The sequence below is a fragment of the Nitrososphaerales archaeon genome (assembly GCA_032906765.1).
GTDB lineage: Archaea > Thermoproteota > Nitrososphaeria > Nitrososphaerales > Gagatemarchaeaceae > DASPPF01.
The window spans coordinates 114,210-171,880 of sequence record JAJTZB010000005.1; the positions used below are offsets into that span (position 1 = coordinate 114,210).

Annotated in this window: 49 protein-coding genes (1 of these 49 only partly in view); 22 read left to right on the forward strand and 27 right to left on the reverse strand. The window is 57.3% G+C overall.

Annotated elements, in window-relative coordinates:
• Positions 1–757, reverse strand: the start of a protein-coding gene (locus LYZ69_06845) for an APC family permease (protein ID MDV3278166.1). The gene continues 839 nt to the left of window position 1, outside the view; only the first 757 of its 1,596 coding nucleotides appear in the window; its start codon is at positions 755–757; its stop codon lies off the left edge, out of view.
• 258 nt (positions 758–1,015) lie between these two features.
• Between LYZ69_06845 and LYZ69_06850 the strand changes: the two genes are divergently transcribed.
• From LYZ69_06850 to LYZ69_06860, 3 genes are all read left to right on the forward strand, one after another.
• Positions 1,016–1,828, forward strand: coding sequence for a hypothetical protein (locus LYZ69_06850; protein ID MDV3278167.1), 813 nt, complete (start codon positions 1,016–1,018; stop codon positions 1,826–1,828).
• Positions 1,829–1,900: 72 nt separating this feature from the next.
• Complete coding sequence (locus tag LYZ69_06855) at positions 1,901–2,917, forward strand: LLM class flavin-dependent oxidoreductase (GenBank protein MDV3278168.1); 1,017 nt, start codon at positions 1,901–1,903, stop codon at positions 2,915–2,917.
• A 30-nt stretch (positions 2,918–2,947) separates the two neighbouring features.
• On the forward strand, positions 2,948–4,351 hold the full coding sequence (locus tag LYZ69_06860; GenBank protein MDV3278169.1) for an amidohydrolase family protein: 1,404 nt from the start codon (positions 2,948–2,950) through the stop codon (positions 4,349–4,351).
• 50 nt (positions 4,352–4,401) lie between these two features.
• Here LYZ69_06860 and hydA read toward each other — a convergent pair whose 3' ends face one another.
• The 4 genes from hydA to LYZ69_06880 form a co-directional block, all read right to left on the reverse strand.
• Positions 4,402–5,778, reverse strand: coding sequence for a dihydropyrimidinase (gene hydA / locus LYZ69_06865; protein MDV3278170.1), 1,377 nt, complete (start codon positions 5,776–5,778; stop codon positions 4,402–4,404).
• A gap of 13 nt (positions 5,779–5,791) precedes the next feature.
• On the reverse strand, positions 5,792–7,174 hold the full coding sequence (locus LYZ69_06870; GenBank protein ID MDV3278171.1) for an amidohydrolase: 1,383 nt from the start codon (positions 7,172–7,174) through the stop codon (positions 5,792–5,794).
• Positions 7,175–7,541: 367 nt separating this feature from the next.
• Complete coding sequence (locus LYZ69_06875) at positions 7,542–8,054, reverse strand: hypothetical protein (GenBank protein ID MDV3278172.1); 513 nt, start codon at positions 8,052–8,054, stop codon at positions 7,542–7,544.
• Positions 8,055–8,216: 162 nt separating this feature from the next.
• Positions 8,217–8,495, reverse strand: a complete 279-nt coding sequence (locus LYZ69_06880) for a hypothetical protein (GenBank protein MDV3278173.1) — start codon at positions 8,493–8,495, stop codon at positions 8,217–8,219.
• Between the two features lie 551 nt (positions 8,496–9,046).
• On the opposite strand from LYZ69_06880, the gene LYZ69_06885 reads away from it, so the two are divergent.
• Entirely contained in the window at positions 9,047–10,309 is a 1,263-nt protein-coding gene (locus LYZ69_06885; GenBank protein ID MDV3278174.1) for an alkaline phosphatase family protein, read from the forward strand.
• Between the two features lie 5 nt (positions 10,310–10,314).
• Here the strand turns inward: LYZ69_06885 and LYZ69_06890 are convergent, their stop codons facing one another.
• Positions 10,315–11,094 carry a ZIP family metal transporter gene (locus tag LYZ69_06890; GenBank protein ID MDV3278175.1) on the reverse strand — a complete coding sequence of 260 codons (780 nt, stop codon included), beginning with the start codon at positions 11,092–11,094 and terminating at the stop codon, positions 10,315–10,317.
• 224 nt (positions 11,095–11,318) lie between these two features.
• On the opposite strand from LYZ69_06890, the gene amrS reads away from it, so the two are divergent.
• The gene (gene amrS / locus LYZ69_06895; GenBank protein ID MDV3278176.1) at positions 11,319–12,410 is read left to right on the forward strand and encodes an AmmeMemoRadiSam system radical SAM enzyme; all 1,092 of its coding nucleotides are present in this window, start codon (positions 11,319–11,321) and stop codon (positions 12,408–12,410) included.
• Here the strand turns inward: amrS and trxB are convergent.
• A complete protein-coding gene (gene trxB / locus LYZ69_06900; GenBank protein ID MDV3278177.1) occupies positions 12,403–13,350 on the reverse strand; it encodes a thioredoxin-disulfide reductase in 948 nt (315 codons plus the stop codon). The genes amrS and trxB overlap by 8 nt on opposite strands.
• Before the next feature lie 63 nt (positions 13,351–13,413).
• Positions 13,414–15,081, reverse strand: coding sequence for a hypothetical protein (locus LYZ69_06905; GenBank protein ID MDV3278178.1), 1,668 nt, complete (start codon positions 15,079–15,081; stop codon positions 13,414–13,416).
• A gap of 64 nt (positions 15,082–15,145) precedes the next feature.
• Between LYZ69_06905 and gcvPA the strand changes: the two genes are divergently transcribed.
• The 4 genes from gcvPA (at position 15,146) to LYZ69_06925 (ending at position 19,500) form a co-directional block, all read left to right on the forward strand.
• Entirely contained in the window at positions 15,146–16,525 is a 1,380-nt protein-coding gene (gcvPA, locus tag LYZ69_06910; GenBank protein ID MDV3278179.1) for an aminomethyl-transferring glycine dehydrogenase subunit GcvPA, read from the forward strand.
• Positions 16,526–16,593: 68 nt separating this feature from the next.
• Complete coding sequence (gene gcvPB / locus LYZ69_06915) at positions 16,594–18,003, forward strand: aminomethyl-transferring glycine dehydrogenase subunit GcvPB (protein MDV3278180.1); 1,410 nt, start codon at positions 16,594–16,596, stop codon at positions 18,001–18,003.
• A 41-nt stretch (positions 18,004–18,044) separates the two neighbouring features.
• Entirely contained in the window at positions 18,045–18,359 is a 315-nt protein-coding gene (locus LYZ69_06920) for an iron-sulfur cluster assembly protein (GenBank protein MDV3278181.1), read from the forward strand.
• 112 nt (positions 18,360–18,471) lie between these two features.
• The gene (locus LYZ69_06925; GenBank protein MDV3278182.1) at positions 18,472–19,500 is read left to right on the forward strand and encodes a hypothetical protein; all 1,029 of its coding nucleotides are present in this window, start codon (positions 18,472–18,474) and stop codon (positions 19,498–19,500) included.
• Here LYZ69_06925 and metG read toward each other — a convergent pair whose 3' ends face one another.
• Genes metG through LYZ69_06955 form a run of 6 tightly spaced genes read right to left on the reverse strand, consistent with a single transcriptional unit; the run spans position 19,501 to position 24,919 of the window.
• Positions 19,501–21,162, reverse strand: coding sequence for a methionine--tRNA ligase (gene metG, locus LYZ69_06930; protein MDV3278183.1), 1,662 nt, complete (start codon positions 21,160–21,162; stop codon positions 19,501–19,503). It lies immediately after the preceding gene.
• 46 nt (positions 21,163–21,208) lie between these two features.
• Positions 21,209–22,441: an adenosylhomocysteinase gene (locus tag LYZ69_06935; GenBank protein ID MDV3278184.1), complete on the reverse strand. Its 1,233-nt coding sequence runs from the start codon at positions 22,439–22,441 to the stop codon at positions 21,209–21,211.
• A 1-nt stretch (position 22,442) separates the two neighbouring features.
• The gene (locus LYZ69_06940; protein MDV3278185.1) at positions 22,443–23,189 is read right to left on the reverse strand and encodes an MTAP family purine nucleoside phosphorylase; all 747 of its coding nucleotides are present in this window, start codon (positions 23,187–23,189) and stop codon (positions 22,443–22,445) included.
• The gene (locus LYZ69_06945) at positions 23,176–23,715 is read right to left on the reverse strand and encodes an adenine phosphoribosyltransferase (GenBank protein MDV3278186.1); all 540 of its coding nucleotides are present in this window, start codon (positions 23,713–23,715) and stop codon (positions 23,176–23,178) included. Before LYZ69_06945 ends, LYZ69_06940 begins: the two co-directional genes overlap by 14 nt.
• Positions 23,715–24,521 carry an S-methyl-5'-thioadenosine phosphorylase gene (locus LYZ69_06950; GenBank protein MDV3278187.1) on the reverse strand — a complete coding sequence of 269 codons (807 nt, stop codon included), beginning with the start codon at positions 24,519–24,521 and terminating at the stop codon, positions 23,715–23,717. Before LYZ69_06950 ends, LYZ69_06945 begins: the two co-directional genes overlap by 1 nt.
• 53 nt (positions 24,522–24,574) lie before the next feature.
• The gene (locus LYZ69_06955; protein MDV3278188.1) at positions 24,575–24,919 is read right to left on the reverse strand and encodes a VOC family protein; all 345 of its coding nucleotides are present in this window, start codon (positions 24,917–24,919) and stop codon (positions 24,575–24,577) included.
• A 77-nt stretch (positions 24,920–24,996) separates the two neighbouring features.
• On the opposite strand from LYZ69_06955, the gene LYZ69_06960 reads away from it, so the two are divergent.
• Both LYZ69_06960 and LYZ69_06965 read left to right on the forward strand, forming a co-directional pair.
• Positions 24,997–25,413 carry a translation initiation factor IF-2 subunit beta gene (locus tag LYZ69_06960; GenBank protein ID MDV3278189.1) on the forward strand — a complete coding sequence of 139 codons (417 nt, stop codon included), beginning with the start codon at positions 24,997–24,999 and terminating at the stop codon, positions 25,411–25,413.
• 1 nt (position 25,414) lies between these two features.
• Positions 25,415–25,726, forward strand: a complete 312-nt coding sequence (locus LYZ69_06965; protein ID MDV3278190.1) for a DUF424 domain-containing protein — start codon at positions 25,415–25,417, stop codon at positions 25,724–25,726.
• On the opposite strand, the gene dnaJ is transcribed toward LYZ69_06965, so the two are convergent.
• The 3 genes from dnaJ to LYZ69_06980 are packed head-to-tail and all read right to left on the reverse strand — an operon-like array spanning position 25,708 to position 29,190.
• Positions 25,708–26,796, reverse strand: a complete 1,089-nt coding sequence (gene dnaJ / locus LYZ69_06970) for a molecular chaperone DnaJ (GenBank protein ID MDV3278191.1) — start codon at positions 26,794–26,796, stop codon at positions 25,708–25,710. The genes LYZ69_06965 and dnaJ overlap by 19 nt on opposite strands.
• An 11-nt stretch (positions 26,797–26,807) precedes the next feature.
• Complete coding sequence (dnaK, locus tag LYZ69_06975; GenBank protein MDV3278192.1) at positions 26,808–28,649, reverse strand: molecular chaperone DnaK; 1,842 nt, start codon at positions 28,647–28,649, stop codon at positions 26,808–26,810.
• Positions 28,642–29,190 (reverse strand): nucleotide exchange factor GrpE, encoded by a 549-nt coding sequence (locus tag LYZ69_06980; protein ID MDV3278193.1) that lies wholly within the window; start codon positions 29,188–29,190, stop codon positions 28,642–28,644. Before LYZ69_06980 ends, dnaK begins: the two co-directional genes overlap by 8 nt.
• A 79-nt stretch (positions 29,191–29,269) precedes the next feature.
• Between LYZ69_06980 and LYZ69_06985 the strand changes: the two genes are divergently transcribed.
• The 6 genes from LYZ69_06985 to LYZ69_07010 all read left to right on the forward strand — a co-directional run bounded on the left by LYZ69_06985 (position 29,270) and on the right by LYZ69_07010 (position 39,539).
• A complete protein-coding gene (locus LYZ69_06985) occupies positions 29,270–30,046 on the forward strand; it encodes a serine protein kinase RIO (GenBank protein ID MDV3278194.1) in 777 nt (258 codons plus the stop codon).
• Positions 30,043–30,648 carry a KH domain-containing protein gene (locus LYZ69_06990; GenBank protein MDV3278195.1) on the forward strand — a complete coding sequence of 202 codons (606 nt, stop codon included), beginning with the start codon at positions 30,043–30,045 and terminating at the stop codon, positions 30,646–30,648. Before LYZ69_06985 ends, LYZ69_06990 begins: the two co-directional genes overlap by 4 nt.
• A 222-nt stretch (positions 30,649–30,870) precedes the next feature.
• On the forward strand, positions 30,871–35,592 hold the full coding sequence (locus LYZ69_06995; protein ID MDV3278196.1) for a DNA topoisomerase VI subunit B: 4,722 nt from the start codon (positions 30,871–30,873) through the stop codon (positions 35,590–35,592).
• Positions 35,546–38,227 carry a hypothetical protein gene (locus tag LYZ69_07000; GenBank protein MDV3278197.1) on the forward strand — a complete coding sequence of 894 codons (2,682 nt, stop codon included), beginning with the start codon at positions 35,546–35,548 and terminating at the stop codon, positions 38,225–38,227. Before LYZ69_06995 ends, LYZ69_07000 begins: the two co-directional genes overlap by 47 nt.
• Before the next feature lie 53 nt (positions 38,228–38,280).
• On the forward strand, positions 38,281–38,490 hold the full coding sequence (locus tag LYZ69_07005; GenBank protein MDV3278198.1) for a hypothetical protein: 210 nt from the start codon (positions 38,281–38,283) through the stop codon (positions 38,488–38,490).
• Positions 38,491–38,498: 8 nt separating this feature from the next.
• Entirely contained in the window at positions 38,499–39,539 is a 1,041-nt protein-coding gene (locus LYZ69_07010) for an inositol-3-phosphate synthase (GenBank protein MDV3278199.1), read from the forward strand.
• A gap of 52 nt (positions 39,540–39,591) precedes the next feature.
• On the opposite strand, the gene LYZ69_07015 is transcribed toward LYZ69_07010, so the two are convergent.
• Complete coding sequence (locus LYZ69_07015; GenBank protein ID MDV3278200.1) at positions 39,592–39,792, reverse strand: hypothetical protein; 201 nt, start codon at positions 39,790–39,792, stop codon at positions 39,592–39,594.
• A 119-nt stretch (positions 39,793–39,911) separates the two neighbouring features.
• Between LYZ69_07015 and LYZ69_07020 the strand changes: the two genes are divergently transcribed.
• The gene (locus tag LYZ69_07020) at positions 39,912–40,631 is read left to right on the forward strand and encodes a hypothetical protein (GenBank protein ID MDV3278201.1); all 720 of its coding nucleotides are present in this window, start codon (positions 39,912–39,914) and stop codon (positions 40,629–40,631) included.
• Positions 40,632–40,637: 6 nt separating this feature from the next.
• Positions 40,638–41,543 carry a hypothetical protein gene (locus LYZ69_07025; GenBank protein MDV3278202.1) on the forward strand — a complete coding sequence of 302 codons (906 nt, stop codon included), beginning with the start codon at positions 40,638–40,640 and terminating at the stop codon, positions 41,541–41,543.
• A gap of 96 nt (positions 41,544–41,639) precedes the next feature.
• Here the strand turns inward: LYZ69_07025 and LYZ69_07030 are convergent, their stop codons facing one another.
• The 5 genes from LYZ69_07030 to LYZ69_07050 form a co-directional block, all read right to left on the reverse strand.
• Complete coding sequence (locus LYZ69_07030; protein MDV3278203.1) at positions 41,640–43,562, reverse strand: hypothetical protein; 1,923 nt, start codon at positions 43,560–43,562, stop codon at positions 41,640–41,642.
• Positions 43,563–43,726: 164 nt separating this feature from the next.
• Positions 43,727–49,222, reverse strand: a complete 5,496-nt coding sequence (locus LYZ69_07035; GenBank protein MDV3278204.1) for a hypothetical protein — start codon at positions 49,220–49,222, stop codon at positions 43,727–43,729.
• A complete protein-coding gene (locus LYZ69_07040) occupies positions 49,219–49,617 on the reverse strand; it encodes a hypothetical protein (GenBank protein ID MDV3278205.1) in 399 nt (132 codons plus the stop codon). Before LYZ69_07040 ends, LYZ69_07035 begins: the two co-directional genes overlap by 4 nt.
• Before the next feature lie 26 nt (positions 49,618–49,643).
• Positions 49,644–50,348, reverse strand: a complete 705-nt coding sequence (locus LYZ69_07045) for an LAGLIDADG family homing endonuclease (protein ID MDV3278206.1) — start codon at positions 50,346–50,348, stop codon at positions 49,644–49,646.
• 360 nt (positions 50,349–50,708) lie between these two features.
• On the reverse strand, positions 50,709–51,482 hold the full coding sequence (locus tag LYZ69_07050) for a hypothetical protein (protein MDV3278207.1): 774 nt from the start codon (positions 51,480–51,482) through the stop codon (positions 50,709–50,711).
• A gap of 526 nt (positions 51,483–52,008) precedes the next feature.
• On the opposite strand from LYZ69_07050, the gene LYZ69_07055 reads away from it, so the two are divergent.
• Positions 52,009–53,376: a hypothetical protein gene (locus tag LYZ69_07055; GenBank protein MDV3278208.1), complete on the forward strand. Its 1,368-nt coding sequence runs from the start codon at positions 52,009–52,011 to the stop codon at positions 53,374–53,376.
• Positions 53,373–54,233, forward strand: coding sequence for a hypothetical protein (locus LYZ69_07060; GenBank protein MDV3278209.1), 861 nt, complete (start codon positions 53,373–53,375; stop codon positions 54,231–54,233). Before LYZ69_07055 ends, LYZ69_07060 begins: the two co-directional genes overlap by 4 nt.
• A 275-nt stretch (positions 54,234–54,508) precedes the next feature.
• Here the strand turns inward: LYZ69_07060 and LYZ69_07065 are convergent, their stop codons facing one another.
• Together LYZ69_07065 and LYZ69_07070 are read right to left on the reverse strand one after the other, a co-directional pair.
• Complete coding sequence (locus LYZ69_07065; protein MDV3278210.1) at positions 54,509–55,015, reverse strand: hypothetical protein; 507 nt, start codon at positions 55,013–55,015, stop codon at positions 54,509–54,511.
• A 9-nt stretch (positions 55,016–55,024) separates the two neighbouring features.
• Positions 55,025–55,789 carry a plastocyanin/azurin family copper-binding protein gene (locus LYZ69_07070; protein ID MDV3278211.1) on the reverse strand — a complete coding sequence of 255 codons (765 nt, stop codon included), beginning with the start codon at positions 55,787–55,789 and terminating at the stop codon, positions 55,025–55,027.
• 137 nt (positions 55,790–55,926) lie between these two features.
• Between LYZ69_07070 and LYZ69_07075 the strand changes: the two genes are divergently transcribed.
• Complete coding sequence (locus tag LYZ69_07075; protein MDV3278212.1) at positions 55,927–56,853, forward strand: AsnC family transcriptional regulator; 927 nt, start codon at positions 55,927–55,929, stop codon at positions 56,851–56,853.
• 355 nt (positions 56,854–57,208) lie between these two features.
• Here LYZ69_07075 and LYZ69_07080 read toward each other — a convergent pair whose 3' ends face one another.
• Together LYZ69_07080 and LYZ69_07085 are read right to left on the reverse strand one after the other, a co-directional pair.
• Entirely contained in the window at positions 57,209–57,469 is a 261-nt protein-coding gene (locus tag LYZ69_07080; GenBank protein MDV3278213.1) for a type II toxin-antitoxin system RelE/ParE family toxin, read from the reverse strand.
• Entirely contained in the window at positions 57,459–57,647 is a 189-nt protein-coding gene (locus tag LYZ69_07085) for a hypothetical protein (protein MDV3278214.1), read from the reverse strand. The genes LYZ69_07080 and LYZ69_07085 overlap by 11 nt, the downstream gene beginning before the upstream one ends.
• Positions 57,648–57,671 lie beyond the last annotated feature (24 nt).

Sequence of the window (57,671 nt, forward strand, 5' to 3'; positions counted from 1 at the left end):
TGAAGAAACCACCGGGATAACCACTCGAAATAACATGGTAGGTGTTCGTCCCGTTTACGGCCATGTAGCCGTTGTTAATGAAGTTCTGGACCCCGCTAGACCCAGCACTGAGCAGGACTGCCATTGCGAGGATGAGAGCGAAGAATCCGAAGATCGTGAGAACAGAGACGAGCCTGTAGCCCGCTTTCGGCCTGATTATGTTGACTCCTATGAGGGCGGCGAAGATTACGGCGCCCACCAGAAACTGAGCCCAGGGAATCGCCCCCGTTACATTGCTGGGGACGGCGAGGCCGAAGAGAGCCGAGTTGAAGGTGAAGAACAACCCTACTGACCCTACCGCAAAGACGGTAGACAGCACTATCAGGGCGAGATACGCGGTTGTCTCTGTCGTGTAGCCCATGAAGGAAAGGATGCTCCCTGCTGGGCCCCCAAAAACTCTAGACACCCAGACATAGTCACCACCAGTCCTAGGCATTCTCCGAGACATTATGGTGTAGACCGCTATCTGAGGGAAGGATACAACAAACGCGATTACCGAAAGAAGAACAAGGTTTACGCCAGACATGTCCGCCCCAGAGAAGAACATTGGAACCAGGCCGGAGATTCCTATGACACCGAGCAATGCACCTACCGACATATTGCTCATGTTCATGGCGATGCTATCGAAGAAAGAGACGTTCTTGACCAGACCAGTCGCTTCACGTACGAACACAGATGGCGTCTGAGGACCCGCAGCTTGCCTCTTCTGCTCGCTCAAGGCTAGCTTCGCTCGTAATCGTTGGTCTTAGGCGCTTATTTAAGCTCCACTCGTCGCTTTGAGTGTTGGCCTCTAATCTAAGATGATTGAGCTTGAACAGGAATGTGAGCCGTGACGAACTCGCTATCGAAGGACGCTTCCAAATGATCTGAGACCCATGTCGGCTGTGACAGTCCGCCTGACAACAAATAGGCGTTCTCCCAATCGGAGGTTCTCGTAAGATGAAAAGCTTCTTAGAGATAGGAGTCCTAGCTCGTCATGTCGGATTGTGAGATTTCACTGAGCAGCCCATTCACCCCATTCGAGTCTCTCGGGGACGAAGCGGAGCGAATCCTTCGGTTTGCGGAGACCAAGAGCGTCACCTTGCGTCTGCTTGGAGGAGTCGCAGTGGGTCTACGGTGCCCTTCAGCTTCCAAGGCTCCGCTGTCCAGGCGTTATGTGGACATCGATGTCATCGGTCACAGTAAGGATACTGGCAAGATAACGCAGCTCTTCAAGGAGCTCGGATACAAACCGAGGGAGAGATTCAACGCTCTTCAAGTGTCCAGGCTCATATTCAACGATATCAAGAACTCCAGACGTGTCGACGTCTTCCTCGATGTCTTCCAGATGTGCCACAAATTCGACCTGAAAAACCGGATTGAGCTTGAGCCAAAGACCATCCCGATTTCTGATCTTCTGTCAACGAAGCTGCAGATAGTCGAAATCAACGAAAAGGACATCAAAGACATCCTCGCGATGTTGCTAGATCACGACATCTCGGCAGTAGAGGTTCTAGACAAGATCAACGCTACTTACATCGCAAGATTGTGCGCCGAAGATTGGGGAGTGTACAAGACGTTCACAATAAACTTGGGAAGGTTAGCCGAGGACGCGATTAGGCTGGGTCTCGAGGAGGAACAGAGAAAGCGTTCCAGTGAGCGTGCGGAGGCGTTAAGGAAGGCCATCGAAGAGGAGCCGAAGACTGTGAGGTGGAAGATGAGAGCCGTCATCGGAGAAAAGAAAAGGTGGTACGAGCTGCCCTGGGCGGACCAGGAGGTAGTGGAGTCGGGGGTCCGAGCCGAGATATGAGCCTCCGGCCGTTCGATAGTTCGCTAGAGACTTTATATCCAGTTTCAGTTCAAACAAATAGGGCAAAGTAGTTTGTCCACGAGGGGAGCCGCTTCTATAGACCGGCTGGGTCTCTATCTCCAAGACATGCATGTTAGGGAAATGGTTAGGTATTCTCAGATCGCAGAGCAACACGGATTCGAATCAGTGTGGATTGCGGAGTCCAGACTAGCAAGAGATGCTGTGGTGCCTGTGACGGCCATCGCTACTGACACGAGCAGGATCAAGGTGGGGGCGGGCGTCATCAATACTTGGACGAGGAACGCGGCACTGATTGCACAGACGTTCGCCACACTCGACGAGTTATCCGATGGTAGAGTCTTGCTTGGGCTAGGAGCGTGGTGGGATCCCCTGGCGCGGAAGGTTGGGATAGAGCGAACAAAGCCCCTTCAATGCATGATGGAGTACGTGCAGGTGATTAGGCGTCTGTTCAAGGCGGAAGAGGTGAACTTCGCAGGAGAATTCGTCAAGATGCAGGGAGTAAGACTTGATGTTCTTCATGGAACCGGAGAGAGAGCGAGAGCAATCCCGATATACGTGGGAGGAACAGGTTTCAAGATGCTAGAACTCGCAGGAGAAATCGCTGACGGGGTGCTACTAAACTACTTGGTGTCTCCAAAATACAACGAAAAGGCTCTTGAGAGCATTAGGCGCGGAGCTCAAAAGGCTGGCAGGAAGATAAGCGAAATAGACACCCCCCAGCTCGTAGCATGCTCCATGGATGAGGACCCCGACAAGGCGATAAGGCTCGCCAAGAAGCACGTCACCATGACCCTTGGGCAGCAGCCTCATATCGCGAAAGCAAGCGGAGTTAGTGAAGACCTCATCGAAGCAGTCCAGGAAAGGATGGGAGGCTGGCCAGCTAAACCTGGGGGCATCGAACGTGCCGCGGAAATAGTGCCTGATGATGTTGTTCGCATGCTTACCGCCTCCGGCGCGCCTGAAGATTGTAGGCGGAAGATCAAGGAGTATATGGATACGGGATGCAAGTCTCCCCTCCTTCTCCCACTGAGTGCCAACGTTGAGTATATTGTCAAGTCGCTTGCGTAGGGGAGGTTACGACTGGGAGAGGAATGCTCGTTGCCCAAGAAACTCCTAGTCAAAGGCGGTACAGTCCTAACGATGGACGAGAAGAGGAGGGTCATGCACGACGCTGCGGTCGCCATCGAAGACGGGAACATAGTCGAGGTCGGCCCCACGGACAAAGTGTCCGAGGGCTTTGGCGCTGACGAAGTGATAGACGCCAAAGGAAGCGTGGTGATGCCTGGGCTAATCTGTGCTCACACTCATTTGTACGGGATAGCTCTCAGAGGGTCTGCACTTGATGTAAAGTCGCCCTCAGACTTCTTGCAGATTCTCCAAAGGATTTGGTGGCCCGTAGATGAAAAGCTGACCAACGCAGATGCCTATGCAACGACGCTGGCTGCGAGCATTGAATCCCTGATGAATGGCACGACGTGCTATGCGGATACCTACTCCGCCCCCAACGAGATCGCTGGTTCCCTTGACCACATCGCAAGGGCCGTGAACGAGGTGGGTATCCGCGGGATTATCTCCTTTGAGGCAACCGAAAGAAGAAGCGCGGACGAGGGGAAAAGGGGCCTGCAGGAAAACCTTCGCTTCATCGGCAAGAAGAACAAAGGAAGAGCGTCGGGGATGATAAGCCTCCACGCATCGTTTACCGTTTCAGATGAGCTCATCATGCAGGGAGCTGAGGCAAGCGCAAAATACCACGTACCCCTAACGATACACGTCTCGGAAGGACCCAACGATGCCTACCATAACATGGAGCGATACGGAAAGAGGACCGTGGAAAGATTGCATGATACGGGTCTGCTTTCTTCAAGGGCGGTGCTGGCGCATTGCGTTCACCTCAACGAGCGAGAAATTGAGCTGATTAGCAAGGCCTCGACGAGCGTAGCCCATAACCCAATGAGCAACATGCTCAACGCCGTGGGGGTTATGCCTCTCCTAGAGATGATCGATCACGGAATCAACGTGGGCTTGGGAAATGATGGATATGTCTTCGACATGTTTGAGAACATGCGTGCGGCTTTCCTCCTGCAAAGAGTTGCAAGGAGGAATCCTAACAGGCCGTCTCCTCAAGAGGTTGTGGAGATGTGCACCGTCAACGCTGCAAAAGCGTACGGGCTTACCTCAATCGGATCGATCGCGCGAGGCAAGCGGGCTGACATCATCGTCATACGCCCGTCTTTCACGGCCACGCCATATACAGGCTCTATGTACGGTTACGTGGTGAACGGACTAGGAGGCTCGGACGTCAGAGACGTCGTCGTCGATGGTGAAATAGTCATGAGGGAAAGAAGGATGGTGAAGATTGACGTCGAGAAGGCAGAAAAACAAGTTCTAAGGACGATGGAGGGGATGTGGCGCAGGCTCGGAGCCTCGCCGCACGAAGCCGTTGAGCCTTTGCGACCGGGAGGACGGCGGACGGCTGAAGAAGGGGCAAAGCAACAGGAATGATCTTGCCATCGTCGGAATGAACTGTCTCATCGACCTAGGTGGCAATGACTTTACTGGCCGGCAGCCTTTCTCGGAATGAACTTACCGAGCCCTCTCTTCCCGACAAAATCACCGTTCTCCATGATTGTCTCTCCTCTGCTTACGGTTAGGATTGGGTAGCCCTCGGTGGTCATGTGGTCGTAGATGCTGTAGTCAATCTTCGAGTGAAGAACATCGGCGGTTAGCCTGGCCTTCTTGTTAGGATCGATTATGACAAAATCCGCGTCTGATCCAACCATAATCGAGCCCTTTGAGGGGTACAGACCAAAACGTCTGGCTGGGGCCTGCGAACTAACCCTTACCATATCAAAGATTGAAATCCGTCCTTTCCTTACTCCCTCTGAGTAGAGTATCGGTATTATCGTTTCAGTACCGGGGACGCCGCTCGGGATCTTCGTGAAATCCCCTATTCCCAGGTCCTTCTGAGCGCTTGTGAACGGACAGTGGTCACTGCCGACTGTTTCTACTCCGCCTCCGGCCCTCAAGCCCTGCCACAGACTAGCACAGTCTTCTGCAGTTTTCAAAGCAGGAGACATCACGAAGTTTCGACCGTCGGCTCGCTCGTAGACTTGATCTGTCAGGACGAGGTAGTGTGGGCAGGTTTCGGCAAAGACGTTGGCTCCGTTCGTTCGTGCCAGTTCTACGGCCTCCATTCCCGCCCTGCTAGAGAGATGGACCACGCACAGTGGTGCTCCTGCAGTTTGGGCCAAACGTGCGGCTCTCGAAACTGCCTCGGCCTCGGCGATTGCGGGTCTGCTCAGGGCGTGATACTTTGCTTCGGTCTTGCCAGCTGACAAGTTGGCTTCCACGAGGTTTTCTATTATCCCGTTACTTTCGGCATGAACAGCGACAAGTCCTCCGGCACCCGCCACCTTCTTCATGACCTTGTAACAATCAACGTCATCAAGCATCAGACCCCTCGTCCTGTAGGTCATGAAGAGCTTGAAACTTGGGACGCCTCGTTCCACGACCTTCGGTATCTGGTCGATATCGGCAAGGTTCTGTCCCTTGAACACCATGTGAAGGCCATAGTCTGTCGCAACCTTTTGGTCTGCCTTTCGCCTGTATTCAGCGAGAGCGTCGAGGATCGATTGGCCTGACTTCGGATCCACGTAATCGATTATGCTGGTGATGCCTCCGCATGCTGCTGCCACTGTGCCCGTGTAGAAGTCGTCTGCCGACGCGGTTTCCATGACGGGCAACTCCATGTGAGTGTGCGCATCTATCCCGCCGGGAACTACGATCTTTCCCCTCGCATCAAAGGTCTTAGCCCCGCCTGCTTCCAAGTGCGTCGAGAGCGCGGCGATCTTCCCGTTCTCAATTCCTATGTTCGATTCAAACGTGTCTGAAGATGTTACGATTCTAGCGTTCTTGACCACGAAATCCATGAATCGAGACGACCTATACTTTGATGCCCGACCTCGCGATGAGCCCTTCTTGGTGCCGCTCAGCCTCTTTCATGATCTTCTCTTCATCGAGCGTCAGTGCCTTTCCCTCGCTGAGCACAACCCTCCCGTCGATCAGCACCGTGTCCACGTCGCTCCCCATGGCAGAGTAGACTATGTTCGACACTATATCCCTGTAGGGAACGAGGTGTGGTTTCTGCAAATCTATGATGACTAGGTCGGCCCTCTTTCCGACCTCAATCGAACCGACCTCTTTTTGCATCCCAATCGCCCGCGCCCCGTTCATCGTGGCCATCTCCAGGACCTTTGTCGCAGGCATTATCCGTGGGTCGAGCAGCCTAACCTTCTGGATGATGGCTGCCAGTTTCATCTCTCGTATCATGTCGTACGAGTTGTTACAGGGAGCACCATCGCATCCGAGCCCAACGTTGACCCCTGTCTCGATCATTTCGGACACCTTCGGTATCCCCGAGGCAAGCTTGAGATTGGAGGAAGGGCAGTGCGCAACATTCGATTTGGTTCTTGCCACCAGTCTGATGTCCGAGTCGTCGAGCCAGACCATATGGGCGAACAACGAACGGGGACCAGCCAAGCCCACGCTATCGATGAACTCGAATGGCGTCATCCCGAAGTTCTCCTTCGCGTACACCACATCCTCCCTTACCTCGGCGAGGTGCATCGTTACACTTGTGTCGTAGTCTCGGGCCAGCCCAGCCACCTGGATGTATAGCTCCTTGCTGCATCCTCCCAGCGACCTAGGCGCGACCCAGACCTTGACCAAACCGTCTCTGATCCCATTCCACTTCTGGATCATTGACTTCGCTTCCCTGATGCACGCATCCTTTTCCTCTACAAGCCCCGGCGGCATTATGCTGCGCTTCGTGCCATATCCCGGGCTGTCCATTACGGTCTTGGCAAGTGCCCCTCTCATGCCTGCCCGGGCGACCGACCTTGCAATGCCGTCGAAACCGTACCTCGACACGACATCGACCCCCACGAAGGACGTCGTCCCACTCTTCAGCATCTCGAGCATCGAAAGCTCCGCGCTTACCTTCCCGTCTGCTTCAGTGAAGTTTCCTTGGAGAGGCCAAACCCTCTTCCTGAGCCAGTCAATCAGTGAAAGGTCGTCGGCGCAGCCTCTCAGCAGTCCCTGAGCTAGGTGAACATGCGTGTCGATTAGTCCTGGTATTACGACCATCCCCCTCGCCGAGATTCGCAGATCTGTCTTGTGCCTCCTGCGGATGGAGCCAGATTCGCCCACCTCGACGATTCTTCCATCCTCTACCAAGACTGAACCTCCCTGGATGACCCTCAACCGAGAGTCCATGGTGACAATGATTCCGTCTTCGATCAGGATAGAATCCGAATTCGTCGGCATCTCACTAACCTCCCACCGCCACCGAGGTGCTCGTGATTACGAGCTCACCATATCGTATTCGGCTTTCATAACAGTCTTAAGGATTTGCGTCGAGCCAGAGCCAGAAATCTCGGGACTGGCGAAAGGGATCCTCAGTTTCTAACCATCGAAACACAACGTCATCTGTCGGCAATTGTGCGCAGCCTGGCTCCTTTGACATCCATTCCAATCAACAGGACTGGATCCACGCAGATGCGACAGAGCCAGATGTGTTCACAAATAAGATAGGAACAGAGTGCGCGTCTAGTGCCTCCTCAATCCTCCGAGTGCCTCTTGGAACGCGGCCAAAGAGAGAAGATACGGTAGGAATCAAACGCCGGGGAACAAATCAAGCCCTTGGACCGACTACGTGCGTTCCCGCCTTGCCCTCTAGGGCCTCAACTAGCTTGCCAAGGTCGGCTATTATCGCACGCTCTCCGCCGCTTTCAACGAACCTTATGGCCGCTTGCACCTTCGGCGCCATGCTTCCCTCCTTGAACTGGCCTTCATCCAAGTAGTTTTGCAGCCTCCCCGAGGTCACCTCCTTGACCAATTCTTGTTTCGACGTCCCAAAGTTTGTGTAGGCACCTTCGACGTCCGTTAGCATTACGAAGATGTTCGCGCCGATTAGCGTCGCTAGGCGTTGGCCCGCTAGGTCCTTGTCGATAACGGCTTCAACCCCACTCGCGCGAGTGCCCTCTTCGATGATGGGAATTCCCCCACCGCCGGTCGAGACGACCACAAAACCGGCATCGACGAGCGTGCGTATGGCAGACCTTTCAGCGATAATCTTTGGATCTGGCGAGGGAACGACCCTCCTGTATCCGCGTCCGGCATCTTCTTTGATTGTCAAGCCTGGCATACGTTGACTCAGCTGGTCCGCTTCTAGCTTGGTATAGAACGGGCCAATGGGCTTGGTTGGGTGTTTGAACGCCGGGTCGTGCTCGTCAACTGTGACCCTTGTTATTACGGTTACAACATATTTTTCTAGCCCGCGGGACTTCAGCTCGTTCCTTAGGGCTTGTTAAATCATGTAGCCGATGAAGCCCTGTGTTTCAGCCCCACAAGCGTCAAGGGGAAGAGGCGGAACGATGCCCTTCGCGGCCTCATGCCTCAGAAGCGTGGCCCCAACCTGGGGGCCATTGCCGTGCGTGAGCACAATGTCGTACCCGCGCTCGATAAGATCAGCAATCTTCGCAGCAGTTGTCACCACGTTACCATATTGGTCATCGAATGTCCCCTTCTGCCCTCTCTGAAGGAGCGCGTTCCCTCCAAGGGCAATGACAATTAGCTTTTCCGGCAAAGAATTGCCTCCAAATCCAAGGAGTTCCACAGCTCTTCCATCATCAATTCGAAAACCTTGGTTCTCAGACTCGGCAAGCGGAAATTGCGATTTAAGCATTCGCTATTGCCTCTGTGATTATGGGTCAGGCTTGCATCGGAGACAAGGAGATACCGGTGGTTCCGGGCTGCCGGTCAACCAATCCTTGCTCTTACTCCGCTGCCTTGGCTAGGAAGTAGGGGTCCTTCCCACCAGTCTCGAGGTAATGCAGGCATAGCGCAAACCTTCAACTGGGTACCCAATTCAGCAGGTGCCAGATACACCCCGATCGACATGATGACGTCAGGGCGCACTTGGTCCGGGGGCCCCGATTTCGAGGGGGCTTCGCAACAAAGGCACGAAGTACTTCGCTCTTCAAATGACAAGATTGTGGAATTACACGTGCAGCACGGAATCGCGCCTCCCTGCCTATACAGAGACGAGCCCCACGGGCCTGCTACCTTCGAGGTGCCGGGCGTGCGCTCCCATCGATTACGAAACACAGATATCGCATCAAGTCACTGCGCGATGGGTTGCCCGCCCTCAAGCTCCCTCCTGGCTCAGTGACGCCGAGGTACGGTTCTGGCTGCATCTCGGAGATTCCAGCCACAATGATGGATTTGCTAGGAGTCAAACCCTCGGGTCCCAAGCTGTCTTCAAACCTTCTCGGAGGCATCGACCTCTCTAGAGTCGACAACGTCGTCCTGCTCGTTGCTGACGGGTTCGGAATGAACGAGTGGCAAAGGCAGAAGTGCGTTGGCCTCGTCAAGAGCATCTCCTCGAAAGGCAGCGTCAGACCCATCACCACAGTCTTCCCCTCTACCACCGCCGCTGCGCTCACCACACTCGCCACCGGCCTGACGCCGCAGGAGCACGCACTTCCCGAGTGGTTCGTCTACCTGAGGGAGGTCGACTCGGTCGTCGCGACGCTGCCGTTCAGCTTCATTCGAGACTATGGTAGAGAGACTCTCAGGGGCCACATGAGGCCCCGCGCACTCTTCGACGGCACTACCGTCTTCAAGAAGCTGAGGGACGCGGGCGTGGCGACATACTCGTTCACAAACGGGTCGCTCGTGGACACCACTTACACGAAACTGGTTCACGGGGCGAGCAGGATGGTCCCCTACTTCGGCTCGTCCGACATGACTGCCAGCCTCCGCAGAACGGTCGAGTCAGCAAGAGGCCCATCATTCTTCTACGTCTACTGGAGCCGCGTCGACACCGTCGAGCACCATTACGGGCCGAACACCGACGAGTCCGAGCTGGAAGCTTCGTCAATCTCTTTCGTGCTCCAGAGAGGGTTTGTCGAGAAGCTGAGTCGGAGCGCTGCAAGGAGGACGCTCCTAATCGTCACAGCAGACCATGGCCAGATCAACGTCAACCCTGACAAAACGCTCTACCTCAACATGTACAGGAGCCTCGTGAGGAGCTTCCGCAAGACTGAGTTGGGAGGACCGATTACGCCTGCAGGCAACGCGCGGGACATCTTCCTGTACGTCGAGGAAGACAGGAAAGAGGAGATGCTTGAGCTCTTGAGAAGAAGGCTCGCTGGGAAAGCGACCGTCCTGAGAACGGAAGACGCAATTCGAGCAGGGTTGTTCGGCCTGAACAGGCCTTCGAGGAAGTTCAGAGACCGGGTCGGGAACATCCTCGTCCTCCCGCACGGGAGGCGAACAATCTGGTACAGAGGCGAGCGCGGCTACGAACTCGAGCTGCTCGGCCATCATGGCGGACTCTCAAAGGACGAGATGACGGTGCCGCTGGCAGTCGGCCGACTGTCCGACCTCCAGGGCTGACCGGGCTAGGCTCCGCCGAGGCTGACAATCAGGTCGGTGAGGAACCCTGCGCAGAGGCCGATGAAGACCCCGGCCATCATGAGGTCGTTGCCGCTTCTCCGCCTGCCGGTGCTGAACATCGTCATCGTCACGTAGACGAGAGCGCCTCCAGCCAGCGACAGGAAGAGTATGTACGCCACGGGCGAGTAGAACAGGCTGCCAAGGATCGTCCCAAAGAAGGTCGGGCTCCCTCCTATCAGCAGCACCTTGACGAGGAACGAAAACTTCGGCCTCGGGTTCAGACCCGCCAGGGGCGCGGTTATGCCGAACCCCTCCGTCGCGTTGTGCGCGCCGAATCCGACAACCAGGACTATGGCAAGTGCGATAGCTCCTGATGCGTACGACTGACCTATCGCGAGACCCTCGCTGAGGTTGTGCGCCCCTATCCCGAGCGCGATCATAGTCGCGAGCTTGCTCCCTTCTACTCCAGCCGCGGGCGCAGCGTGACCGAGGTACCTTCTCTCGTAGATCACCAAGCTACCAAGGCCCACGGTCAGGCCCCCGAACATCGCGAGGAGGTCCACCGCAGCGGTTGCTGGCGAGCCCTGCCCGAGGAACGCCGAGACCACGACAGCAGTCGTCGAATTCCACGCGTGCGCGAGTACGTCGACTATCAGAAAGACGAGAATCCCGACCGCCAGCGCGTTCAGGAATCCCTTCAGCCTATCGCTCGCGCCCAGCAGTGCAACTGGAAGGCCGAAGAAGATGGTGAAGCCAGCCACTGCGCCAAGGAGAATAAGCTCCACTAGGTTGAACAAACTTTACTCTTTTTCCGCCCGCTAATAACATATGTTATATACGTTTGGCCTGACAGATGCGCTCGCCTACCCTCCACCACCCAGAGGTATTTCATCTACGAGCTTGGGGAGACGAAACGACGCCTGAGCCAACTGCTGAGTGCCGGCCGACTCGCTCATTGACTCGGTATCCGACAAACGCTTAAGGGAGACAGCGGCTCTTTTTCCAAACAATGTCTCTTCCACAGAGACTGACCGAGCCGTCGGGAAGACTGGCTGAGCTCTACAGGGCTCTGCCGAACGGCAGGGTCCAGTGCACGGCCTGCGCCAGGCTCTGCCAGATAGGCGAGGGGCAGGTCGGGCTCTGCGGAGTCAGGGGTGTGGTGAGCGGGAAGCTGTACCTCCTGGTTTACGGCAAGATCATCGCGGGCCACATCGACCCAATCGAGAAGAAGCCCGTCGTCCACTACAGACCGGGCTCGAAGGTCTTCTCAATCGCGACCACGGGCTGTAGTTGGCTGTGTCGTTACTGTCAGAACGCTGACATCAGCCAGCGCAGGAGGGTTGAGGGCACAGATGCTTCTCCCCAGGAGGTAGTCTCCATGGCCTTGTCATACGGCTGCGAAGGTCTGGCGTACACCTACAACCAGCCGACGATTTTCATGGAGTACGCCAGGGACGTGGGCGAGATAGCAAGGTCGAAGGGCCTCTTCAACATCTTCGTCTCCAACGGCTACGACACCCCGGAGACCGTCGCGATGATGGACTCCTTCTTGGACTGCATCACGGTCGACTTCAAGGGCAGCGGCGAGAGGGAGTTCGTGAGGAAGTACATCGGAATCCCTGACGCAGGCCCGATCTTCCGCACGCTGCTGGACATCAAGCGGAAGACCAGGGTCCACATCGAGATCACCGACCTGATCGTGCCAACGGTCGGCGACTCGCTCGAGGCCGCAGCGAAGATGTGCAAGTGGGTCTACGACAACCTTGGACCGGACACGCCAGTTCACTTCCTTCGGTTCCACCCAGACTACAAGATGATGGAGTTCCCGTCAACGCCGGTGGAGACGCTCGAGAAGCACTACGCGGTGGGGCAGAGGGCCGGCCTGAACTACGTCTACGTGGGCAACGTCCCAGGCCACCCCGCAGAGAGCACCTACTGCCCGGGTTGCAAAGCGGTCCTGGTCAAGCGCTTCGGATACGAGATCCTCGAGTACAACCTTGACGGACAGAACAAGTGCAGATTCTGTGGTCAGCAGACGCCTTTAGTCGGACCGCTGAGCAAATCCTACGATGATGACAGGTTCATCCCGGTAGTCAGCTGACCGCCTTCACAGTGTGCAGCTTCGCTTTGACGAACCTCTCCGCATCCAGTAGAGCCTTGCACCCGTCCGCGGCAGCGGTCACGGCCTGCCTGTACCGGAAGTCGCGTACGTCGCCGGCCACGAAGACTCCTGGCACGCTCGATTCCGTTTCGTTCCTCACCCTGGGGTAGCCTTTCTCATCCAGCTCGAGCTGCCCTCTGAAGATCTCCGTGTTCGGGTCGTATCCGATTGACACGAAGAGGCCGTCCACCTGCAACTCGCTCTCCTTGCCGGTGGCCAGGTTCTTCAGCCTAACACCCCGAACCCTCCCGTCTCCCAGCACCTCTTCCACAGCGGAATCCCAGATGAAGCTGATCTTCGGGTTGGCGAACGCCTCCTTCTGCAGCGCAGCGCTCGCTCTCAGCTCCTTCCTCCTGTGTATCACCTGGACCGAGCTCGCGAACTTTGTGAGGAAGGTCGCCTCCTCCATGGCGGTGTCCCCTCCACCCACGACCGCCACCTTCTTCCCTCTGAAGAAGAAACCGTCGCAGACCGCGCAGTTCGAGACGCCCTTGCCCATCAGTCTCATCTCCGACTGCAGGTTCAGCCTCCTCGGGTTGGCGCCAGTCGCGACTATCACCGAGAGTGCCCTCACCATTCCGTCCGGAGTGTGGACCTCGAACGGGTTCACCTTGAAGTTGACCTTGACGACGTCCTGCTGCACAAGTTCTGCTCCCAGCCTCTCCGCCTGCGACTTCATCCTCTCCATCAGGTCTGGGCCGAGCACAGGGTCGGGGAAACCAGGGAAGTTCTCGACGTCGCTCGTAATCATGAGCTGGCCTCCGTACTTCGTCCCCATGAAGACGAGAGGCTCAAGGTCCGCCCTCGCGCCGTAGATGGCGGCTGTTAGACCTGCGGGCCCTGACCCTATAATCACCAACTTCCTGACTGCTTTGTCCATCTTCCCTTCGAAATACCCGCCGCCCCCTCATAAATTTGGTGCCGGCAGACGCCGAATCCGAGCCTACAGGGTCTTTGCTTCTCTCTGGGCGACGTTCAGCTCGTCCGAGAGCTGGTTGAGCGCCTTCTCCAGCCTCCTCTTGTAGTTCGGGAGCAGCCTGTCGAAGACCTCCTTCCTCATCCTCCTGGTGTAGAACTGCTCGTACAGGTTCAGCATGTCCTTCGCCGCCCTGTCCACCTCCCTCTCGGTCTCGTGTATCTGGCCCAGCAGGTCGAAGAACTTCTGGGTGGTTGACTTTTGCTTCATTTCATTGAGCCTCTGGAGCGCCCTGCTCCTGAACGTGTCCAGCCTGCCCCTGAGCTCGTCGAAGTATGCCTTGTTCAGGTCGTTGGGGTCGACTGTGGGAATCTCTTCGAACAGGCCGTTGATCAGGCTCGTCTTCTCCTCGAACGCCTTGACCATGTCGGAAGTACTCTCAGTCGCAGTCTCCGCCTCCTCCTCTTCCTCTGTCCCCATCCCGGTCGTCCTAGCGGCGAACAGACCAATCAAGACGAGCACGAAGATGAACGACGCTATCGGGACGCCTACGTTCAACCCCCAGCCGACCGAGAGGCCGTATGAAAACCTGGCAGTCCCTTGCTGGAACGGAGCGACATTGCTTAGCGTCTGCTGCGACCCGCTAACTGCAGTCACACCAGGCGGCAGTGACATCTTGACCGTATACGAGTTGACGTATGCAGCTATCGGCGGCGCCGTCGGAATCGCTAGGTTGACCACTCCTCCCGTGACGTTGTAGTACTTCTGCGCAAGCGGGTACTGGTAGGTGATCGTGAGGTTGGCCCCGGCGTCCACCGTGAGGCCTACCGCCGACCCCGCCAGGTAAATCCCTCTGTTGCTCAAGCTCAATGTCGCTGGATTGAGGAGCGGCGGCGATGCGGACGCCAGCACAACAATCTGGGCGTTGGGCGAGGTGAGCGGATCGACAAATAGCGTCGTCATCCGCGTCGTGCCCATGTTCTTGAACGAAATCGAGTCCTGGACGACTGGGTTGCCGTTGGCAGATATCGTGATCAGCCTATCCGCCGAGTACACCTCCAACGGGAAGAAGTCCTGCTGCGTGTACTGCTGGATGAGCAAGACGCCTGTAAGCGGCGGCTGGGGTGAGGCATTGGCCAGAGTCTTGTAGTATGTCACGTTCGTGCCTGTGAACGACTCCTTGTATCCCGGAGGCGCCGCCTTGAACTGGGTCGACGCTGGCATCTTGATCAGGAGCTTCAACGAGTTCGCTGTCAACCCGATGTAGGGCCTCGTCGGGACATCCAGCCCGAGCGTCCCGTTCTTTGTCCTCGAGACTATGCTATCAGTCAGGGCCTTGAACGAGACGGTGCTGCTGGCACCTGCGGGAATCTGCTGCCCTCCCCCGCTCACAGCGTAGAGCTGGCCTTGGGCCCCGGAAGACTGACTCACCGAGTAGCCGGTGCCCGTCACATTGTAGCTCATTATCGAAGAGGACAGGTTGCCGAAGCCGAGCTGAAAGTCGGGTATCTGCAGCGGGGTCGACTCGTTGTTAGTCAGCTTGATTGTCTCGTTTATGATGGCATATCCGTACCTGTTGACAACATACTGGCTATTCACGCTCACGAGAGGAGCGCCCTGCGCGTGTGAAGACAGCGCCGGCACAAAAGCAGCCACCGCGAGGAGCAGCAGGGCTGCGCAAACTAGCCTTTTCAATGGAGTGCCCGATGCCGCTACGTTCTTATTTTAAGCGTTTATTCGCTCCGAACTGGACACAATCTTGTCAGGGCATCATCCTCTCCTCCCCAACCTAGATGAGGCGCTCGTGGAGGAGATGTTGAGACGAATCGGCGCCAAGGCCATCGACGAACTGTTCTCCGACATACCGGTCGGCGTTCGCCTCCGCAGGCCCTTGAGGATACCAGATGGGGAATCGGAGTACACGGTGAGGAGGGACATCCAGAACAAGCTATCCGCGAACGCAACGCCGCCTAGGGCGCTCTGCTTCCTTGGAGGGGGGGTCTGGCCCCACTACGTGCCCGCCGTCGTGGAATCGATCACATCGAGGCAGGAGTTCTACACGAGCTACACACCCTACCAGGCAGAGGTCAGCCAGGGGATGCTGCAATCCCTCTTCGAGTACCAGAGCCTGATGTGCGACCTGTTGGGGATGGAGGCGTGCAACAGCTCCATGTACGACTGGGCGTCTGCAGTCGGCGAGGCGGTCAGGATGGCCGTGAGGGTTACCGGAAGGAACACAGTCCTGGTCGGGGCGAACGCAGGTCCAAGAAGAATTGCGGTGATGAACTCCTACATCGAACCGCTCGGGATGAAGGTGGAGCCGGTGACCTTCGACCGTGCGACTGGGGCGATTGAACTCGAAGACCTGAAGAGAAAACTCTCGAACGACGTCGCAGCCCTGTACTTCGAGAACCCGAACTACCTCGGTGTGATTGAGGAGGGATCCGACGAGGTCATCTCTGCCGTCCACGAGCATGGGGGACTGGCAATTGTCGGGGTCGACCCCATATCCCTCTCACTCGTCAGAGAACCCGGAAGCTACGGGGCGGACGTAGTCGTCGGAGAGGGGCAGCCGCTCGGAATACCAATGAACTACGGCGGCCCTCATCTGGGGATACTGGCTGTCAGGGAGATGAGGCTGGCCAGGAACATGCCAGGCCGCCTGATCGGGATTACAACCTCAGTTGCCGACCCCTCGCAGAAGGCCTTCGCGATGGTTCTCCAGACGAGGGAGCAGCACATCAGAAGGGAAGCCGCGACCTCGAATATCTGCACGAACCAGGCCTTGATGACCGTTGCCGCTGCCAGCTACCTCGCTCTCCTGGGCAGGAGCGGCTTCCGCCAGCTCGGCGAATCGGTAATCTCCAACTCCCACTATGCCGCAAAGAGGCTCTCCAGAATCCGTGGGTTGAAGTCGCCTCTCTTCCGTGGCCCCTTCTTCAAGGAGTTCGCAGTAGAGTACCCGCGGGGCACTGCCGAAGGCGTCTACCGCAGACTCGCGAGAAGAGGAGTTCTCGGCGGCTACCCTCTGGAGCGAGGGTTCGGTCTCGGAAGCAGGGCCGCGCTCTTCTGCGTCACAGAGGTCCACACCTCCGAAGACATCGAGAGACTCGCAGATTCGCTGGAGGAGGCGATCTAGCCCTGCGGAAGTTCAGACAGGCTTACTGGGACGAGCCCCTGCTGAAGGAGCTAAGCCGGCCAGGTAGGATAGGGTTCGTCCCTCCCAGAGACCCCAAGACCTCGAAGCTCGTGCGGAATCCATCCTCGCTTGTACCTGAGCGCATGAGACGCGGGTCCTTGAACCTGCCAGAGCTCTCCGAGCTCCAGGTGGTGAGGCACTTCAACCGTCTCTCGCAGATGAACTTCTCAGTGGAACTAGGCATGTATCCTCTCGGAAGCTGCACGATGAAGTACAACCCGAAGGTCTCAGAGGTCGTCTCTGGCTCCGACGGGATGAAATACGCGCACCCGCTCCAGCCGCCAGAGACAGTCCAGGGGCTCCTGTCGATATTCTATGAGCTGGAGCAATTCCTCACGGAGATTACGGGGATGAACAGGTTCACGCTCTCGACCGCCGCTGGTGCTCAAGGCGAGTTCGCAGGCGTGCTGATGATTAGGAAGTACCTGAGGGACCATGGCAAGGGAGAGAAGGACGAGATGCTCGTCCCCGACTCCGCCCACGGCAGCAATCCCGCCAGCGCAGCGATGGCGGGTTTCAAGATCGTCAAGGTGCCATCTGATGAGACGGGTCAGGTGCGCGCGAAGGCAGTCAGGGAGCTGGTGTCTGAGAAAACGGCGGGCATGATGTTCACCGTCCCGAACACGCTGGGGCTCTTCGAGAGCGAAGTGGTCGAGGTCTGCCAGGCGGTCCACGATGCCGGGGGTCTGATGTACTACGACGGCGCCAACATGAACGCCCTCCTGGGGAAGGCAAGGCCGGGCGACATGGGCTTCGACGTAGTCCACCTGAACCTGCACAAGACGTTCGCAACTCCTCACGGAGGGGGCGGGCCAGGGGCAGGGCCTGTCGGGGTGGCCAGGAAGCTCGCAGAGTACCTTCCCGTCCCGGTCGTCTCGCGACGCAGAAGGGAGTACTACTTGGATTATGACCTCAAGCACACGATCGGGCCGCTGAAGGGTTTCGTGGGGAACTCCGCGGTGCTGCTGCGGGCCTACACCTACATCCGGCTGCTCGGGTCGACTGGCCTCTCGAACGTCTCCTCGCTCGCAGTACTCGCGGCAAACTACCTATGGCGAACGCTAGACCCAGAGGCGTTCCCAGTGTCCCACGGCAAGGGCCTCTGGAGGAAGCACGAGGCGGTGGTCTCGGTCAAGAGTCCGCTTTCCGGCGGGGCGATGAAGGTGGCGAAGGCGATTCTGGACTACGGCATGCACTCGCCGACCGTCTACTTCCCGCTCATTGTCAGCGAGGCGCTCATGATCGAGCCCACAGAGTCCGAGCCCCTCGAGATTCTGGACGAATACGCAGTAGCGCTCAACAAGATAGCGAAGTCGCTGTCTGAAGGCACTCTCGGCGAGGTTCCGAGGAACACGAGCGCGGGGAAGGTGGACGAGGTCAAGGCCTCCCATCCCTTATCGCTCAGGGTGCACTGGTAGACGGTAATGTCTTATATCCAGAGGAGGAGTGAGGCGCACAGTTGGACAGCGACCTGACGAAGAAGGTCACCGAGAGGCTCAACGAGCTCGTCGACGAGGAGACAACGCGCAAGTTCGGAGAGCTGAACATCGTGAATGAGGTCACCGATATGGCCAGCGGGTCGGTCCGAGTGAAGTTCCAACCGCTCTCGCCGTACAGCCCACTTGCGGTCGACATCGGGAAGAAGATACGAGAAGCTGCCCTTTCCGTTGAAGGGGTCGTGGCTGTGCGGGTGGAGTGCAGCGGCCACATGATGGACGACCTCGTTAACAGAATTGTAAACAAGGATGATATCAGGCCCAAGAAGACGCAGTGAAAACGGCCGCCTGAGTTCGTGTTTGAAGAGTCAACATAAAGTGAACAACTTGTCTATGTTCTTGATTGGTTGGCTTGTAAATCCACTCGGATAAGGTGGTCTGCGCTCCAAGATGCTAGACCAGACCCCCGCTGAAGTGATTGCCGTTGGAATAGGGAGCGCGGGGAGCAGGATAGTCTCTCTTCTGAGCAAGGAATCGTTGCTGGTCGACAGGTTCGTTTACATCTCTTGCGACAGAAACGACCTCGAACCTCTGTTGTCGGGCGAGAGGATACAGATTGAATCCCCAGTTGACCAGAAGCTGAACCCGGCGATGGTGCGCGGCCTGGCGCTGAGATCCAGTCGCGAAATACGGAGCGCGCTGGAGGGGGCGAAGGTCGTTTTCGTGGTGGCCGGGCTGGGAGGAGCGACGGGGAGCGGCCTGGCGCCTATGGTCGCGGCCATGGCGCACGAATCCGGTGCAGTAACGGTCGGGGTGGCGGTGATGCCCTTCGATTACGAGAAGAAACTGAAATTCTACGCTGGCGTTTCTCTCAGGAGGCTTCGGGAAGCCGCAAGGGGCGTAATCGTGATCGACAACGACACGTTGCTCAGGTCTTCGCCGAATGACTCAACATTAACCGACGTTTACGAATCCGCCAACAGGGATGCCGTGAGGACACTCTCCTCGCTACTGGCGAGACCTTCCGACTCCGCCGTCCCCGTGGGCCTGAACAAGGTCCTCGGAACCGTCCTCCAGGACGGGTACTCCCTGCTCGGAGTGTCAAGCTCAATCTCTCCCGACAAGGCCGAGGAGGCACTCGCCGGCGCCGTAGTCTCTATCGGGAAGATCGCCGAGACGAAGGAGGCCAACCACGCGATAGTGATTCTCACCGGCGACACCACCGTCTCCGCCTCGGAAGTCGGGCTCGCTATGAAGAGGCTGGGCTCCATGATCAACAACCAGTCGGTCGACGTGGAGTATGCCGTGAACTACTCTGGCTCTTCCCAGCTCCAGGTCGGCCTGCTCGCCTCGGGCTTCAAGTCGACGAAGTATGACGAGTACGACCCCTTGGCGAAGGTACTCGGCGGAAGAATCATCGACGAGGAGATGGACTTCGCGCTGTCGGAGGGCCTTGAGTCTCTCCAGTCCTGCGAGTAATCAGTGCAGTAGTTCCGCTGCCGCTTCCAAGTCCGTATCCTCGACCTTCCTGAAAACAGGGCTGGGTTTGCCGATTCTCTGACCCGCTCTCACGTTCAGCCTCTTTGCCGCCTCCCACCCAACCTTTTCCGGACTTCCTTGGAGGCCGAGCTGGGTCCAGAATGCATCTGAGCTGAACGGGAGGAATGGCCACAGGAGCACAGCCAAGCTCGCTACCATGTTGCAGGCGTAGAAGATCGCTGTAGGCTCCTCTTCCGCGTTCTCCCACGGGGCTTTGTGCTGGAAGTATTGGTTGCACTTCGTCGATAGCTCGAGGACTCTCCTGAGCGCCCTGTCGTAGTGCCCCTGCTCAATCAGAGAACCCGACTCGTCGCAAGCTCGTCCGAGCTCTTCGAGGAGGCCCTCCTCCTCCCCGCCGGGCTTTCCGGGCTCGGGGACGACGCCATTATGCCTGTTCTTCACGAAGACCAGGGCGCGGTAGACGAAGTTGCCGACGCTCGCCACCAGCTCGTTGTTGATTTTCTCACCGAACTCCGTCCAATTGAAGTCCGCGTCTGCCTGGCTGTAGGGGACTATCCTGGTCAGGTAGAACCTGAGGTAGTCTGGCGGAAAGAGTCTGAGAAAGTCGCGAATCGTCACCATCCAGTGCCTGCTCTTCGAGATCTTCTTTCCCTGAATGAGCAGGTGTCCCCTGGTAGGTATCAGGTCAGGGAGCTTGTAGCTCCCCTCCCCCATCCTCATTGCAGGCAGGAACAGGTAGTGGTGGTAGACGATGTCCTTCCCGATGAAGTGGTAGACCGAGGACTCGTTCCAGTAGCTCTCTCCATCGCCTCCACTCCTGCCTGCGAACTTGAGAGCCGTGGTGATGTAGCAGAGGTGGTTGTCGAACCAGCCGTAAAGGACCTTCCCCTCCGCCCCCTTCAGAGGTATTGGGACGCCCCACTCGATGTCCCTTGTGATGTCCCAGTCCTGCAGACCGTCCTTTATCCAGTTGAGCACATAGTTCTTCGCGTCCGACTGCAGCCGCTCGTTCTCCCTGAGCCACTTCTCAAGCTGCTTGGCGAACGCTGAGAGCCTGAAGAAGTAGTGAGAGCTCTTCCTCATAGTCGGCGGCCTCCCGCAGATTGCGCACCGTGGGTCCAGGATCTGTCCCGGCTGCAGCGTGCGGCCGCAGTTCTCGCAGCCGTCGGAGTATTGGTCCTCGGCCCCGCAGTACGGGCACCTGCCCTTCACGTACCTGTCAGGCAGGAACTTCTTGTCGAACTCACAGTAGTACTGCCCGACCTCCGACACGAAGATGTGGCCTCTTTCGTAGAGCCTAGTGAAGAAACGCTGCACGAGGGCGACGTTCTCGGGAGAGCTCGTCCTGTCGAAGAGGTCGTACACGATCCCCAGGCTCTCCAGGTCCTCCCCGAACCTCTTGTTCCAGTAGGCTACGTACTCGCTCGGCTTCTTGCCCTCCTTCTCGGCCGCTATCAGGATTGGCGTCCCAAAGTCGTCCGACGCGCAGACTTGGATTACCTTCTTCCCCTTGAGCTTGAGGTACCTGTAGAGTATGTCTGGTGGGAGGTGCGTGCTAGCGACGTGCCCCAGGTGGAGGTCGTTGTTAGCGTAGGGAAGCGCCGCTGTTATGATTACGTTTTCCCTGCTGAGCTCAGCCACCTAGCGGAAGCCTCTCGCAAGCGATTATAACTTTTGCCCGACAGTCCTAGATGGCCCAGCTCTCGGCGTACTTGCGCTGCTCCTTCGTGGGCGCGTCGATGGATATCCCCATCGAGGTCAGCGCTGCGCGTGCAATCTCCTCCTCAGTCTCGGGAGGGACGCCGTGGACCCGGTGCTCCATCTTTGCGTGGTTCTTCCTGATGTAGAGCGCGGCCATGAACTGGTTCGCGAATGACATCTGCATCACCTCGGGCGGGTGCCCCTCCGCTGCCACCAGGTTGGCAATCCTTCCCTTCCCGATTAGGTAAACGCTCTTCCCGTCCCGCAGCGTCACCTGGTCGACGTTATTCCTGACCTCCTTCGAACTCTTCGCCTTCTCCAGGAGGGTCTTCACATCGATCTCTACGTCGAAGTGCCCGGCGTTGGCGAGTATCGCTCCCTCCTTCATCCTCTCGACCGCGGTGAAGGGGATCACGCCCTTCTGCCCGGTGCAAGTTACGAACAGGTCTCCCACCTTTGCGGCGTCCGTTATGTTGGTTACCTCGTATCCGTCCAGGTGAGCCTCGATCGCCCTGATGGGGTCGACCTCGACGACCGTCACCCTCGCGCCCATGCCCCTGGCCCTCATCGCCACTCCCTTCCCGACCCACCCGTATCCGACGACAACGACCGTCTTCCCTGCGATGAGGAGGGCGGTAGCCCTGAGGATTCCGTCGATCGTGCTCTGTCCAGTGCCATACCTGTTGTCGAACAGGAACTTTGTCTGGGCGTTGTTCACAGCGATAATCGGGTAGCGGAGTCTGCCCTCCGACTCGAGGGCCTTCAGCCTCACCACGCCCGTGGTCGTCTCTTCCGAGCCGCCGTCTATCCCCTTGACTCCCGAGGTGTGGGCGGCGACGTGCATGTCTGCCCCGTCGTCTATCAACTGTACAGGCTTCGAACCCAAGACCTGCCTGATGCACCAGTCGTACTCCTTGGCCGTCTCACCCCTCCACGCCCAGACGTCGGTCCTCGTCGCCAGGTAGGCGGCTATGTCATCCTGCGTAGAGAGAGGGTTGGCGGCGGCTAGCTTCACGTCCGCTCCTGCGTTGAGTAACACGTCTATGAGGACAGATGTCTCCTTCGTGACATGGAGGCACACGCCGAGGGTGACCCCCTCGAGAGGGCGGCCCGCGGCCCGCTTCCCTGCAAGAGTCGTGAGTGCTGCCATGTGGTTCTTGGCCCAGAGAAAGTTCCGCTTGCCTGAATCTGCCAGCTTGGCGTCTGCTATCCTAGTCATGTCACTCCCCACCCCGCCCCCCGCCGCCCAGGAGATTAACCGTTGCCTCGACAAGCCTCTTCACACTCTCCCCGCCCTTCTTCATCACTCTCATGACCTCCTCGTGGCTCACCTTCTCCTGGATGCCCGCCGCCCAGTTGGTGGCAATCACGACAGAGACGTAGCTGATGCCCATCTCATTGGCAAGCACGACCTCTGGGACGCCGGTCATCCCTACTACGTCGCCGCCGAGCAGCCTGAACATCCTGATTTCGGCAGCCGTTTCGTATCTCGGACCTTCAGCGCAGACGTAGACAAGCCCGTCGTGGACCCTCAATCCCAATGACTTCGCCGCCCTCAGGACTAGCTTGTTCACCTCCCGGCTGTAGGGATTCGTCATGTCGGTGTGCGCGACCGTGTCGTCGTAGAACGTGCCCTGCCTTCCCTTCGTGAAGTCTAGGAACTGGTTGACCAACCCGAGCTCGCCGACCCTGAACCTCCTGTTCATCGACCCGACAGCGCTCGTCGCTATTATCGTCCTGACCCCGACGCTCTTCAGGGCCGCTATGTTCGCCCTGTAGTCTATCCTGTGAGGTGGTATGCCGTGACCGGGGCCGTGCCTGGGGAGCACGAGGAAGCCCCCGTCCCTCGACGAGAAGACCGTCGCTGTGCCGAACTTGGTGGTCAGGGTCTCCTCCCTAGAGAGCTCGAAGTGTTCAGTCACTCCCGACCCTGCTATGACCGCGACCGTCGGGCTACTCCGTGTCATACCTTATCAGCGAGTGGACGTCGTAACCAGCAAGCTTCTCCCTTCCTTTCAGGTAAGTCAACTCGACCACGAAAGCGAATCCGACCACTTTTCCTCCCATCTTTTCGACCAACGCCCTCGCAGCATTCGACGTTCCGCCTGTTGCGAGAAGATCGTCGACTATGAGCACTCTCTCCCCCTTGGAGATTGCGTCAGTGTGCATCTCGAGACCATCCTTCCCGTACTCCAGTTCGTATTCGATGCTGACCTTGCTCGAAGGGAGCTTCCCGGGCTTCCTCGCCGGGACAAACCCGACGCCCAGCCTGTTTGCAAGCGGCGCACCCACGATGAACCCACGTGCCTCTATCCCAACGACCTTGTCGGGCCGCTCGCCCTTCGCGTATTCGTACAGGGCGTCGACGGTCCTCTTGGCCAGGGGCCCGTCCTTCCACAGCGTGGTCAGGTCTTTGAAGCCTACGAAGCCTTTCTTGGGGTAGTCAGACACGTTCCTGATGGCGCGCCCGATCTCCTCCTCGAGGCCCGCCACTAGGCGCTCAACCTCGCGTGTTCGAGGGCAGACCCGCACTCGCACCCTCTCTTCCCGGGCAGCTCCTTCACAATCTCTGTTATCAGCCTCCTGAGCTTCGCCACGTTGGCGTTGAAGACCTTGATTACCTCCTCGTGGCTCACAGGCTTCACCCTCGGGTCGCCCTCTAGGCCAACATCGTAATCTGTCACGAGAGAGATGTTGAGGTAACACATCTTCAGTTCTCGTGCGAGCACAGCCTCCGGATACTGGGTCATGTTGATGACGTCCCACCCTTGGGCGGTGAAGAATTTGCTCTCGGCCCTCGTGGAGAACCTTGGCCCCTGGATCACGACCACTGTCCCAGAGGGGTGAGCCTTCATCCCCAGCCTCGCTGCTGCCGCTATGCCGAACTTCCGCATCTCTGGGCAATATGGATCCGCTGTACTAACATGCGTCGTCTCGGGCCCGTCGAAGAAGGTGTCCCTCCTTCCACTTGTGAAGTTCACGAACTGGTCACAGAACACGATGTCGCCCGGTTCGACGTCCGGCTTCAGGCTGCCGACCGCGTTGGGCGCCAAGACCCTCCGGACACCGATGTCCTTGAAGGCTCGAAGGTTGGCCCGGTATGGAACCATGTGGGGCGGGAATTCGTGGTGGACGCCATGCCTTGGCAGGAAGGCCACGTCCTTGCCCGCCACCTTCGAAACAGTCAGCTTGCCGCTAGGGAAGCCGTAGGGCGTCTCGATCTCTACAAGCTTGGCACTTCTGAAGAAGCTGTAGAAGCCGGAACCTCCGAAGACGCCGAACTCAGCCTTTGGCTTCACGTTCTGCCTTCTGACCTTTCGGATTTAATCTTTTGAACGGACTGCGTCGCCGCTCAGGGGCCGCTACCTTCGATTAGCCAGTAGACGTTCCCGTCTGGGTCGGAGAACATCCCATAGGGACCCCACCCCTCATCCTTCACGTCCTTCGTGAATTTCACCCTCTTCGCCTTCATCCTTTTCGCGTCGCGTTCGACGTTCTTGGAGTAGAACCCTACTCCCGTGTTTCCGGGCTCGAGCTTCCCCTCGCACAGGTGGAGCCGCGCTGTCGACCCCTGGGGCCACACTGTCACCCAGTGGCCGTTGACTGAAGACTGGAAGCCGAGCTTCTCCCTGAACCACCTCGCCGACCTCTTCGAGTCGGAGACGACAACAGCAGCCGAGAACCGCTTCGAAATCATGGCAGATGTGTTCCGCCATCATGCTTTACGTCTTTTCCCAGAAGGGTTGAAATACCCGAGACGGGATTTTTCTCCTGATGGCGCGAAGCTACGACGAGCTCTTGTCTAGGGCTAGGGCTGGACTGGATAAAGACGCCAAGAAATCGGGCGCACTCCGTATGGAGCTCCCTGAGCCGGCCGTGTTCTGGGTCGGCAACAAGACGATATTCCGCAACTACTCCCTGTTTCCGAAGCTCCTCAACAGGGAGCCGAGCAGAGTCCTGATGTACCTGGCGAAGGAGCTGGCAACAGCGGCTTCGCTGGACGGGGAGCGGGCCGTGTTCATCGGGAGAAAAGACAAGGAGTCATTCTTGCAGCTGCTTCAGCGCTACATGAAGGACGGCGTCATCTGCCCAGTCTGTGGCAGCCCCGACACCCACCTCGAGAAGGAGAAGCGCATGTGGTTCATGGTGTGCGAAGCCTGCGGCGCGCGCTCAGTCGCAAAGGTAGCGTAGAGTGGCCGACACCAGCTTCGCTGTCAGAACTGCGGAGTACAAGGGAAACGTCCTGGTCAACATCTGCGACGAGGAACTGATCGGGCGGACTGTGACTGAGGGGAAGCTGCAGATGCACATCTCCAAGGAGTTCTACTTCGGCGAAGTCGTGAACAAGGGAGAAGCGCTTCGGTTGATCAGGACGTGCGCCATAGTGAACCTCGCAGGGAAGAGGTCGGTCTCCCTTGCGTTGGACAACAGCATGGGCGCTAAGGAGGCCGTCCGCGAGATAGAGGACGTCCCGTTCCTGATGATTTACAAGTTCCTCCGGTGATCTTCTTCCGCGAATCTCCGGAGTAGCTCCTTCTGCGTGCCGGTCAGGTTCTTCGGGATGACGATGTTGACCCTCACGTACTCGTCCCCCTTCCCCCTTCCGCCCAGCCTCGGGAGTCCCTTCCCCCTGATTGGGAAGCGCTGCCCGGGCTGCGTCCCAGCCGGGAGTGTCAGCTTCACGTCTCCGTACAGCGTCGGCACGCTCAATTCAGCACCCATCATCGCATCGACTGCGCCAACCTGAGTCTCGAGATAGATGTCGCCGTCCTCCCTCCTGAACTTGGGATGAGGCTTCACGTTGACCACCAGGTAGAGGTCGCCGGGCGGAGACCCGTTCTCCCCTGCGTTCCCCTCTCCTCTGAGCCTCAGCGTGTGTCCGTCGTCCACCCCACCGGGTATGACGACACTGATCCTCCTGGTTCTCTCCCTCACCCCTCTTCCCCTGCAGTCCTTGCAGGGCGAGTCCACGACATACCCCCTCCCGCCGCACTTGCCGCAGGTCGCGACCCTGACGAGCCTCGCGAAACCCGCGGACTGCACCTTCTGGACCTGACCCGTCCCTCCGCAGTTTCCGCACGTCCTGGGAGAGGTGCCCTGCCTGGCCCCGCTGCCGTCGCACGTCGGGCATATCTCCTTCCTCGGCACATCGACCTCCCGCGTGGAGTCCTCGATGAGGTCCTCGAGGTTCAGCTCGAGATGGTAGGTGAGGTCCTCTCCCCTGTTCGCTCGCTGCCTGGTCCCGCCACCGAAGAACTGGGCGAAGAGGTCGTCGAAGCCGCCGAATCCCATCCCGCGGAAGATGTCGCCGAAGTCGGCCCCCCTGAAGATGTCCTCCGGGCTGTACCTCTGGTAGAATCCTTCCTGCCCGTATGCGTCGTACTGTCGTCTCTTCTCGTCGTCTGAGAGGACAGCGTAGGCCTCCGAAATCTCCTTGAACTTCTCCTCAGCCCCGGGAGACTTGTTCCTGTCGGGGTGGAACTGCATGGCCAACTTCCTGTAGGCGTCCTTGATCTGATCCTTCGAGGCTCCCTTCTGAACTCCGAGGACGGCATAGAAGTCCTTCTCGGCCAACTATCCCACCGCTACTTGTCGTCTGCTACCTTGTAGTCAGCGTCGCTGACGTCCCCCTTCTGGCCCTGGTCGCCGGGCGGCGCTCCCTGCTTCTGGGCCTGCTGGTAGACTGACGCGCCCACTTCCTGTAGAATCCTCTTCAGCGTCTCATTCTTTTCTCGAATCGCGGTTACGTCCTTGCCGTCGAGGGCCTTCTTGAGCTCTTGCGCTGCCGCGTCGACCCTTTCCAGGGCAGATTTCTCGACCTTTCCCTCAAGGTCTCTCTTCGTCCTCTCCACGGTGTACAGAATCGAATCTGCTTCGTTCCTGAGTTCAGCTTCATCTCTCTTCTTCTTGTCCTGCTCGGCGTAAGACTCGGCGTCCTTGACGAGCCTCTCCTTCTCCTCCTTGGAGAGTTTCGTCGAAGCGGTGATTGTAATCCTGTTCTCCTTTCCAGTCCCGACGTCCTTTGCCGCGACCACGAGGATACCGTTCGCGTCGATGTCGAACGTAACCTCAATCTGCGGGACACCCCTCGGGGCAGGCGGGAGCCCTGCCAGGTTGAACATGCCCAGAGAGACGTTGTCGGCGGCCATGGGCCTCTCGCCCTGGACGACGTGAATGGTGACAGCGGTCTGGAAGTCGGCGGCTGTGGTGAATACCTTGCTCCGCTTGGTCGGGATCGTCGCATTCTTCTCGATGAGTTTCTCGTCGATACCACCCAGCGTCTCGACCCCGAGCGAGAGTGGCGTGACGTCGAGCAGAAGGATGTCCTTGATCTCGCCCGCCAGCACGGCACCCTGTACCGCAGCTCCGATGGCCACGCACTCCATCGGGTCCACACCCCTCTCTGCCGGCTTGCCCACCACGTCCTCGACGAACTTCCTGACCATCGGCATCCTCGTCATCCCGCCGATGAGAATGACCTTGTCGACCTGCGTCTGCGAGAGCTTCGCGTCGTTCATCACCTTCCTGATTGTCTCTTCCGTCTTCGTGACTATCGGCTTGGCCACCTCTTCCAGTTTGGACCGCGTCAGGGTGTAGTGAAGGTTCTTTGGACCCGAAGAATCTGATGCGATGAAGGGAAGGTCTATGTCCGTCGAGATGAGGTTCGAGAGCTCTATCTTGGCCTTCTCCGCTGCCTCCTTGAGTCTTGCCATCGCCGTTCTGTCAGACCTGAGGTCTATCCCAGTCTTCGCCTTGAAGTCCTGAAGCAGCACTCCCATCACTGCATTGTCTACGTCCGTCCCTCCAGTCTGCGTGTCCCCGGACGTTGCCAGAACCTGGAAGACACCCTTGCCGAACTCCATTATCGTACTGTCGTGAGTGCCTCCGCCGAAGCTGAAGACCAGTATCTTCATCTCCTTCTCAGACTTGTCCAGTCCGTAGGCAAGGGAAGCCGCGGTCGGCTCGTTGATTATCCTGACGACTTCGAGGCCCGCTATCTCCCCGGCGTCCTTCGTGGCCTGCCTCTGGTTGTCGTTGAAGTGGGCCGGCACTGTGATCACTGCCTTCTTGACGGGATAACCCAGGAAAACCTCGGCGTCGTGCTTGATCTTCTGAAGGATGTACGAACTCAACTGTTCGGGCGAGTACTCCTTCCCGAACGCCCTGACCCTATAGTCCGTCCCCATCTTCCGCTTGATCTCGAAAATCGTGCCCTCGGGGTTAGTGACGACCTGGCGCCTCGCCGGCTCCCCCACCAGCAGCTGCCCTTCCTGCGTGAGGGCAATTACGGACGGGAACATTTTCCCTGCCGGAGTTGCACCCTCTGCGCTCGGGATGACCACCGGCCGGCCTCCCTCGATGACGGCAGCTGCCGAGTTGGTCGTTCCCAGGTCTATGCCCAGAATTTTCTCTCGCTGGCTACTCATGCTTCTTCGCTCCCTCCACCTTGGCCACCTTCGACGCCAATTCAACCTTTACCATGCTGGGCCGAATGACTTGCCCCCTGAACATGTATCCTGGCCTGATCTCGCCAACGACCACATCGCCCTTTGAAGACCCCTCCACCTTCTCCACCGCCTCGTGCACCTTCGGGTCGAACGGCTCTCCCACCGCCTTGATCTTCCGAAGCCCCTCGGATTCGAGCACAGCGTTGAGGTTCTTGTGGACCATCTTGATCCCCTCCAGCAGCTCCCCTCCCTTCCCTGACTTGGCGTTCTCCGTCGCGAGCCCCAGCTCGTCGAGGACGCTCAGCAGCTTGAGCACAAGTCCCCTGACGGAAGCCTCTTCGACCTCCCTCATCTCCTTGTCAGCCCTCTTCCTGTGGTTCTCGAAGTCAGCCTGGAGGTACTTCAGCTTCATGAGGAGCTCCTCGCTTCTCTTCTTCTCTTGGGCCAGCAGCGCCTCGGGAACAGCGCTTCCGCTCGCTCCCTCACGGTCTATGCTCTGCTTCACTGTTTCATCTGACAACCGAACAACTCCTTGGCTCGAGCGTCCTTTTGGACGTACGTTCTCCAATCTATAAATTTTGCACCAAATACGCCACGGCGTGGAAGAAGGCGAGGACGAGTCTAGGAAGGTAGAGGATAGGATGTTCCGCTCCGAGCGCGAGAACCGCTACCTCAGGAAGGACTCGGACCAGAGAAAGGTGATGGAGGAGGTCTTCGACAGGCAAACCCTCCTTGCTGTGGAGGAACTAGTGAAGAGGCGCCAGCTCCGCGACCTGCACGGAGTGGTGGCGGCGGGGAAGGAGTCCAGAGTCTACTACGGTGTGAACCCGGCCGGTACCCCGGTTGCTGTGAAGATATACCTCACTGCGAGCATGGAGTTCAAGAAGCGTATGGCCTACATAGCCGGCGACAGGAGGTTCGGTAGGCTACCTGCCGGCTCAAGGGAGATAATCAACCTCTGGGTCCAGAAGGAGTTCAAGAACCTCCAGTTGGCAGACTCGGTCGGGGTGAGGGTTCCCAAGCCCACTGGGTTCTACAGGAACATCCTTGTCATGGAGTTCATCGGCGAGCCGCCCAGGGCCGCCCCCACCTTCGTTGAGACAGAGGTGGACAGGGACGACTACGATTGGACGCTGGCGTCTGTCTCCAAGCTCTACAAGGCGGCGAAGCTCGTCCACGCCGACCTCTCCGAATTCAACATCTTCAAGTGGGGGAAGGAGAGGCTCCTCTTCGACATGGGTTCGGCCGTGCTGGCTTCTCATCCCAGGGCGCGCGAGTTCCTCCTCAGGGACCTCTTCAACGTGGTTAGGTTCTTTAGGAGGCGCGGCATCTTCGAGGATGAAGCAGACGTGCTCCTGAAGAGGTTGACCGAATGAGCTTCGAGCAGACCGTCCGGGTGCCGTTGGAGAGGGTAGGCGCGCTGATTGGGAGGGAGGGTGTCACGAAGAAACAGCTAGAGGACGAGCTCGGCATAGAACTCACCGTAGACAGCAAGGAAGGCGTCGTGTCCGTGAAAGCGACCTCGGTCGATAAGGCCGACCCGTTCACCGCGGTGAGGGTGGTAGAGGCAATCGGAAGGGGATTCTCGCCCCAGAGAGCTAGGCGCCTCGCAGAGGAAGGCGTCGGGCTGGAGGTGATGGACCTCCGTGACTACGGTGGGAACAACACCAACTCTCTAGCCAGGATCAGGGGCCGCGTCATTGGTCTGAAGGGCAAATCGAGGAGGGTGATCGAGGAGCTGACGCAGTGCTACCTCTCAGTCTACGGCAGAACTGTCTCCATCATAGGGGACGCGGCGGAGGTCCAGCTTGCCTCAGAGGCGGTCAAGATGCTCGCTTCGGGAAGCCAGCACAGGACGGTCTACAACATGCTGCAGAAGGCAAGAACAAAGCGCAAGATGGAGCGGATGTTCCTCTGGGAAGGCCTCTCTCCAGAGACGATAGCTGAGCACTTGCGCAAAATCGAGGGTTCACCATGAATCCGATTCACATACATACTGCTCGAGCGGGCAGGTCTGCATGTTTGTTATTGGGGGTTCACTCGTTGGTCAGTCTGACGAGGGAAGACTTGATGCATGGTACTACGAGGCTGCGGAGGTGATGAGCTGATTTGGCTACCTTCGCGGAGATAAGCCCGTCCGAATTTTTTCTACCGTAACCGCGACCTCGCAGGCTTCACAAATCCGGCCCGCGCCCTCTACATGGCCGTCAGGGAGTTGGTCGAGAACTCCTTCCCATATGATGAGCCTGTGCTGGTGCGCGTAGGCGGTAGGGTCCAAGTCACGCCAATAGGCGAGCTGGTAGAAGGAGAACTCAGCCGGAGGGGCTGCATGCGGCTCGACTCCACGCACTACAGGGCAGCCTCAGACGGAATCGAGGTCCTTACCCTTGATGAGAACCTCAAGATGTGCTTCAGGAAAGTGACATCGGTCTTCAAGCACAGGTCTCCTGCGAAACTCTGGTCGGTCAAGCTTCAGGAAGGAAGAGCCGTTCGAACTACATCTTCCCACAACGTCTTCGTTCTCGGCGAAAGATTGGGAGTGACATGCAAAGAAACCAGATTCCTAGCTCGTGGGGACAGGGTATTGGTACCCTCGGCCACGACAAACCTACTTCGCGAAGTCACCGAGATAGACCTTCTTGAGGAGATTGCGGCCCTGGGCGACGACGACATGGGCCTGATCATGGTGCACGGCATATCCAGGCAGTACCCCACGAGACCATCGAAACAGGCAGTTCTGCTCGCGACTATTGGAGGCAAAGAAACAACGTTCGAAGAGCTACGATCAAACTCCCAAAGTCTTGGATTCGCCAATGCAGAGAACTTGATTGGTGCTCTGCGACGCAGAGGCCAACTGGAAACTTTGTCTCGGGGTGTCTATGCGATGACTTCCAAGAGGGGTCGCACCCGCTATGCCATCCCTAGGGATTGGGTTCACACCGACTCCGTCCCGTACCTGTACGTGCGGGAGAACCCCATTGACGGACTGGACGCCGTGGCGCTCACCATTTCGGTAAGGCAGGGGCGGGGGGGCCTGCCGGCCAAGCTCAAGATTTCGCCTGAGCTCATGCGAATATTGGGTTACTTCACGAGCGAGGGCTCAATCTCGAAAGGCTACAAACTTTCTTTCTCTTTCGGAACACACGAGCTACGCACCCACGTCTCCGATTTGGTCAATTGCCTGAAGGTAGTATTCAACATAGAACCAACGGTAACAGTCGAGCACGAAACCGCGGTCAACGTCGTAGTCAACGATGCCACGATTGCGTTCCTCTTCCAGAAGGTTCTACGCACAGGGACTCGGTCGGAAGACAAGCGCATTCCGTGGCCTGTGTTCAACTCTTCGGATGTCTTCGCCTCAGAATATCTCAACGCATACATCCGCGGAGACGGCCACGTTCAAACTTCGAAGCGAAACCGAAAGATTACGCTTGCAACTTCGAGCGAGCGCCTCTTCACCGACTTCAAGTACCTCCTTACTCTGCTGGGCCGGCATTTCGCATGCGGCTACCAGAAAGCAAGCGAGCGGGTGGTAAAAGGAAGGAGTACGTATTTCAGGGGTTCGTACCTCATCTATATTCGAGAGGGTCTGGCCCCAGAGTGCGATTCGCTGGCCGTCGGGCCCTTTAGAGAGTCCTTGGTCAGGAAACCGCGGACCAACCTGACTAACGCATATCACAAGAGTGTGCAGAAGAACTGGCTAAGGACCAATTTCGCTGCTGAAGACTTGCCAGAGGCACTCAGGAAGGTGGTCTGGTCCGACGCGGGCGCGCTGGCCGTCAAGAACGTGGAGCAGGTTCCGTCAGACTCGGAGTGGGTCTACGACATATCGGTTGAGGGAGTCGAGAGGTTCATTGGCGGGCATGCTGTCGCGCTCCTTCACAACTCCTTCGACGCGTGCGAGATGGCCGGGACGCCCCCTGACGTCTACGTCAGGATGATCTCCGAGAACCCCTCCCCCGACATCCCAGACCCGAAGCCGTACCGCCTGACGGTCACCGACAACGGCCCCGGCGTGGCTCCCCAGCACGTGCCCAGCGCCTTCGGCAAGGTCTTCTACGGTTCGAAGTACGTCCTTCGGCAGTCGAGGGGCATGTTCGGCCTCGGTGGCACGATGGCTATCCTCTACGGACAGATCACGACCAACAAACCTGTCGTGATCACTACGTCCCACGACGGGAAGAAGAAGCACACCTTCGAGATGATAATCGACATAGGCGAGAACAGGCCCGTGGTCCTGAAGCGGTCCTCGAGCGAGGCGGACGGGACGACAGGGACGAGGGTAGACGTGGCCTTGGAGGGCGACTATCTGCGCGCCTCCCAGAAGATAGGCGACTACTTCAAACAGACAGCCCTGGTCGCAAGCTACGCCAACATCACGTTCATCGACCCCTTGGGCCAGGTGACATTCTACGAGCGGGCCACAAGCTCGATGCCGATCCCGCCCAAGGAGACGCTGCCCCATCCCCACGGCATTGACGTCGAGGCCTTCAAGAGAATCGTGAAGCTGTCGGAAGAGCATGACATGAAGACCTTCATGGTCTCGCACTTCCACAGGGTGGGGGAGAGGATAGCGACAAGATTCCTCGAGTTCGCGGGGATCAGCCCCAGGCTCCCTCCGAAGAGGCTGAACAACAACCAGATAGTGGCCATGGTCGACGCGCTCCAGAGGTTCCCTGACTTCCTCCAGCCCGACGCCGCAGTCCTCTCCCCAGTCGGCGAGCAGATTCTGCTCGCGGGAGTGAACAAGGAACTCCAGCCCGAGTTCTCAACCGTAGTGGCGAGACCGCCGTCCTCCTACTCCGGTTTCCCGTTCCTGGTCGAGGTAGCCGTCGTCTACGGCGGAAAGATCCTGCAGCCTGGGATCAAGCTGTTCAGGTTCGCAAACCGCATCCCGCTTCTTTATGACGAGTCGAGTGATGTCAGCTTCGAAGTCGTCAACGAAGAGTTGGACTGGAGGCGCTATCACGTCCCGCAGGAGGCGCCTGTCGGTGTGATAACGCACATTTGCCTGCCAGCTTACGAAAAACTCCTGGCCAAGGTCGATGGGCAGGCAAAGGTTACGACCATTGGGGAATTGGTCGATCAGGAGGAGAATCGGTCATGCAATATCAAATGCGAAGGCGATGTCAGATACATCACCCCTACTAGGGACATTCTTGTTCCGTCGCTGAACCCCGACACCTTCCAAGTGGAATACGTTCCTATCAAGCGTTTCATGAAACGGCCTGGTGGGGGTGTACTTCGAATCACGTCGGAAGAGGGAAGGGTCGTGCACGTCAGCCCTGAGCACCCTCTTCTAGTCATGACTCCCAGGGGCATTGAAGTAAAGTCAGCAAGCAGCATAACTTTGGATGAATATCTAATCGCATCGAAGAGACTTCCCCAAACGAATACCTACCTGGCCAAGTCTCTTGACTTGATTGACCTCTTTGCAAGAGCGGGTCTGGAAAGGGAAATCACAGTACTAGGCGCTAAGAACCTGCTCTACGGCAAGACCAAGTCGACGCTCTCCAAGCTTCTCAGCGTCGATGCTTCGCAAATCGGAAACTGGCGAAGGCATGACAGAGTGCCATTGTGGGCATACCTCAGGCTGGAGAGCGACGGAACCCAGAGGGCAAGATTGTTGATCATGGGGTACCGCTCGCATGGGAAGCCCGTCCCCGCGATCTTGAGGCTTGACAAGAGGTTTGCGAGACTACTCGGCTATTATCTATCGGAGGGATGTAGCAATCAGTCCAAGAACAACTTCGTGTCATTTTCGTTCCACCGCAACGAACTCGCGCTTCACCGCGAGGTCAGGGACATTCTATATTCACTGTTCGGACTTGACGCGCCAATTCAATGGAAAGAAGACAAGGCAGTCCAAATCACTGTCTACAACAAGGCGTTTTCGTTGCTGTTCACTCATGGCCTCAGAGCGGGAGTGGACTCCTATTCGAAGCGCGTCCCCGACTTTGTCTTCTCTTGCGCGAGTGAATTCGCTGAAGAAATGTTGGATTCATACTTCGTTGGGGACGGTTACCTTTACCGGAAGTCCGGTCGAATTCAGGCCACGACGTCGAGTTCGGAACTTGCGTATGGAATCTTCATGCTGCAACAACTGGTCGGTTCGCATGCTACTCTAAGGAGTTACCACAACCACAACCTGATTGATATACAAGGTGGCGAGAATTCCAGTCGGGCCGAGCACTTGTACCATTCGGTCGTCGCTTCACACGGAGGAATGCTTTCTCGCGAGTACAGACCCTCACTAGCAGAAAAAATCCCCGCCTTCATCTTGGCCGACAAAAGGGGGGTAATCCCTTCCGCAGTTAGGCAGCATATCGGGGGCGCCTTCGAGCCCGGATCCCGAATCTCCATTTCGACCGCCTCTGGGCTTCTTCACGTCGACGTGCTAGACAAGGTTGCGAAGGGGGACGTTCAATTCGTCAAAGTGACTCGAATCGATTCCCTTCCCTACGAGGGGAGCTACTACAACATTGAGACAGAGAGAGACACCCTCCCCAACTATCTACACGGACTTGGGATATTCTCTCATAATTGCAGCACGAGGATTCCGTACAAGACTGTCGGCAAGGAGTACATCGCGGACAGGCCGGAGATAGAGCGGGAGATCAGGAACGCCGCCAGGGAGGCGCTCAGGAGGCTGGGGCTGTACCTCTCGAAGAAGGGCAGCATGGAGGCAGTCCAGAGGAAGATGAACATATACGGCAAGTACCTTCCTCTAATCGCCAAGTTCGCGACGGACCTCGCGGACCAGAAGAAGATGCCCCGCTACCGCAAGCTCATAGGCGAGGGTGAGCAGGAGGCTTCAACTGAGACCGAGACCGAACAGGAGGAGAAGACAGAGACTGAACCGGAGAAGACAGAGATTGGCCAAGAAAAAATCGACGAGTACAGCGGAAGCAAGGAAGAGTAGCGCCCAGACGCTCCTGAAGGAGCTCGGGCGGACCGTCTACTCCGACCTGGACGCGGGCAGGTTCCCCAGTCTGACCTTGGCGAGCAGGTCCGTGGGCAACATAGTCTACGACAAGAAGCTTCAGCAGTTCGTCCTCGGTTCTGCACAAGTGAAGAGATCCTCTGCCAACATCAAGCACATCAGGCCTTTCACGCAGCTCATCTGGCTGGCCTACTTCGCCAAGAAGCTCGTCGAGGAGAAGCGGACGTCGACTCTGAGAGATGTCTACTACTCCGCGCAGGCGTTCAACGTCGAGTTCGTCGACCAGGCCGAGTCCGACGAGCTAATCACAGACCTCGAGGTCTTGATGCAGATGGCGAGGGAGGGGCTCAACATCTACCCTGAGGAGAGAAGCTCGATTTTCGGCAACATGACCATCGAGTACACGGTCCCCGGCTACGAGGGGAAGAAAGCCGACCTCTCTGCCAACCCTGACGGGGTCATGATCGGGCCTGCACTGACAACTGCGGAGTTCGCAGATACCGACGCCGAGATGGTCCTCGCCATAGAGAAGGGCGGTCTTTTCACAAGGTTCGTGGAGGAGAGAGTCCATCGGAAGTACAAGGCGATACTCATCAACACGGCCGGGCAGCCGCCGAGGTCCACCCGCTATCTCCTGAGGCGCCTCAACCAGGAGCTGAAGCTTCCGGTGGGGATACTGTGCGATGCCGACCCTTGGGGGGCGCACATCGCGATGGTCATAAAATCAGGCTCAGTCAGGCGCGACGAGCCTGTCGTAGTCCGAGATGCTGGCGGGCGAATCCAAGTGACGCCGATTGGAGAGTTCGTGGACGAATGTCTGGGGACATACGGCAGCATGAATGACGAGAACGGGAACGAAGTTACATTCGCAGTGCCATACGAAGCGCTGACCCTGGACGACCGGAACAAGGTGGTCTTCAGGCCCATCTCGTCGGTCATCCGCCACAGGCACGTGGGGAGGATGTACCAGCTGACCAGCGACAGCGGCCGATCGGTTTGGGTTACGCCGAACCACAGCGTTTTCGTTCTGAGGGAGGGAAGAATCGTCTCGGCTCCCACCTCGGAAATCAGGGTGGGTGACCTCTTGGCGATATCGAGGAGATCGTCAATCGACCGGAAACCGACAGTAATGTTCGACGTAGCGAGGGAGTTGTTGGAGCAACCCGACTCTGGACAGCTCGGCCTATATCTAATACGGAAGGGCGTGTCCTCTCCTCACCACAGGAGGAGAAGGCTCGACGAGTCCTTCTTCTCAAAGTCGCCGCACCTTGGACAGTCGCCAGACGGTTCTTACATCATGTCGAGGTCAAGGGCGGGAACCCGCAGGAACCCATGTCCCGCCATCATTTGGTTGACAAAGGACTTCGCACGCCTGCTGGGCTACTACACTGCAGAAGGATGGATCGGCTACGCCGGAGGACGACCTCACTCTGTCAACCTGTGCTTCAACTTGGAGGAGGTCGATGTCGTCGAGGACGCCAAGAAGTGTTTCAGCTCCGTCTTTCCCGGCTGCCACGTCTCTTTGAGCGCTGACGAGGAAGGGCACAGCGTCACGCTGACCCTCTCCTCTGTCCCAATCGCAGCGCTCTTTGCGAAGCTATGTGGTGCAGGATTCGCGAACAAGCGCGTCCCGGAGCAAATCCTCTCCGTTAAGGAAGTATACGCTCTTGAGTACTTGCGGGGTTGCTTCGGCGATGGCTATGTCATCAACAGCGGCACCCTGTGCTGGAAGATGAAAAACCCGCTCCTGATAGCCCAGCTCTCGTACCTGCTCGGCTTAATGGGAGTAATGACTTCCATCAGCAAGGACGGTTTCTCGCTCTTGGTTTCAGGAAGAACCGAGGTGGAGAAGGTTCAGTCTGTCATCTTGCATCAAAAGGACATGGTATTCATAGCGCAGCACTTGACCTCTGGGGGGAGCAGTTCGTACCTAATGCCCAAGGCGTTTCCAGCAGTCGCGAGCAGATTGATGGAAATTAGGCAGGAAATAGGGAGGCACAATTATCACGACCTCAGAAGCAGGTACACGTACCGTCGGCTGTGTGAGGTAAGAGCGAAGGGGACAGAAGGAGGAATCAACAGGGCGCGCGTCATTCAGACACTCGAACACCTGTTAGCCTGCTCGTCACGCCGAACACCTGAGGAGGTGGTGAGCAAAGCGAAGGCCGTGTTGAAACTGGTCGAGAGTGACGTTGCATTCGACCCGGTCGCCCAGATTGAACAGTCAGAGGAAGTTGATGAGTATGTCTATGACTTCTCGATCCCCGGCGAGGAACGTTTCATAGGAGGTCGGTCAGGAATTGTTCTGCACAACTCAGCCAACGCCGCGCACTTGAGGGAGCTGACGACGCCCAAGGCCGTCTGGTTGGGCGTCTGGGCCTCGGACATCGTGAAGTACAAGCTTCCCTCGGACAAGCTCACTGATGTGGACATCAAGAGGCTCTACGAGCTGAAGGCCGACCCGCGGTACACGGAGAAGATGTGGCACGACGAACTCGACACCTTCCTCAAGATCAAGAAGAAGAGCGAGCAGGAGGCGTTCGCGAGGTACGGCCTCAGCTACATAGTCGACAAGTATCTGCCCGAGAAGCTCGAACTCATGAAAAGCGCCTAGGCTACGCCGAGAACTTCTAATACTCAATGGTTTCTGGCTGGCCGAGACAAGCGTTGACGTTTACCGCACAGCAGTCGAGGGTCGATGCCCTCATTCGCCTGGTCGGCCTGATAGTGATAGGCTTCGGAGGGCTGCTCATCTACTACACTTACGGAAACGCCGCAGACCCCGGTATGGCTCCCCCACTCGTCGCAGTCTATTACGCACTCGGTGTTCTCTTACTGATTGTTGGCCTGGTCGCGGCCTTCGCGAAGTTCAAGTGACGTCGACAATGAAATCACGGATAGCTGTCGCTGGCGTGGGCAACTGTGCCTCCGTCTTTGTTCAGGGGCTGGAGTACTACTCAACGGGAGGGACGGAGGGGCTCTGGCATCCAAGAGTCGCAGGGATGAGGGCGAGCGACCTCAAAGTGGTCGCAGCCTTCGACGTCGACCCGAGGAAGGTGGGTCTGGACCTCCACAAGGCGATATTTGCCGCTCCCAACGTCGCCAGAAGGTACGTCGAGCCCAAGTCCTCAAGGGTGAAGGTCAGCGCAGGCATCTCCGCGGCAGATGCAGCGCCTCATCTCAGGTCCAGCAGGCTGGAGACCGCTGACAGGGCCGAGGTCGCCAGGCAGCTCGAGGCGGCAGACGCCGACATCCTTGTCAACCTGATCTCTTCCGGCTCGGACGCCTCGTCTGAAGGATACGCGCTCGCAGCGCTTGAAGCAGGATGCGCCTTCGTAAACTGCGCCCCGTCCCTGCTGCTGCGCAGGAAGAGCCTCGTCGCCAAATTCGCGAAGTCCAAGCTCCCGCTGGTCGGAGACGACCTGATGAGCCAGTTCGGCGGAACCGTCTTCCACAAGGGGCTCCTCAACCTCATGGTGAACAGGGGTGTCAAGATATCGAAGAGCTACCAGCTGGACGTCGGCGGCGGCTCGGAGACGCTCAACACAACAGACGAAGGCATCAAGATGGCGAAACGCGGCGTCAAGACAGCCTCTGTTGCTGCCGAGGTCCCGTACAAGTTCGAGACGATAGCCGGGACGACAGACTTCGTCGACTACCTGGGAAACGACAGGACGAGCTACTTCTGGGCGGAGGGGAGCGGTTTCCTTGGCTCCCCTGCCACCGTGGACGTCTACCTGCGGACCTCAGACGGCGCGAACGCAGGCAACATCCTGCTGGACGTGTTGAGGGCCACCCGCCGTGCGGCGAGCACTCGAAGGCTTGCGAAGGTCAACGAGATATGCGCCTACGGGTTCAAGTCTCCGCTCAAGCCCGTACACTTCGAAGAAGCCTACAGAAAGTTCGTGGCTGCGTTTGTCAAGTAGCTAGGCCCGATTCGCTTACAGATCAACAGACTCGGCGAAGGACTGCCGATTTTCAGCTCGTTTGCTTGGGTTTGCTCTCTTGCCCGCGTCTGTAGATTCCTTGGAAGAACAGGACCAGGCCGAGCATTATCACCGCTCCAGCAATGGTGAATGTCGTTGGTTGGTCCGCAGCCGGGTCGAAGCCTGAAGAGAAGAAGATGGACCCCAGAATGATGACCACTACTCCGATGAGAACGTAGGTTAACGACTTCAACTGGCACCATGCTTCTTCTCAGACATCAATTAAGGATTGTTCTGGGGCATCACACCGAACTGCTACCTTGTCGGCTCCCAAACCTTTATTCCGCTCTGCTGGGCACGCGACGCTGAACCTTGGCCAAGGCAGGCAACAGAAGCTGGAAGGTCGTGGTACCGGTACTCGTGATAGTCCTAATCGTGGGCGCCTACGCTTACTTGGTGTATCCCAATCCCTTCCGGGCTCAGGGAGGACTCGGTGCTCAGTCAAGCCTCAAGGTGCAGTTCTCCGTCAGCATGACGCACCAGGAGCAGCGGTTTGTAGACATCAGGCTGATTGTGGGAGGCTGGCTCAAAGGCCAATTCTGGGGCGCGAGCTGCATCCTGTTCTGTTCGAATGGGATTACCTACACCCTCGACCCGACAGTCCTCATAACCAACGTCGGCCGCGATTTTGAACAATGCAAGACCTTCGGCGCATCCGGGACGATAACCTGCACATCGGCCGACACCGCAACCGTGATTGGCGTGTCGGAATCTTCGACAACACCGGTCGCCTCCGACACTTCCAATTCGGGTCCGTGCAAGACCACCTCGACTGCGAACGAGATCGAGTCTGGCGGGCTTACAGACGTCGCGGGGACGGTCACGGCTGGGACAGCGGGTGCCACTGTCACAACAACCGTAGTGAACACATTCACAGCGGCCGAGACCGACAACAACGTCCAGGTGGCCTGCCTTCAGACCGAGCTCCACTCGGGTTCTAACGTAATCATCTACGCCGAAGGAACCTTCGGTCCCGACTCGTTCGTTGCTGGAAACACACTCAAGATCACCTGGTCAATCGGACGCACTTGAGCGAGGTTGATTTCTATTTTTGAACAACCAAATCCATCAGAACCGACATGCAGAGAATGTAGGAGTAAAATAACTGCAACGAATTGGTCTCCGAGTAATATCAAATATAGAAACTACGTCTGCATTAACTGCGTCAGTCTATACAACAAAGGTCAGCGAAGACGATTTGTAAAAGAGTGCATTCGGTGTAATTCTGTATTCAAGACCACACACAAAGGAGCAAAGTTCTGTTCGCATGGGTGTTCTGAATTATGTCAGATTGGAAAGAAGAGACCAGAAGTCAAAAAGTCACTCAAGGATTTCTATGCCTCTCATCCAGAGGCAGTAGAGGTTTCACGTGAAAGGGCGAAGACAAGTGGGTTCAAAAAAGGTCACACCATACCAGATGAATGGCGAGGGAAGATTCGGCCTTGGCTCGGCAAGGGATGTAGCCCAGAAACCAAGTCCAAGATGTCAACATCTCACATGAAATTTCACTTTGAGCATCCAGAAGTTGCCGCCGATAGAGGCGCAGCCCACAAAGGGCCAAACCATTGGAACTGGAAGGGCGGAATAACCGACGAAATGAAAGCTCTGAGAGAAAGCGACGAGTACAACGCGTGGAGGAGATCCGTGTATGAACGGGATGCCTTTACCTGTAAAGATTGCGGATCTAATAACGACATTGTGGCCCATCATTTGAAGCCGTTCAGGGATTACCCAGGACTCAGGTTCGACGCAGACAACGGAATCACACTCTGCCGCCCCTATCATAAGAAGCGCCATTCAGAAGTCGGGCTTTCAACCAGATTCAAACCAACCTCAGACGCATTACCCGATTACACTCTGGAGATTCTCGAAAGAGCCTCTATGTATTTACGTTCCAGACAACCTGCCGCGATAGATCAGCCGTGGAGCATCGCAAGGACGTAATTGAACGGAAGTCGAATCCCGGTGGTGCGGCAGCGGCCTACCTGGACGTGGTGAGCCGGCGCATCCGACTGACCTGCTCGTGAAACCTTTAGCCCTTCATGGGCATTCCAAGACGTATTCAGGCGCGAACTGCGGGAGCACGTGGCATGAGGTTATCGTGGCTATACGGAACACTTCGACGTCTGGGTTCGTGTACACCAAGCTCATGTTGGCGTTCGGGGCGAAGGTGTTCCAGGGGTAGACCGATGGGTTTGACGGTAGGTCCTCAGTTACGAACTTCGTCACTATCATGTATGTCGGAGGCAGATACCAGACGATGGTGGCGTTTATCAAACGAGTCGGTGATGTATCCGTAGTATCCCAGAGATTGTTGCTTATCGCCGCTACAAATTTGGGTTTCTGCAGTTGGAATCCAGCCGCCGTTTTGAACGCATCGGTGATGTTGGAAGTGAAACCGTATACCGTTCTCCTAAATAGCATGTAGGTCATCTCGGTAAAGCGCCAATCGGTGACGGAGTAATAGACCGAGGTCCGGGGCGTGTTGTCGTTCAGCCAACCTATCGCGGAATGGACGTATCCCTGAATTTCGGCCGATTGGGGAACAGGCGTGAGCATCCGCTCACCCCACGACCCTACGAATGTGGCTCCCAAACATAGAAGCGCGAGGGAAAGGCCGACGACTTTCCTCTTCCCGATCCTCCCTTGGGGAATCAGCATGGTGATGCCCACGCCCGCCATCATCGTCAGAAAGACAAGGCCGATGAAAGAGAAACGCCACGCAACGGAGTTGAACGGCGAGGCGACTATTATGACGCCCGCGAAAATGGCAGGCAAAAATGAAGTTGCGTTGTTGATTCCTCTCTGTCGCGCCAGAGAAACTGCGGCAAGAGCGAACAAGATGAGCGCCCCCAAGTCGTTTGTGGTCACGACGGCCATGTAGGAAACAACAGGAACCGGAGAAAGAAGAGTAGCCAGCGGCGTCGTCCCGAGTACGTTCTGTGAGACAGGCGAGGGTGCCAGGAAGCCCAGAATCGTGTTCGAGTACGACGGGAAGAGAAGAACGCCGAGGACCGCGGGAACCGCAAGAATGCCCAGAAGGAGAAACCAGGTTATCCGGTCTTCCCGTGACTTCGTCAGTGAGACGAGGGTCATCACCAACAGAACTGGAAGAAGGACTAGCACCGCATAGTGGGATATGAACCCACTAGCCAGAGCGAGCAAGAACAAGAACCATGGGGCGGGGCGTTTCGGCTCGTTGAGGAGAGGGGCCATCACAGCCAAGATGAACAGGAGCGAGATGAGACCGTAGAACTCGGGATAGAGTCCAGAGTTGAACAGGTTCCCGAACCACACCGTCGCCGTGAGAACGTAGATCGCCGCCCCGGCGTAGGCTCCGTTGCGATTCTTGAAGATCTTGGCTGCTGCAAGGTAGAAGAGCGGGGTAGAGAACACGGCAAGAATACCGACCGTATAGCGCGCGACGTTGGTGTCCACTCCGCTGAAAAACATCGCCATCCCAATCTGATAGTGGACCCCGAAATACAGTATGCCTGAAGGGATTGACGAGATCTGCCCAGCGAGGATGGCGCGGGCCAAGTTGAAATGTTGTATGAAATCAGCGCTCGGATATTGCGGGAAAAACGGAAACTGCCCGAAATATTGGATTAGCATGATTAACTGGGCCGCAATCAAGACAGCGATGAGGCAGTCGCCCCAACTCGGCATCCGAGGAAAGGAGAACCTGCGCCTCGCGACTATCGAAGCAAACAATGCAACCAGGCCAATCCCGACTGGCAGATAGACGGCGGCGCCCCCGATTCCTAACAACTCGATGCCGAAGATGCTGAACCCAGAGGTGAAGACTAACATGGAGACTCCACTCGAGGAGATTCCCACGCCCAAGGCAATCGCAAATCGCGAGGCCATGTCGTCCTCGGGCTTCCACGCCTTCAAGAGTTCACCGAAGCCGATGCCCTGAATGAGGACCACTAGGACGTAAGCTGCTAGGCCTACAATCAACTGCAGTTTCCTGCCTGACTGGCCGAGCTATTTAGGAATCTACCCTCCGATTCTGTGGAGGCCTTACGCAGAAGCTGAGGTGGGCTGTAGAGTCCAGACCTGCTGCCTCTTCCAAGGGCGAGCAGCTTTGCGGACTTGGCTTAGTCTGAGCTGCCTATGTTCCACTAGGAGTTTCTGTCTTTGGGCACGGATGCGTTTCGGGCCCTTCGCAAACGAGAAGCCAGAACCCGGGTCCCGCTATTCCTTCGTCTGTACGCGAAGGAGGACCAGGACTTCCTCCCTCTTCGCCGGTAGGCCAACAGCAGAGCCAAGAGCAAAGCTGCCAAGGCGGTTACTATTCCAACCACGAAGAGAAGGTAGAGGTAGAGGTAAGGCTGGACAACCACAGTCGCCAATTCGACCCTGTGCCTCGAAACGTGGGGGATTGCAACCACCAGTTCATAGCCAGACGAGGTGGAAGTCATGAGATAGGTCGCGTTATTGCCTACCGCGAGGGTCATCATACTGAATATCGAGTCCGCAGGCTGCAGCCTGACACCATCGAGGGTCACGGACAGGGTCGACGGCGATAGTCCTGGCAGTGCGTCCTGCGCCAGGTTGAAGACCAGCAGTGTCGGGCCGGGGCTGGGACCTTGAATGTCGACGCGGATGTTGTTGAGCTGCGGCCTGCCCACGGTCAGGGTGAAGTTCTCGTTGATGATGGTGTAGGTCACGTTGCTCTGCGTGGCGTATACCATCACAGGAACTGCGGTCGTGAACTCGACCGTCACTTGCCGCGTCAATGGAAGGATGATGCTCCCCCTGTTCTGTGTAGTTATGAAGACCGAGAAGGGCGAGGCATTCTTAGATTGCGGCACCAGCGGCGAGGTCACGACGAAGGTGTGGAGCCCAGGAGGGCTGGCGAACATGATGCTGCTTGAGTTCGAGGACTGAGTGATGTTATTGTCGAGGGTCACAGACCAGGGAGTTCCGGGGGACAGACCGAACTCCCCAAACGTGAATCCGTAGAGGAGCTCGTAGTGGAGGCTGACCGATAGCGGGCCGCTCGTCAGCCCCAACGTAGGCTGTGAAGTCCGCCACATCTCAGCGGAGGTACTTCCAGGCAGCGGGTTCTGGGCAGTCCAAGTCGTGTTGGCGTCGGCCCAGACGGTCTGGGCCTGGGCGGCCAGGGTCAGCGTAGAGCTGGCTCCGAAGGAGCTGTACGAGAGGTCCGGCGGGCCGAATCCTGTCACTCCGACAGATGTGGTGGAGAACGATGCCGTGATGATGAACTGGTGGTAGTATTGAGCGACAACACCCAATTCCCCGGAGACCGTCGCCGACGTTGTGGTCGTGACCCACCTCTCTGTCTGGGAGGAAGGACTTAGGAGTGCTGGCAGGGTGTAGCGTGTTCCGTTGTCCATCCATACGCTTATTGCCTGCGCTCCCAGCACCTGGATTGCGGGCATACCGTAGCTCGTGAAGTTCAATATGGGAGGTGTCGGCGCACCACCGCCGACCGTAGAGTAGCTCGACGTGACCATGTCCTGGAAGTAGTAGGTGAGAGACACTGGAGCGCACGGGCCCTCGTCGCACGTCGTCACTGTCACCACGGGCACGCCTCCCGCAAAGACGTAGCGGGTAGTGTTCCCGACATTCGCGTATGCGAGGGAGATGTCACATCCCCCAATCGCGTTGATTGCGTGCGGCTGTCCGTCTCCTGGTATGGTGGAGCTACGCGCTCCGCAGCCGTTCACGGAGAAGACGGCATTGGGCGAGCCCGCAGGGCTCACGGTCAGGACGATGGTCTGAATCACCCTGCCCCTGACGAATGTGCCGATTATGATGGCGGGTCCGTTCAATGTCAGCGTAGTGAACGCTGCCGACGAGTTGGTGAAGGTGTTGAGCGGCGAACTGGAGCTCCACGCGCTGAAAAAGTAGAGCCTCGCGGGGCTGGCCCCTATGTGGACGATAGAGCCCACGTCGTACCAGTCGCTTCCCGACGGAGAGATGACTCCGGCGTTGGAGGGAGAGATGGTGAAGGTCTCTAGGAACTGGAGGCCGTACCGGACCACGACCGTGTTGGACACTGTCGCGGAAATGCTGCCGACGGAGGCGGACCATCTGACGCCGGCAGTGACGCTCGAGTTGATGCTGGCCAGGAACGTTATGGACTCAGATGCGTCGAACCAGTAGCCGGTCGGGGTCGTCGTCAACTGGGGCGTGTAGGGCAGCCCAAGGGCGGTCCCGGCTGCGGTGACAGCGCCGGTCGGGAATGCGAAGGAGCTACGCGGCACGGAGTAGCTGAGGGTCTGGAGGAGTTGGAAGTAGTAGCTCGCAGTGTAGGTACCCGACCCGTTGGTTATCGACCCGGTAGAGCTGGGGCCGCCAGCTGCATTCTCCCACCTCGTGCCCTGTTGCGTTCCGATGAGCGTCTCGGCGAAGGTCGCGGCCGCACCGTAGTCCGAGTACCCGGTACAGGAGGTCGAGGGGATGTCTGGGAAGATGGTGATGCTGCAAAGGACCGAGTTGGGGACGCCCAGTTTCTGTCCGAGAACCTGGGTGAAGAGGCCAGCTCTCGACCCTGCCTGGCCCAGCACGACAGTGAAGGTGTTCTCGAGCTGGTAGTAGTACTCATTGGACTCGGCCGGACATGAACCCTTCCCACAAGAGGTGAACTTCCACGTGCCGTTGAGAACCCCGGCCTGACTGAAGCCGTAGATGCCACCGCTCGGGTTGACAGGGGCGAGGGTCATCAGGCAGTTCGCTACCGTGGTCACCTGGAACTTCGAGCCATTGCCGACTATCTTTGAGGGGTTGAGTATGCCGTTGCTGGCTGAGCAACCGGTTATCTGGAATACTGCTGGCGGCGAGCCTTTGATGGCGGGCGTCAACGTCACGTTGACGTTGACAATGACAATTGGAGGTCCGCCTCCTCCGCCGCCTCCACCTCCTCCGCCCCCGCCAGACGTGGTCGTAGTGGTGGTCGTGGTCGTGGTGGTGACACCCGAGAGACCGACAACGATATTGGTGGCTGTCAGCTGAGAGATCGATATGTCCCCGCAGATGGTGTCAGAAGTCACTGCCGGGGGCACCTGAATGTTTGCGGCCGTGGTCCAGGGGCCGCCCGGCGGGGCGTAGTATTGCATCGTCGAGCCAGCTGCGGTGCCTGGGTCTGAGAGGCATACTGTCGCTGTGCCCGCACTCACGCCCGCTACATGGACGTCGTAGAATAGAGTGGAAGACAGCCCAGAAGGCTGCGGTACACCCGAGCTCGGCGAGCTGAGGGTCATGCCCTGGCCGCTGACGGACGTGCCAGCTGGCGCCCCGCTGCTAGTCAATACGACGTTGATTTCTGACGCTCCAACATTGAGGTTCAAGGTCGCGCTCCCGCCGCTGGTGGGGCTGATGACAGTGCTGTAGGACGTTGACCCCGGTACCGACTCCTGCAGAGAGGGAGTCAGCGATATCGAGGCCGACTCGGTGAGGGAGACTGCTGAGCTAACTCCAGTTAGTGTCTGGGTTATGATTATGTTAGAGAACAGAGTCACGAACTTCGCGAGCCCCCTCGTCAACGTCTGAGTGGCTGTGACGATGGAGTTCAGGGTCCTGCTGAAGATTCTACCCAGAGTAGCCGTCAGGGATTGCGTAATAGAGACGGTGGATGCGAGGCTTACCAAGTAATGGACTACTGCCGAGGCCAAAATAGCGGAAGTGGAGGCTATCGATGATGCGAGGCTCCTGAACTGTGCGACACCTCTCCTTACTGACTGGGTGACTGAAATGGAAGAAGTGAGGCTAAGGAGTCTGCCGAGCACACGCGTCAGAGTCTGTGTGACGGAGACAGCGGAAGCCAGACTGAGGAACCTGCCAAAGGTGCGCGCGAGAGTCTGGGCGATGGAAACGGCGGAGGCGAGGGTCAGGAACTTGGCGAGAGCCCGCGCCAGAGATTGGGTGATGTTGATTGAAGACGTGAGGCTCCGGAACCTGCTTAACGCCTGTGCCATCGATTGTGTGATTGAGACTGAAGAAGAGAGGGAGAAGAGTCTCGTGAGCACTCGCGTCAAAGACTGGGTGACGGAAGTGGAAGAGACCAGAGCCAGTAGTCGCTGGAATGACCGTACGAGCGATTGAGAAACGGAGACGGAAGAGGTCAGGGCCCGGAACCTACCAAGAGTCTGCGCGAGCGATTGTGTGATAGACATGGAAGAGGTGAGGCTGAGGAATCTACCGAACGTTCGTGCCAGAGTCTGAGTGAGCGAGACGGAAGAGGAAAGCGACACGAGCCTGGCGAACATCCTCGTCAGGGTCTGAGAGCTGGTGATGGATGATGTGAGGTTCAGGAATCTACCAACAGTCCCTGTGAGGGACAGGGTGGCCGTGATTGAGGAGGTGAGGGAGACGAGCCTCGCGAATACGCTTGTCAGGGACGTGGTAATCGAGACCGAAGAGGCCAGAGTCAAGAACCTACCGAGGATCTGCGTCAATGATTGGGTGACGGACATTGACGACGTAAGGCGCAGGAACTTGCCCAGCGCTCTCGCCAGCGATTGGGTCAGCGAGACGGATGAGGTCAGGCTAAGGAATCTTGCAAGGGTGCTCGAGAGCGCTTGGGTAATTGTTACATTGGAGATGACGCTAAGGAACCTACCGAAAGTGCTTGCCAGCGACTGAGTTAGGGAGACGGTGGAAGCGAAGCTCAGAAGTTTAGCGAACGTCCTCTTCAGAGTCTGGGTTATCGTGACTGTGGAAGCAAGACTCAGCGTCGTTATTAATGTCCGCATGAGGGTTTGTGTTATGGAGACAGAAGACGTGAGGCTCAGGAACCTACCGAGTGCTTGCGTCATTGTCTGGGTGCTGGAAATGGAAGAGGAAAGGGACAGAAGCGTTGCGAACGTCCGTGTCAGGGCCTGGGTAACCGACACTGAAGAGGAGAGTGTGAGCAACCTCGCCAAGACGCTGGTCAGAGACTGAGTGATGGAGATGGAAGAGGTAGGCGAGGAGGAATATTCGAACGCGGGCGTCACCACGTCGGAGGCCGATGATACCGTGGTCTCGGTCACCGTCGAGGTTGTGGATGAACCCGCGACGGTGTAGTGGACCCACCACTCGATGACGAGATACTGAACGTTGGAGAACGGGCCGATGGTTCCTGTCGTATAGGTCCGCTTGGTGGCAGAGGTCGTGCCAAGGATGCTAGTGGTATTATCATAATTCTTGAAGAGGAATGTGCAGGTTCCCTCCGATATGGTGGCGCAGCTCCTGACGATGGCCCATAGGTAGGCCGTCCCCGTGGCGCTGGACGCAGTGGTGGTGAGGTCGAGCGTCCACGTTCCCGAAGCGATGGTCGCGCCGATTGGGGCGGCACTCTCCCAGCCGTAGCCCGAGACCGTGGATTGCGATGGCGTCCCCCTTGTGGTGGTCGAGCTGATGTCTGGCTCGACCTCGTAGCTCCCAGTTGTCTTGGCGATCTTCTGTGAAGTCTTGGTGTCGGCAGTCCCGGTAGATGTTGCGAGGTTTTCGCACTTCCCCGAACAGGAGCCCACGGTGGTATTGCCGAGATAAAAGGTGTGGGCGCCTGCGGCAAAGACGGGAGGGACAACGTTGATCCAGATGTCGGACGCAAGGAGGACCACAAGAAGTAAGGTCGTTGCCTTGCGGCGTCTCGTCCAAGGGGTCACCAACCCCGCCGCCTCCCCAGCCCGAAGAGGTTAGGGGACCTGACCATCTTCGACGTGAGCCGCCCGGCGCTCGCCGATTCGATGGGCAGCCAGAAGACGTTTGACTTGGTCGAGGCTGCGCCTGTAGAGGCCCGCGAGAGTCCCCTGATGTGCGTCAGCGCCCTAAGAACCGAGACGGGAGGCCTCTTACGAAGACCTACGAGCACCGCCATCGTCTGGGACACGGAGACCGCGACCGCGACCACCTGCACAATCAGGACGAGAGACAGCCCGAGCTGTGGGTTTGGGCCCCCTGTTCCGACCGAGACCTCGTCTCGGAGCGAGACGCAGTACGTCGAGGGGCATCCAGGATCGTGAGGCCACAAGGCCGGCACAAGCACGACGAGTAGAAACACTAGAAGAGGCAGAAGGAATTGGGTCTTCAACTGGGCAGAGCCTCAGGAGTCGTCTTAAGAGCTTTAGTCGGAACCAGACTACCAAACTGGTTGGTGCCGAGAGGCTGCATCTTCAACCCCGACCTTTCGAACTTGTCGTGAATCGCGTTGTAGGTGACGCCGTGCTTGGCGGCGACTCTTCTGATTGACCTCAGCTTCCCATAATCGGCCACCAGCCGTTCCAGGGGGACATCCCGCAGCTTGTCGTCGGCGTTCCAGTCCTTGGCCTGGATGAACTTCTTGGCCTCCAAGAGGCTCTTTCTCTTGACTGATGAAAATGGGAGGACATGGTCGATGAAGTCGAGTTGGTCCTTGTGGCCGGCGATGAGCAGCCTGAACGGGTTGCCTCTGTATGGCCCGTAGATGACCCCGTAGCCGATGAACTTCTGGATAGCGTCGAGGACCTGCCGCTCCTTCTGAGTGATGCTTAGCTGGTACAGAGCTTCGTGGACCTGGAAATTGATACCCCCTTCGCCATCGAAGAACCCGGCGACGAAGCCCCAGTTGATTCTTGTAATGGGTGGATGGCGTATGGTGCCGCCCTGATAGTCAAAAAACCGCTTTAGTGAACCCAATAGAAGTTCGCAGTGTTGGTCAGCGCTGACTATCCATTCGTAGACCTGCCTGTTTCCGAAGTGATTTCCATAACTCTTGCGCGCTATGATGTTACCAATTCCGGTCTTTTTCTCCAACCATTCTAGGACGTGATGGTCCGTGTTTGTAATCTTGACTTGAATATGCCCGGGTTTGATGAGCCCAAATGAGCCTTCGGCCTCGAAGAATCCAGCAAAGTATCCAATATGGTCTTCAGATAACTCGCCAAAATGAGGCATATATCTTCGTTTGAAAATCTTGTCGTGCTCCTCTGGCTTGGCCCAGCGTTCGGCTGATGCTGTTCTGAGTTTCTCGTGTTCCTCTGGTTTTGTGAACCGCTTCTTCGCGGCTCGCCTTTGCTTTTCTCGTTGAGCTGGGTCGCTGAATTGTTTGAGCGCCATCTGTCTGAAATGATCTCTTTCTTTTCGACTTCTGACTCTGGAGTTATGGCCACGAAGTTATGGACCCGAGTAAGTGAAGGTCCACGTAATCGTCAGTTGGTCGCCAGAGTTGAGGTTGACCGCGCTGAACGTGTTCTCCGCGTACAAGGTTCCGACCTGCGTCGCAGGGCTCGCGTTGTTTATCGTGTTCCAGGCGCAGCCGAGCTGGATGTTGTTGTAGGTTCCAGAGGCCGTCCAAGTCTTAGAAAGAGACGGAGATATTGAGCCACTCGCGGCGACGCCAGCGGTGTATGTCCCGACGGTCCGCATCAGGGAGAACTCGGTAATCTCTGCTGCACAAGAGGTGTCTGTCGCTGATGGTGCCGTTGACGATGCAGAAAGCGCGAGATAGTCTACGGTGAACAAGGTGAAGGAGTTGCCAGTCGCGCATGTGAGGGTTCCAGCGGCCAAGCCCGAGGGTCCGCAGTGGATCATGTTCTGGAGGAGGGAAACGCCTCCGTTGGTGAGCAGGTTGTGAGTTGTGAAGCCGAAGTAAGAGCCTCCGTTCGAGGAGTTCAGGAACTTCCACCCTTCACTCGTCAGGTGGTAGAAGTACGGGTTCGACGAGACAGGCACTCCGAACATATCGTAAGCCGTGATTCCTTTCTTGAACAGGACGTAGTTCACAACGTCGCAAACCTTCCCGTTATCCGTGAACTGGCCGCTGGGAGAGAGGACGCAACTCGAGGACGGTGCCGTGTTCGGGGTAGTCAGCATGAAGTTGCTGAACATGAAAGCAACTAGCGCCCCGCCCACTACGATGGCTGCAAGGACCTTTGTACTTGTCCGCATTACACTTTGACCTTCCCTTCTCCGCTAAATAACTATTTTGCCTTCGTGGTTAGGGTTTGAAGTCCATATTTCTACATCATAAAAGCCTAGGTTGACCTGATCGACAACTGGTTCTGGGAACTATCTTGGACTCTACGGTGAGACCTCATGCGTTTTCCCATTGGGCTTTTCTTCGAGCCCAGGTCAACGCTACGAGTCTGAAGCCAGGAGGCGAGCTCTCTGGGCACGACCGAAGTCTCAAAGCTTCCCCTCTGGACCAGCAAAGTCAACTCAAGCCAGACTGGGTGACGTTCAAGCCTTTTATTGCCCATCGAATCAACAAAAAGGAACGGAAGGGTCAGACAGCGTCATCAATCTCGACATCGAAGGGGCAGGCGTTGCATCAGCCCGAGCAGAGTTGGCGAAGGCAAGGGGAATATTCGCGGAGAAGTTTCGTCTCTGAACTCGGATCAAGATTCTCGGTTCTGGGAATCGTATCCAACTTTAACTGTCAAACGGAGAATCTAGAAGAAGAGGGGACATAGAAATGTCAACTTCATCAACCGTGAGCGCAACCTGCCGGGCGGCGCAAGAGGACAAGGCGAGCCTGGAAAAGGCGAGGGGAATCTTCGCGGAGGACTTCGGCACCTCGGAGTACAAGTTCGGCCCGGCGGTCATGGGAGAAACTCCGGATGCAATCGAGACTAGGGGCTACTTCCCCGACACGCGCGGCTTCGTGCAGATGGTCTCGCCAGATAGCAGACACAAGCTCCTGGTAGTCGGCCCACAGGTCAGCAACTACCTCGAAGCCAAAGTCGACTTGGCTGAAAGGCTGGTCTACCCGCTGCGGTACGGCTTGATCCGAGAGGACGACGAGCGCGCCTGGTCGGTCCTCAAGGAGCTCGTCCGCTACGGCCTCATCCGACATCGATACAATCAGGACGGCAGCAAGGGAGCGAAGTGCGTCGCTGCGCTCTCGTCGGCGGCCCCGCGGTACATGTACGAGCGGCTCTTCGACCTGCACCAGAAGATCAACGAAGAGGAAGGGAAGCGCCTGGTATCTGCTATCTCAATAATCCCGCAACCGCCCGCGGTCGCCATCTCTCAGAAGAAGCTCGCCTGCACGGTTCTGGAAGGAGGCCACGGAAACACGCAGGTGGCGCCCATCGGGAACGGCGTCATATTCAACGCGCTAATCGGCCTCCAAAGAGGCGGGGCAGACTGCGACCTGCTCACTGCGGAGGTGCTGAAGGATGCGGGCTACGCCGACCTCGCCACTGAACCGAAGCTCGTGAAGCTCTTCAAGGAGGCTGTGGGACTCATCCCGAAGGACCTGAAGGCGGTAATGGAAGACAAGTCAAACGAGGCGTTCGACGTTACCTTCAGCATCCCCAAGACGAAGATAAAGATAGAGCTCGGAAAGGACAGCTGGCAGAGGTTCCTGATGGGGGAGTACTTCTTCAAGCCTTCGGAGGATGTCTTCTCCTCCTACCGCAAACGCGGGACAACGAAACCCCGCTTCACGGAGATGGAAGGCGAGGTGATTCTGAGCGAAACTGACCTCGCCGACGTAATCACCATGGCCATAGACAAGGTCAGCTTCGAGCTTCAGCCGTCGCTCTACCAGAACATCTTCCTTTCAGGCGGGAACTTCTCGTGGAAAGTGCCGCCAGGAATGGAAGATCACGCCATAGGCGCCCCAAAGAAGCTGAAGGACATGCTCAAGGAGAAGGGAGTCACCGGCACAACAGTCGAGCTAACGCGCAACCCAATCTTCAACGTCTGGCAAGGCAGCGTGGCCTACGGAATGTACATCCCCGATGACTTCGCATGGGATTGGCAGGCAAGAGAAGGCTGGATGTTCCTGGACGCGAAGTCGCCCCAGATGAAAGGGGGGTTAGACGTTTCTAAATGACTAGACTAGGCAGTTATCTTGAAGCCAGAGTAACCGCGGGCAACTTCATTCTAGGACTAATGGTTCTCGTGCTTGGCTATGAGTACTTCACCTCCAGATATCTTTCCAGGTTTCCTGACTATCGTCTGTCTTACCTGATAGGAGCGGTCACAGTCGTATACTTTCTTGCTCTTCGGTTCATCGATTACAACAAGAGGCGAGAAATGTCAACACTCGAATCCGCAGTCACCAGTGCGCTGGATCTCCTCGCGGCCTTGGGAGTGGTTGGTCTCGCGCTTGAGTACGGAAACTACCCTGTGGCTTTCCTTCTCAACGTGGACCCTTCACTCTATTCGTTCGCTCCTCCTGGCTCGATCTCCGTCTATGTTCTGACTGCGGCCTTCGCGGTCTTCATCGCCCCCAGAACCGCGACCCACTTCCTCCTTCCCCCGGCCCCTCAGCCTAAGATTGCGTCACCCGCTCCGTTTGTGATCAGGGCAGGCAGCTTCGAAGAGTTGGTGGCCGCCCTTGAGCAGAAGACCAACGAACTGAGGGACGGAGCTGGACCGGAGGGTGCCGTTGTCGACCCCAGGAACGTCAGACTCCTGCTCAGGTTGGCACGTGTAGTGGAGGGGCTCCATCAGTTGTGGCAGGCCCTCGAACTCGAGGGACGGGAGCTCAGGGAATTGCCGCCCGCGGCCGGTTGGCAGGGTGTATTCCGAAGGGAGAGAGGCTCTGAGTGGAAGGGGTTGATCGTGGTAGGTCCCGAGGCCGCAGCCCCGCCCGAGAAGGAGGCACTCACAGAAGTCCTGGTCGGCAACCCATGGGCGAGTGTCCTCTCGAAGAGGGCTTTGAGAGGCTCTAGAAAGGAAAACTAATCCTCCTAGGCGTCCGCTCGACCCTTCATTTGATTGCTTTCATAATAGCGTCCGGTGACCGAACCGCGCCCCAAAGGAGAGGGCCCTTCTTCGAAGAGCTGAGCCATCCATGGCTACTGCGCCAACATACTCGGCGCCCCAATCCAACAAAGTAATGCCGCGGCGCTGGTCGGACCCGCTACAAATCTGGACCAAAAAGCGGACTCGAACACAGGCCACGGGATACGAGCTACAAACATTTGGACCAGGTGCGGTCGCCGGGACCGCGACTTCACCTAATAGAATGCCGAACCGACCATGAAGACGAGGGTAAGGAAGAGGACTCCGCCCGTGAGACCTGCGCTTATACCTCCGACCCTCAATTCTTTTTGGAACTCCGCAGGCAAAGTCTGATGGTCAGAGGGCTGTGTCAGACGTAATATCGAAATTGCTCTATCAAAGTGAGGGGCAGTTAGAAGGTTCACCAAGAGGAACGCAACCAAGCCTAGAGAAAGGCCGATTGACCTCTTCGAGCCCCACGCAGTAGTCCAGAGGTCGCTGAGGTTACCGTTCGTGAAGCTGTAAAGCAGAAGGAAGCCGAACAGTATTGTAAGGCCCGAGACTGCTCGGAAGAACGCGTTCGTCCTCCTTCCGAAATTCAGATAGAATTCTCTCTGCGCCCCGACGGAAAGCCTTCCCAGGAATGGGGCGAGAACGAAGCCGAAGAAGGAAGAACCTCCGAACCAAAGGATGGCAAACAGGATATGGAACCAAGCAAGCACAGCAACTACTAGGGGGTCCACCAACGTTAGCTAACCATTGGTGACTACGATTGTACCCTTCATCCACAAATGGTAAGTGCAATAGTATTGATACGTGCCAGCTTGGGTAAACGTGAAAGAGAAGGAGGCTCCGCTGGCAATGCTCCCCGAATCGAATACACCTGTCGAGCTCGTCACTGTGTGAGGCCCGGAGTCGCGATTCACCCAGGTGACTGTTTGCCCGACCTTGGCCGTGAAGTTTGCAGGGAGGTAGAAGTTGGCGTTGGATGACGAAGAGGATCCCAACACTATGGAAATGTTGGTGGGACCCCCTGTTGACGCCAGCAGGCGAGATTCGGTGGTAGCCGCAAACGCACCGACAAGAAGGCCTCCAACCGCGACGCCGAGAGCTACGAATGCCAGAATGCCCGATCTCGTAACCTGTCTCGGCGGAAGCTGAGGTTTCCTGGCTGCGCTGAACCCGTAGAATCCATACGGAACCGCCGTAGCCACCGCGACATAATACGGAAGGAAGAGCGCAAACGGCTGGCCACCAGGGCTCTGAAGAATTTGGACAAGACCTGCTGGAGACCCCCACAGCAGTGCTAGATTGACCAAGGACACGACGCCAGCACCAAGATAACCCCATCGCTTGCTGCGCCAAGAAGCGAACGCAAGCACGACGAACAGAACCATGAAGATTGTCGCTTCGATCAACAAAGGAAGCACACCTTCAATCAGTCCGACAAGGATTGCACCCGTCAGATTGACAAATGCTGCATAGCTCATACTAAGGGTGAGAACGCGGCTGACCATCTTTGATTCTCCCAATTGGGTCTTTTCCACGACAAGTGCATGGCGGAGTCAAGGTCATAATCCTGCGTCGAGTGCGACCAGCCAAGAGTGACAGACTTAAATCGAAATGTCCAGAATGGAGAACCTGACCCGCCAGATTGGATACACTTGACATTAGGATACTGAGAGAGTTGGGGCGAGGCGAGTCGCCAGGTCTCCCGGCAAACCCCAGAATCCCTCTTAGAAGTCTCGCGCGAAGGCTGGGAGTGGACAAGGACACCGTAAGCAGCAGACTCAAGCGGTTCCGGGAGGCCGGCGCTCTGCAAGGATGGGCGACAATTGTCAACCCAAACCTCCTCGGCGCAAAACTGACAAGGTTGCTTTTCGACGTTCCGACGCCCTCTTCTAAGGAAGAGCTCATGCGCAACGCGGGCCTCATCCCGGGAGTAGTCCTCATCACTCCCCTCCTCGGAAACTCCATTGAGATACTCCTGTTCTACGAGGACGATCAATCTCTGAGGAAGACCATTGAGCTAATTTCGAGGACTTCGCATGCGGAGAACCTGATTCGCTACGACAGTGACTTTCCCGAGTGCAAGCTCAAGCTATCAAGAACAGATTGGAACATAATCGAAAGCCTGCAGAAGGACCCGCGAAAGCCCTTCAGTCTCATCTCGAAGGAGCTTGGAGTAAGCAACAGGACGATTAGGAGGAGGTTGGAGAGGCTTCTCGAAGGGATGGCTCTGGGCGCATACCCGCGGTTGGACGTGTCGGCCTTGGACGCAACTGCTGTCCACTTGCTTGCGGCCTACACGAACCCTGAACAACGAGGGGATGTCAACAATAGAATTATCGCGCAGTTCAACGACTCTCTTCTGATGGCCGAGCTCGGAGGCAAGAGCCACGGTCTTTTCATCTTGATCATCACGAACGCTGCTAGGGTCAAGGATATCAGAGAATGGATGAGGAATCAATCTGGAGTATCTGGCTACCGTGCTGACGTTATACTGGACCATTTGGAAGTGCCGGGCGCCCTAAGCAGATTGATCGAGAGGAGTCTGGGTAGAATCCAAGTACCCGCGTGACGTCGCGAGGGTACCTCTTGAAGCGGGCGTCTTCGCGTTCGGACCAAGACTGAGACGTCACCCCAACGCGCCTGCCGAACTCATGCGCAACAAACAAGGTCAGCTGCATGGGATTTTGACCTGCAGGTGCGAATCTCGGCCGTGAAGGAAATTTCAAATTATGTTGAACTATTTCTCAGGCATGAGAAAGTACTGAAACTGACCTTGCGGTCGCCGGGATTTCCGCCCGCGTTCATGGCCGCGATGACTGGGAGATTGCAATATGTGGGTGCGGGTCTTGGTGGACTCGAACTGGCGGCGCTGGTCGGACTCGAGCCAATTTTATACCTAGAAAGGGACTCGAACGGCGCCTTTGTTAGGGTCCGTAGACACCGCTTCTGTGGTCTATCTTGTCCACCAGTACTATTCGCTCCACGCCGAGAACCTCGTACAGAATTCTGTAATCGCCGACCCTTACTCGAAAGAGCCCTTCTCTGCCTTGCAGCTTTACCACGCCCCTCGGAAACGGGTTTTCTGCGAGTTCCTCGAGCTTCAGAACGACTCTTCTCTTCATCACTATATCGAGTGACTCAAGCTCTCTGACGGCTCTCTTGGAGAGCTTGACCTCATGCTTCAATGGACTTCTTCGCTTGAGCTAGGCTTGTGGTTCTTCCGTCTTTCAGGTCCCGACGCGCTTCTTCGATCGCCTGATCGTCATCCTTTGTGGCTATTGCGTCAAAAGCACGTTCGAGGGCGGATATTCGCTTCTTCATTCGGTGCATCTCCTCCTTCAGCTTCCCATAGCTGGCCTTCAAGGACATGTTCGCGGATTCGAAGTT

What these genes read in the sequence shown, in the direction of transcription:
- LYZ69_06850 (MDV3278167.1), top strand. Translation starts at nt 1,016, where the DNA reads ATGTCGGATTGTGAGATTTCACTGAGCAGCCCATTCACCCCATTCGAG.
- hydA (MDV3278170.1), bottom strand. Translation starts at nt 5,778, where the DNA reads ATGGATTTCGTGGTCAAGAACGCTAGAATCGTAACATCTTCAGACACG.
- LYZ69_06870 (MDV3278171.1), bottom strand. Translation starts at nt 7,174, where the DNA reads ATGCCGACGAATTCGGATTCTATCCTGATCGAAGACGGAATCATTGTC.
- LYZ69_06875 (MDV3278172.1), bottom strand. Translation starts at nt 8,054, where the DNA reads ATGCCAGGCTTGACAATCAAAGAAGATGCCGGACGCGGATACAGGAGG.
- amrS (MDV3278176.1), top strand. Translation starts at nt 11,319, where the DNA reads ATGTCTCTTCCACAGAGACTGACCGAGCCGTCGGGAAGACTGGCTGAG.
- trxB (MDV3278177.1), bottom strand. Translation starts at nt 13,350, where the DNA reads ATGGACAAAGCAGTCAGGAAGTTGGTGATTATAGGGTCAGGGCCCGCA.
- LYZ69_06925 (MDV3278182.1), top strand. Translation starts at nt 18,472, where the DNA reads ATGCTAGACCAGACCCCCGCTGAAGTGATTGCCGTTGGAATAGGGAGC.
- LYZ69_06935 (MDV3278184.1), bottom strand. Translation starts at nt 22,441, where the DNA reads ATGACTAGGATAGCAGACGCCAAGCTGGCAGATTCAGGCAAGCGGAAC.
- LYZ69_06940 (MDV3278185.1), bottom strand. Translation starts at nt 23,189, where the DNA reads ATGACACGGAGTAGCCCGACGGTCGCGGTCATAGCAGGGTCGGGAGTG.
- LYZ69_06955 (MDV3278188.1), bottom strand. Translation starts at nt 24,919, where the DNA reads ATGATTTCGAAGCGGTTCTCGGCTGCTGTTGTCGTCTCCGACTCGAAG.
- LYZ69_06960 (MDV3278189.1), top strand. Translation starts at nt 24,997, where the DNA reads ATGGCGCGAAGCTACGACGAGCTCTTGTCTAGGGCTAGGGCTGGACTG.
- dnaK (MDV3278192.1), bottom strand. Translation starts at nt 28,649, where the DNA reads ATGAGTAGCCAGCGAGAGAAAATTCTGGGCATAGACCTGGGAACGACC.
- LYZ69_06990 (MDV3278195.1), top strand. Translation starts at nt 30,043, where the DNA reads ATGAGCTTCGAGCAGACCGTCCGGGTGCCGTTGGAGAGGGTAGGCGCG.
- LYZ69_06995 (MDV3278196.1), top strand. Translation starts at nt 30,871, where the DNA reads ATGGCCGTCAGGGAGTTGGTCGAGAACTCCTTCCCATATGATGAGCCT.
- LYZ69_07010 (MDV3278199.1), top strand. Translation starts at nt 38,499, where the DNA reads ATGAAATCACGGATAGCTGTCGCTGGCGTGGGCAACTGTGCCTCCGTC.
- LYZ69_07050 (MDV3278207.1), bottom strand. Translation starts at nt 51,482, where the DNA reads ATGCGGACAAGTACAAAGGTCCTTGCAGCCATCGTAGTGGGCGGGGCG.
- LYZ69_07055 (MDV3278208.1), top strand. Translation starts at nt 52,009, where the DNA reads ATGTCAACTTCATCAACCGTGAGCGCAACCTGCCGGGCGGCGCAAGAG.
- LYZ69_07060 (MDV3278209.1), top strand. Translation starts at nt 53,373, where the DNA reads ATGACTAGACTAGGCAGTTATCTTGAAGCCAGAGTAACCGCGGGCAAC.
- LYZ69_07070 (MDV3278211.1), bottom strand. Translation starts at nt 55,789, where the DNA reads ATGGTCAGCCGCGTTCTCACCCTTAGTATGAGCTATGCAGCATTTGTC.